The 57,671-nt window shown below is 26.8% G+C and carries 53 protein-coding genes, 1 other RNA gene, 7 pseudogenes and 1 riboswitch (2 of these 62 only partly in view); of the genes and pseudogenes, 23 read left to right on the top strand and 38 right to left on the bottom strand.

Going from position 1 to position 57,671, the window contains the following annotated elements; genetic code table 4:
• Together ACOBME_RS05075 and ACOBME_RS05080 are read right to left on the bottom strand one after the other, a co-directional pair.
• A protein-coding gene (locus ACOBME_RS05075; RefSeq protein ID WP_338963247.1) for an IS1/IS1595 family N-terminal zinc-binding domain-containing protein crosses the window boundary here: on the bottom strand, positions 1 to 854 show its 5' portion. It extends 109 nt beyond the left edge of the window; 854 of the gene's 963 nt are visible here — the first part of the coding sequence; it begins with the start codon at positions 852 to 854; its stop codon lies off the left edge, out of view.
• A complete protein-coding gene (locus tag ACOBME_RS05080; RefSeq protein ID WP_338964453.1) occupies positions 855 to 1,778 on the bottom strand; it encodes a hypothetical protein in 924 nt (307 codons plus the stop codon).
• A 277-nt stretch (positions 1,779 to 2,055) separates the two neighbouring features.
• A riboswitch (cobalamin riboswitch) is annotated at positions 2,056 to 2,241 on the bottom strand.
• Positions 2,242 to 2,343: 102 nt separating this feature from the next.
• On the opposite strand from ACOBME_RS05080, the gene ACOBME_RS05085 reads away from it, so the two are divergent.
• Positions 2,344 to 3,306 carry an IS1/IS1595 family N-terminal zinc-binding domain-containing protein gene (locus ACOBME_RS05085; protein ID WP_338963247.1) on the top strand — a complete coding sequence of 321 codons (963 nt, stop codon included), beginning with the start codon at positions 2,344 to 2,346 and terminating at the stop codon, positions 3,304 to 3,306.
• Between the two features lie 222 nt (positions 3,307 to 3,528).
• On the opposite strand, the gene ACOBME_RS05090 is transcribed toward ACOBME_RS05085, so the two are convergent.
• The 7 genes from ACOBME_RS05090 to sufC are packed head-to-tail and all read right to left on the bottom strand — an operon-like array spanning position 3,529 to position 9,523.
• Entirely contained in the window at positions 3,529 to 4,188 is a 660-nt protein-coding gene (locus tag ACOBME_RS05090) for a hypothetical protein (protein ID WP_419334501.1), read from the bottom strand.
• A gap of 17 nt (positions 4,189 to 4,205) precedes the next feature.
• Positions 4,206 to 4,757 carry a 5-formyltetrahydrofolate cyclo-ligase gene (locus tag ACOBME_RS05095; protein WP_338964477.1) on the bottom strand — a complete coding sequence of 184 codons (552 nt, stop codon included), beginning with the start codon at positions 4,755 to 4,757 and terminating at the stop codon, positions 4,206 to 4,208.
• Positions 4,757 to 6,169 (bottom strand): Fe-S cluster assembly protein SufB, encoded by a 1,413-nt coding sequence (gene sufB, locus ACOBME_RS05100; protein WP_338964480.1) that lies wholly within the window; start codon positions 6,167 to 6,169, stop codon positions 4,757 to 4,759. The genes ACOBME_RS05095 and sufB overlap by 1 nt, the downstream gene beginning before the upstream one ends.
• A 14-nt stretch (positions 6,170 to 6,183) precedes the next feature.
• Complete coding sequence (gene sufU, locus ACOBME_RS05105; protein WP_338964483.1) at positions 6,184 to 6,639, bottom strand: Fe-S cluster assembly sulfur transfer protein SufU; 456 nt, start codon at positions 6,637 to 6,639, stop codon at positions 6,184 to 6,186.
• Positions 6,640 to 7,869 (bottom strand): aminotransferase class V-fold PLP-dependent enzyme, encoded by a 1,230-nt coding sequence (locus ACOBME_RS05110; RefSeq protein ID WP_338964485.1) that lies wholly within the window; start codon positions 7,867 to 7,869, stop codon positions 6,640 to 6,642.
• Between the two features lie 2 nt (positions 7,870 to 7,871).
• Complete coding sequence (locus ACOBME_RS05115; RefSeq protein ID WP_338964488.1) at positions 7,872 to 8,705, bottom strand: SufB/SufD family protein; 834 nt, start codon at positions 8,703 to 8,705, stop codon at positions 7,872 to 7,874.
• Positions 8,706 to 8,707: 2 nt separating this feature from the next.
• Positions 8,708 to 9,523 (bottom strand): Fe-S cluster assembly ATPase SufC, encoded by an 816-nt coding sequence (gene sufC / locus ACOBME_RS05120; protein ID WP_419334504.1) that lies wholly within the window; start codon positions 9,521 to 9,523, stop codon positions 8,708 to 8,710.
• Positions 9,524 to 9,712: 189 nt separating this feature from the next.
• On the opposite strand from sufC, the gene ACOBME_RS05125 reads away from it, so the two are divergent.
• Both ACOBME_RS05125 and ACOBME_RS05130 read left to right on the top strand, forming a co-directional pair.
• Positions 9,713 to 11,995 (top strand): lipoprotein, encoded by a 2,283-nt coding sequence (locus ACOBME_RS05125; protein WP_419334505.1) that lies wholly within the window; start codon positions 9,713 to 9,715, stop codon positions 11,993 to 11,995.
• Positions 11,995 to 13,695 carry a lipoprotein gene (locus ACOBME_RS05130; RefSeq protein WP_338964495.1) on the top strand — a complete coding sequence of 567 codons (1,701 nt, stop codon included), beginning with the start codon at positions 11,995 to 11,997 and terminating at the stop codon, positions 13,693 to 13,695. The genes ACOBME_RS05125 and ACOBME_RS05130 overlap by 1 nt, the downstream gene beginning before the upstream one ends.
• Positions 13,696 to 13,826: 131 nt before the next feature.
• Here ACOBME_RS05130 and ACOBME_RS05135 read toward each other — a convergent pair whose 3' ends face one another.
• The gene (locus ACOBME_RS05135) at positions 13,827 to 13,949 is read right to left on the bottom strand and encodes a hypothetical protein (protein ID WP_419334508.1); all 123 of its coding nucleotides are present in this window, start codon (positions 13,947 to 13,949) and stop codon (positions 13,827 to 13,829) included.
• Between the two features lie 251 nt (positions 13,950 to 14,200).
• On the opposite strand from ACOBME_RS05135, the gene ACOBME_RS05140 reads away from it, so the two are divergent.
• Positions 14,201 to 14,617, top strand: coding sequence for an HIT family protein (locus tag ACOBME_RS05140; protein ID WP_338964502.1), 417 nt, complete (start codon positions 14,201 to 14,203; stop codon positions 14,615 to 14,617).
• A gap of 25 nt (positions 14,618 to 14,642) precedes the next feature.
• On the opposite strand, the gene tpx is transcribed toward ACOBME_RS05140, so the two are convergent.
• Genes tpx through ACOBME_RS05155 form a run of 3 tightly spaced genes read right to left on the bottom strand, consistent with a single transcriptional unit; the run spans position 14,643 to position 17,577 of the window.
• Positions 14,643 to 15,143 (bottom strand): thiol peroxidase, encoded by a 501-nt coding sequence (tpx, locus tag ACOBME_RS05145; RefSeq protein WP_338964505.1) that lies wholly within the window; start codon positions 15,141 to 15,143, stop codon positions 14,643 to 14,645.
• Positions 15,130 to 15,753, bottom strand: a complete 624-nt coding sequence (locus ACOBME_RS05150; protein ID WP_338964509.1) for a 4Fe-4S single cluster domain-containing protein — start codon at positions 15,751 to 15,753, stop codon at positions 15,130 to 15,132. The genes tpx and ACOBME_RS05150 overlap by 14 nt, the downstream gene beginning before the upstream one ends.
• A 3-nt stretch (positions 15,754 to 15,756) precedes the next feature.
• Entirely contained in the window at positions 15,757 to 17,577 is a 1,821-nt protein-coding gene (locus ACOBME_RS05155) for an AAA family ATPase (RefSeq protein WP_338964512.1), read from the bottom strand.
• A gap of 206 nt (positions 17,578 to 17,783) precedes the next feature.
• Between ACOBME_RS05155 and ACOBME_RS05160 the strand changes: the two genes are divergently transcribed.
• The 4 genes and pseudogenes from ACOBME_RS05160 (at position 17,784) to ACOBME_RS05175 (ending at position 21,426) form a co-directional block, all read left to right on the top strand.
• Positions 17,784 to 18,746 carry an IS1/IS1595 family N-terminal zinc-binding domain-containing protein gene (locus tag ACOBME_RS05160; RefSeq protein ID WP_338963247.1) on the top strand — a complete coding sequence of 321 codons (963 nt, stop codon included), beginning with the start codon at positions 17,784 to 17,786 and terminating at the stop codon, positions 18,744 to 18,746.
• A gap of 544 nt (positions 18,747 to 19,290) precedes the next feature.
• Positions 19,291 to 19,965 (top strand): annotated as a pseudogene (locus ACOBME_RS05165) (ABC transporter ATP-binding protein).
• A gap of 373 nt (positions 19,966 to 20,338) precedes the next feature.
• On the top strand, positions 20,339 to 20,821 hold the full coding sequence (locus ACOBME_RS05170) for a hypothetical protein (RefSeq protein ID WP_419334511.1): 483 nt from the start codon (positions 20,339 to 20,341) through the stop codon (positions 20,819 to 20,821).
• Between the two features lie 17 nt (positions 20,822 to 20,838).
• Positions 20,839 to 21,426, top strand: a complete 588-nt coding sequence (locus ACOBME_RS05175; RefSeq protein WP_338964525.1) for a hypothetical protein — start codon at positions 20,839 to 20,841, stop codon at positions 21,424 to 21,426.
• Positions 21,427 to 21,549: 123 nt separating this feature from the next.
• Here ACOBME_RS05175 and ACOBME_RS05180 read toward each other — a convergent pair whose 3' ends face one another.
• The 10 genes from ACOBME_RS05180 to ACOBME_RS05225 form a co-directional block, all read right to left on the bottom strand.
• The gene (locus ACOBME_RS05180; RefSeq protein WP_419334513.1) at positions 21,550 to 22,647 is read right to left on the bottom strand and encodes a hypothetical protein; all 1,098 of its coding nucleotides are present in this window, start codon (positions 22,645 to 22,647) and stop codon (positions 21,550 to 21,552) included.
• A complete protein-coding gene (locus ACOBME_RS05185; protein ID WP_419334515.1) occupies positions 22,647 to 25,022 on the bottom strand; it encodes a hypothetical protein in 2,376 nt (791 codons plus the stop codon). Before ACOBME_RS05185 ends, ACOBME_RS05180 begins: the two co-directional genes overlap by 1 nt.
• Before the next feature lie 16 nt (positions 25,023 to 25,038).
• Positions 25,039 to 28,911, bottom strand: coding sequence for an AAA domain-containing protein (locus tag ACOBME_RS05190; protein WP_419334517.1), 3,873 nt, complete (start codon positions 28,909 to 28,911; stop codon positions 25,039 to 25,041).
• A gap of 122 nt (positions 28,912 to 29,033) precedes the next feature.
• Entirely contained in the window at positions 29,034 to 29,435 is a 402-nt protein-coding gene (gene rpsI / locus ACOBME_RS05195; protein WP_338964533.1) for a 30S ribosomal protein S9, read from the bottom strand.
• An 11-nt stretch (positions 29,436 to 29,446) separates the two neighbouring features.
• Positions 29,447 to 29,887: a 50S ribosomal protein L13 gene (gene rplM / locus ACOBME_RS05200; protein WP_338964536.1), complete on the bottom strand. Its 441-nt coding sequence runs from the start codon at positions 29,885 to 29,887 to the stop codon at positions 29,447 to 29,449.
• Positions 29,888 to 29,997: 110 nt separating this feature from the next.
• A complete protein-coding gene (locus ACOBME_RS05205; protein WP_338964539.1) occupies positions 29,998 to 31,239 on the bottom strand; it encodes a serine hydroxymethyltransferase in 1,242 nt (413 codons plus the stop codon).
• Between the two features lie 89 nt (positions 31,240 to 31,328).
• Positions 31,329 to 32,285 (bottom strand): hypothetical protein, encoded by a 957-nt coding sequence (locus tag ACOBME_RS05210; RefSeq protein WP_338964541.1) that lies wholly within the window; start codon positions 32,283 to 32,285, stop codon positions 31,329 to 31,331.
• Positions 32,286 to 32,359: 74 nt separating this feature from the next.
• A complete protein-coding gene (locus tag ACOBME_RS05215; RefSeq protein WP_338964543.1) occupies positions 32,360 to 33,022 on the bottom strand; it encodes a uracil-DNA glycosylase in 663 nt (220 codons plus the stop codon).
• Positions 33,023 to 33,176: 154 nt separating this feature from the next.
• On the bottom strand, positions 33,177 to 33,458 hold the full coding sequence (locus ACOBME_RS05220) for a hypothetical protein (RefSeq protein ID WP_419334521.1): 282 nt from the start codon (positions 33,456 to 33,458) through the stop codon (positions 33,177 to 33,179).
• Between the two features lie 51 nt (positions 33,459 to 33,509).
• Entirely contained in the window at positions 33,510 to 33,698 is a 189-nt protein-coding gene (locus ACOBME_RS05225; RefSeq protein WP_338964549.1) for a lipoprotein, read from the bottom strand.
• 288 nt (positions 33,699 to 33,986) lie between these two features.
• On the opposite strand from ACOBME_RS05225, the gene ACOBME_RS05230 reads away from it, so the two are divergent.
• Positions 33,987 to 34,589, top strand: coding sequence for an IMPACT family protein (locus ACOBME_RS05230; protein ID WP_419334523.1), 603 nt, complete (start codon positions 33,987 to 33,989; stop codon positions 34,587 to 34,589).
• On the opposite strand, the gene trmB is transcribed toward ACOBME_RS05230, so the two are convergent.
• The 10 genes from trmB to ACOBME_RS05280 form a co-directional block, all read right to left on the bottom strand.
• A complete protein-coding gene (trmB, locus tag ACOBME_RS05235) occupies positions 34,555 to 35,205 on the bottom strand; it encodes a tRNA (guanosine(46)-N7)-methyltransferase TrmB (protein WP_419334525.1) in 651 nt (216 codons plus the stop codon). The two genes, ACOBME_RS05230 and trmB, sit on opposite strands and share 35 nt — an antisense overlap.
• Entirely contained in the window at positions 35,189 to 37,120 is a 1,932-nt protein-coding gene (locus tag ACOBME_RS05240; protein ID WP_419334527.1) for an EAL domain-containing protein, read from the bottom strand. Before ACOBME_RS05240 ends, trmB begins: the two co-directional genes overlap by 17 nt.
• A gap of 224 nt (positions 37,121 to 37,344) precedes the next feature.
• Positions 37,345 to 37,776: a transfer-messenger RNA gene (ssrA, locus tag ACOBME_RS05245) on the bottom strand.
• A 48-nt stretch (positions 37,777 to 37,824) separates the two neighbouring features.
• The gene (locus ACOBME_RS05250; protein WP_338964560.1) at positions 37,825 to 39,096 is read right to left on the bottom strand and encodes a hypothetical protein; all 1,272 of its coding nucleotides are present in this window, start codon (positions 39,094 to 39,096) and stop codon (positions 37,825 to 37,827) included.
• Between the two features lie 18 nt (positions 39,097 to 39,114).
• Positions 39,115 to 40,299, bottom strand: a complete 1,185-nt coding sequence (locus tag ACOBME_RS05255; protein ID WP_419334529.1) for a hypothetical protein — start codon at positions 40,297 to 40,299, stop codon at positions 39,115 to 39,117.
• A gap of 12 nt (positions 40,300 to 40,311) precedes the next feature.
• Positions 40,312 to 42,192 (bottom strand): DUF4091 domain-containing protein, encoded by a 1,881-nt coding sequence (locus tag ACOBME_RS05260; RefSeq protein ID WP_419334531.1) that lies wholly within the window; start codon positions 42,190 to 42,192, stop codon positions 40,312 to 40,314.
• Positions 42,193 to 42,212: 20 nt separating this feature from the next.
• Positions 42,213 to 42,521 carry a hypothetical protein gene (locus ACOBME_RS05265; protein WP_338964568.1) on the bottom strand — a complete coding sequence of 103 codons (309 nt, stop codon included), beginning with the start codon at positions 42,519 to 42,521 and terminating at the stop codon, positions 42,213 to 42,215.
• A 10-nt stretch (positions 42,522 to 42,531) separates the two neighbouring features.
• Positions 42,532 to 43,557, bottom strand: coding sequence for a hypothetical protein (locus ACOBME_RS05270; protein WP_419334533.1), 1,026 nt, complete (start codon positions 43,555 to 43,557; stop codon positions 42,532 to 42,534).
• 349 nt (positions 43,558 to 43,906) lie between these two features.
• Positions 43,907 to 44,419, bottom strand: coding sequence for a hypothetical protein (locus ACOBME_RS05275; protein ID WP_338964572.1), 513 nt, complete (start codon positions 44,417 to 44,419; stop codon positions 43,907 to 43,909).
• A gap of 276 nt (positions 44,420 to 44,695) precedes the next feature.
• Positions 44,696 to 45,544 carry a lipoprotein gene (locus ACOBME_RS05280; RefSeq protein ID WP_419334536.1) on the bottom strand — a complete coding sequence of 283 codons (849 nt, stop codon included), beginning with the start codon at positions 45,542 to 45,544 and terminating at the stop codon, positions 44,696 to 44,698.
• Between the two features lie 81 nt (positions 45,545 to 45,625).
• Between ACOBME_RS05280 and ACOBME_RS05285 the strand changes: the two genes are divergently transcribed.
• From ACOBME_RS05285 to ACOBME_RS05330, 10 genes and pseudogenes are all read left to right on the top strand, one after another.
• Positions 45,626 to 45,781, top strand: coding sequence for a hypothetical protein (locus ACOBME_RS05285; protein ID WP_419335397.1), 156 nt, complete (start codon positions 45,626 to 45,628; stop codon positions 45,779 to 45,781).
• A 107-nt stretch (positions 45,782 to 45,888) separates the two neighbouring features.
• Positions 45,889 to 46,038 (top strand): hypothetical protein, encoded by a 150-nt coding sequence (locus ACOBME_RS05290; protein ID WP_004027793.1) that lies wholly within the window; start codon positions 45,889 to 45,891, stop codon positions 46,036 to 46,038.
• Positions 46,038 to 46,289: a hypothetical protein gene (locus ACOBME_RS05295; RefSeq protein WP_040092696.1), complete on the top strand. Its 252-nt coding sequence runs from the start codon at positions 46,038 to 46,040 to the stop codon at positions 46,287 to 46,289. The genes ACOBME_RS05290 and ACOBME_RS05295 overlap by 1 nt, the downstream gene beginning before the upstream one ends.
• A 410-nt stretch (positions 46,290 to 46,699) precedes the next feature.
• Positions 46,700 to 47,662 carry a transposase gene (locus ACOBME_RS05300; protein WP_419334538.1) on the top strand — a complete coding sequence of 321 codons (963 nt, stop codon included), beginning with the start codon at positions 46,700 to 46,702 and terminating at the stop codon, positions 47,660 to 47,662.
• Between the two features lie 322 nt (positions 47,663 to 47,984).
• Positions 47,985 to 48,419 (top strand): annotated as a pseudogene (locus ACOBME_RS05305) (DUF3627 domain-containing protein).
• Between the two features lie 151 nt (positions 48,420 to 48,570).
• Positions 48,571 to 48,774 carry a DUF2649 family protein gene (locus ACOBME_RS05310; RefSeq protein ID WP_338964381.1) on the top strand — a complete coding sequence of 68 codons (204 nt, stop codon included), beginning with the start codon at positions 48,571 to 48,573 and terminating at the stop codon, positions 48,772 to 48,774.
• Positions 48,774 to 49,786: pseudogene (locus ACOBME_RS05315) on the top strand (hypothetical protein). Before ACOBME_RS05310 ends, ACOBME_RS05315 begins: the two are co-directional and overlap by 1 nt.
• A pseudogene (locus ACOBME_RS05320) lies at positions 49,779 to 50,039 on the top strand (hypothetical protein); the annotation flags it as partial. The pseudogenes ACOBME_RS05315 and ACOBME_RS05320, both read left to right, overlap by 8 nt.
• Before the next feature lie 50 nt (positions 50,040 to 50,089).
• Positions 50,090 to 50,326 (top strand): hypothetical protein, encoded by a 237-nt coding sequence (locus ACOBME_RS05325; protein ID WP_338963583.1) that lies wholly within the window; start codon positions 50,090 to 50,092, stop codon positions 50,324 to 50,326.
• 16 nt (positions 50,327 to 50,342) lie between these two features.
• Positions 50,343 to 50,853: pseudogene (locus ACOBME_RS05330) on the top strand (spiroplasma phage ORF1-like family protein); the annotation flags it as partial.
• A gap of 359 nt (positions 50,854 to 51,212) precedes the next feature.
• Here the strand turns inward: ACOBME_RS05330 and ACOBME_RS05335 are convergent.
• Positions 51,213 to 52,175: an IS1/IS1595 family N-terminal zinc-binding domain-containing protein gene (locus ACOBME_RS05335; RefSeq protein WP_338963247.1), complete on the bottom strand. Its 963-nt coding sequence runs from the start codon at positions 52,173 to 52,175 to the stop codon at positions 51,213 to 51,215.
• A 23-nt stretch (positions 52,176 to 52,198) separates the two neighbouring features.
• Between ACOBME_RS05335 and ACOBME_RS11685 the strand changes: the two are divergent.
• Both ACOBME_RS11685 and ACOBME_RS05340 read left to right on the top strand, forming a co-directional pair.
• Positions 52,199 to 52,402, top strand: a pseudogene (locus ACOBME_RS11685) (spiroplasma phage ORF1-like family protein); the annotation flags it as partial.
• 12 nt (positions 52,403 to 52,414) lie between these two features.
• Positions 52,415 to 53,110, top strand: a pseudogene (locus ACOBME_RS05340) (spiroplasma phage ORF1-like family protein); the annotation flags it as partial.
• Positions 53,111 to 53,130: 20 nt separating this feature from the next.
• Here ACOBME_RS05340 and ACOBME_RS05345 read toward each other — a convergent pair.
• Both ACOBME_RS05345 and ACOBME_RS05350 read right to left on the bottom strand, forming a co-directional pair.
• The gene (locus tag ACOBME_RS05345; protein ID WP_419334540.1) at positions 53,131 to 53,496 is read right to left on the bottom strand and encodes a hypothetical protein; all 366 of its coding nucleotides are present in this window, start codon (positions 53,494 to 53,496) and stop codon (positions 53,131 to 53,133) included.
• Positions 53,474 to 53,566 carry a lipoprotein gene (locus ACOBME_RS05350; protein WP_338964578.1) on the bottom strand — a complete coding sequence of 31 codons (93 nt, stop codon included), beginning with the start codon at positions 53,564 to 53,566 and terminating at the stop codon, positions 53,474 to 53,476. Before ACOBME_RS05350 ends, ACOBME_RS05345 begins: the two co-directional genes overlap by 23 nt.
• A gap of 119 nt (positions 53,567 to 53,685) precedes the next feature.
• Between ACOBME_RS05350 and ACOBME_RS05355 the strand changes: the two genes are divergently transcribed.
• A complete protein-coding gene (locus tag ACOBME_RS05355; RefSeq protein ID WP_338964580.1) occupies positions 53,686 to 54,657 on the top strand; it encodes an IS30 family transposase in 972 nt (323 codons plus the stop codon).
• 190 nt (positions 54,658 to 54,847) lie between these two features.
• Entirely contained in the window at positions 54,848 to 55,810 is a 963-nt protein-coding gene (locus tag ACOBME_RS05360; RefSeq protein ID WP_338963247.1) for an IS1/IS1595 family N-terminal zinc-binding domain-containing protein, read from the top strand.
• Between the two features lie 673 nt (positions 55,811 to 56,483).
• On the opposite strand, the gene ACOBME_RS05365 is transcribed toward ACOBME_RS05360, so the two are convergent.
• Positions 56,484 to 56,867, bottom strand: coding sequence for a hypothetical protein (locus ACOBME_RS05365; RefSeq protein WP_338964582.1), 384 nt, complete (start codon positions 56,865 to 56,867; stop codon positions 56,484 to 56,486).
• A gap of 156 nt (positions 56,868 to 57,023) precedes the next feature.
• A protein-coding gene (locus tag ACOBME_RS05370; RefSeq protein WP_419334543.1) for an ABC transporter permease crosses the window boundary here: on the bottom strand, positions 57,024 to 57,671 show its end. 3,513 nt of this gene lie beyond the right edge of the window; only the last 648 of its 4,161 coding nucleotides appear in the window; the start codon falls outside the window, past its right edge; it ends in the stop codon at positions 57,024 to 57,026.

A 57,671-nucleotide genomic window follows, 5' to 3' on the forward strand; every position in this document is an offset into this window, starting at 1 on the left:
CCATGATAATGAATTAAGGCTTCTTTAAGACTGGATTGTAATTTACTAATCTTATTTAACTTTTGATAACTAGTATCAGGGTTTGTACTAGTTTTGGTGGAATATAGAGTAGAATTTGTTTGTTTTGCTACTAATAAATATAGTGGTTGCATATCAGAAATAATTATTGATTTTTCTTTAATTAGTTGCTTATTCATATTTTCAATAATCCATTGTTTTTGTAATCTTTTGGTATTGGTGGATTGAACAAAAATATTATTATTGCTATCAACTGCCATTTGAATACAGCATTTGGTATCAGTTGAAAATGGATCGAGATGAGTTTTTCGTTTATCAAATTTATCTTTAAAATTGCCTTTATGAATTTCTTTAATAAATGTTTCATCCATTTGGATTTGACCATTTAATTTTTTAAATTTTAACTGTGTATTTTCTAATTGTTTTGATTGCATTAATTTTTGTCGATTATATCAAGCGGTTTTTGGGGTTGTTTTAATAAAACGAGAAATTATTTTACTAGATTGTCCTAACAATGAAATTTGAATTAATAAATTTCACTGTTCATAATTTAAATGACTTCAATAAGTAAAATGATGACGAAATGCATCAAAACTAGCACGACATTTTTTACATAAATATTTTTGTTTTCCTTCGGAATTATGACCATTTTTAACACAATGAAAAGATTTGCAATTAGGACATATAATGCCTTTATCTCTAAATTTTTGATCAATTTCATTTAAACGTTTTTGTTTTTTAATTAAGTCTGCTTGTTGTTTTATTTTTTCATAAAATTCTAAAAATTGATCATCTGTTAAGCTATTTATTAATTCTGTAATTATTTTTTTCATCATTTATTTACCTCTATATATTAAAAATATACCTAATTTTAGGTATATTTTATAAATATCAAGAGTTTTCGACAAAATTAAAGCATTTTTATAACCTTCAGTATTAAAATAATTAAAATTTTTTGATTTTAAGAATATCAAAACATCGGAAGCACGAAAGTTATTATTAATTGCAGGAATTAGTTGTGGTGAAATATATTGGGCATTATTATCACCTTTAATTGTAAAGTAAAAACCTCAGTGGGGTAGAAGATATTTTACTTTGTTAAAACTATTATTTATTCAATCTTCTTGATAATTTAAATCAATTCGAAATACATTGTGGGCACCTGTTTTTGACACTTTAATTGAACCCTCACTTGTAAGGCTCAATGGAATGTTCATTCCCACTTGAATTTTATTTTCAGTGTTACTTCAAACACCATAAATTTCCTTCTGAATATCTGTTTGCAATAAGTTTCCTCAACTATTAGAATCTCATCATACAAATTTTGTTCCATTTACTTCTTGAACTGGATGCGAATCAGCAATTGTTCCGCGTTCATCAAACTCTTTTTGAAAGCGATCATTTAGTTGTTTCATATTTTTACTATTTTTAATGTCTTGTCATTTATCTTTTGCCATCATAGTATATCCACCAACAGCTGTATTTTGCGTTAAAAAGGGATTAGAAATATACATACCGTTGTCGGCTTTTCTAAATGTTATTGGCTCATAAATCTGAGTTACGAGTTGCATATTAGCAGTATCAGCAAATGATAACTTTTTCATAATTTCATCAATATTAGTAATATTCTTAAAATGAACATAAACATGGCTTTCTTGGTTAAGGTCTAACCAATTGTTTTGTTCGAAACTACTTCTTGCCGATGATAAATAATAATTATCATAACCAACGGTAAACTCTTTTGATTCCTCTGTTTTCATATGCTAAATCCAATCTGGATACTTATATGAAATAAACTCATCAGTATTTTTACAAGCAATAATTGTCGCTGTTGGTGACAAAATAAATGAACTACTTAATATCACTATTAATAATTTTTCCATCTTCTTTTTTATTCTTTCTAGCAAATTAACAATGGACAATTTAATTCTAGTTACAATAAACAAAAAAGCATTCCCAAAATGCTTTTTATATAACAATCATTAAATTATTTGTTTGCAAAATAATTACATGACTCACACCCAGGAGTTATATAATAAGACTAATTAAATTTAGAAAGGTCTACTGGCTTAACTTCATCCTACTAACCGCCTTCCCAAAAAATATTTTCAGTGGCTTGTGGTGTTCGTCCATATCACAGTTGCTGGGACAGCTCAAGATTTACACTTAATTCCCTAACTCTAAATAACTATATATTAAATTGTCTAAAAATATCATATCATATTTTATTTATCTTGATAATAATCTTTAATTTTGTCGAAAACTCTTGATATTTATAAAATATACCTAAAATTAGGTATATTTTTAATATATAGAGGTAAATAAATGATGAAAAAAATAATTACAGAATTAATAAATAGCTTAACAGATGATCAATTTTTAGAATTTTATGAAAAAATAAAACAACAAGCAGACTTAATTAAAAAACAAAAACGTTTAAATGAAATTGATCAAAAATTTAGAGATAAAGGCATTATATGTCCTAATTGCAAATCTTTTCATTGTGTTAAAAATGGTCATAATTCCGAAGGAAAACAAAAATATTTATGTAAAAAATGTCGTGCTAGTTTTGATGCATTTCGTCATCATTTTACTTATTGAAGTCATTTAAATTATGAACAGTGAAATTTATTAATTCAAATTTCATTGTTAGGACAATCTAGTAAAATAATTTCTCGTTTTATTAAAACAACCCCAAAAACCGCTTGATATAATCGACAAAAATTAATGCAATCAAAACAATTAGAAAATACACAGTTAAAATTTAAAAAATTAAATGGTCAAATCCAAATGGATGAAACATTTATTAAAGAAATTCATAAAGGCAATTTTAAAGATAAATTTGATAAACGAAAAACTCATCTCGATCCATTTTCAACTGATACCAAATGCTGTATTCAAATGGCAGTTGATAGCAATAATAATATTTTTGTTCAATCCACCAATACCAAAAGATTACAAAAACAATGGATTATTGAAAATATGAATAAGCAACTAATTAAAGAAAAATCAATAATTATTTCTGATATGCAACCACTATATTTATTAGTAGCAAAACAAACAAATTCTACTCTATATTCCACCAAAACTAGTACAAACCCTGATACTAGTTATCAAAAGTTAAATAAGATTAGTAAATTACAATCCAGTCTTAAAGAAGCCTTAATTCATTATCATGGTTTGGGTTTCACTAATATTCAAAATTATTTAAAGCTCTGAAAATGAAAATACCAACACAAAGGTTTAACACCAAACCAACAATCAACGGTATTATATTTTAACGTTTAAAAAATTTAAAGCAAAATCATAATCTTACACAAAATTAGTTTTCAAATTGTCATATTGATGATTTTTTTTATTTCATCAAGAGTTTTCGACAAAATTAAAGATAATAATTAATAACAAAAATTAAACTAAAAAAAGCAAAACTTCACCCAAAACTAATTAAACTTGGCAATCAAATATTATGTAACTCTGAAAAATATGTTAAATTTGGATATAAATTAGAATCTAAAATTCATTCTGGAACTGATCAAAAAAAGCACTACCCATAATTGATGACGAATAACTTGGTGCTAACAAATAACCAATAATATTTAAGATTTTATCACTACGAATAACCCCAATTGGGAAAAATAAGCCCGCTAAAAAAGCAAAAATTAAAAAAACAGAAATTGAGGTTACTAAAATAACTTTTAAATCCTTCGAACAAAGCGCAATTAAAATTCCAATTAATGAAGAAAGAAAAGAACATAAAATGATTGCTCAAAAAAAACTAAACCAATTAATTCATTCAATATGAATTGCTTCCCCATAACTTAGAAAGGCAATTAAAAATAACCGTAATGATCCCACTAACGTGGTCATTAAATTAATCAAAACTAAAACAAAAATTAACTGATAAATTGATGCTTTTAATAAATGCAGTTGTCGTGCAAAACTTGTTTTTCGAAATTCATAAAAAGCAATTGATAAATCAAGAATTCCATTTAATACACCCACCAATAAAATTGATCCCGGTAATGCTAAATAACTAGCATTGCTATTAAACATATTAGTAACACGGATACTAATAAAATATAATAACACTGGTAAAACCAACGTTATTAAATAAGTGTGTAACGATGCGAATCAATATTTACTAATAACACGTAATAATGGTAAATTCATATTTACTCCTTGTCTAATTAAGCACTAATAATTGTTTTAATTCTAATATTATGTTTTTCAATTGGTAATGGTTTTGTCACTAATTGTTCGCTAAAAGCTAATCCAATTACCGTCTTTTGATAATTTTTTAAAAAGCGATCATAATAACCTTTCCCATAGCCTAAACGAAAATTATTTTGGTCAAAAGCAACAATTGGAACAACAATAACATCAATTTCACTTTTTTCAATTAGCGGTAATGTTGTTTGTGGTTCATAAAGACCAAAACGCTGATCAAATTCTAAATCAGTTGATAAATTAGTAATTTGATAAAATTGTAAATCAGTTCCTGCCATTCGGGGCAAAAAAACATTAATGTTTGCTGCTAATAATTTTTGTATAATTAAAATCGTATCAACTTCCCCCTTAATAGAATAATAAAGGGCAATATTTTTACTATTTTGGATCATATTATTATTAAAAAAACAATCAAAAATTTGTTGCTCTTTTTGATGACGTAATGATAAAGCAATGTTTTGCCGAGCCAGCAGCTTTTCTTGTCGAATCTGTTGTTTATCAACAACGGCCATTAACCAACACTGCCTTCCATATCCATCTTAATTAATTGATTCAATTCAACAGCATATTCCATTGGTAATTCTCTTGTAAAAGGTTCTAAAAACCCCATTATAATCATTTCTAAAGCTTCTTGTTCCGATAACCCGCGACTTTGTAAATAAAATAATTGTTCTTCAGAAACTTTACTAACAGTAGCTTCATGTTCAATTTGTGATTCATTATTATAAACTTTATTTTGTGGAATTGTATCTGAATGTGATTTCCCATCTAAAATTAAGGTGTCACATTCAACCCGTGCTTTTGAATATTGAGCTTTTGGTCCAATGTGAACTAAACCACGATAATTTGCTGTTCCACCATTAAAGGTCATTGATTTTGAAATAATTTTTGAAGAAGTATTTTTCCCCAAATGAATCATTTTTGAACCGGCATCTTGAATGACATTTTCTTTTGCAACAGCAATCGAAATACATTGTCCTTTACTATTGTTTCCTTTCAAAATAACACTTGGATATTTCATATTAATTTTTGACCCAATATTACCGTCGATTCATTCCATTTGGCCATTTTCTTCAACAATGCTTCGTTTTGTTACTAAGTTTAAAACATTGTCACTTCAATTTTGAACTGTTGTATAACGCATTTTAGCATTTTTCCCAACAAAAATTTCAACAATTGCGGCATGCAAAGAATCACGAGAATAAATTGGCGCAGTACACCCTTCGATATAATTTAATTCAGCATCATCTTCAACAATAATTAATGTTCGTTCGAACTGTCCACTGTTCTCGTAATTAATTCGGAAATAAGCTTGTAATGGTTTTTCCAATTTAACTCCTTTCGGAACATAAATAAATGAACCTCCTGACCACACGGCACTATTTAAAGCGGCATATTTATTATCTGTATTTGGAACTAATGTCCCAAAGTATTTCTTAAATAACTCAGGATGTTCACGCAACGCCGTATCACAATCTAAAAAGATGACCCCTTTTTCTTCAACTTCTTTTAACATACTACCATAAACCGGCTCACTATCATATTGAGCTTTTATCCCTGCTAAATAATCTCGTTCCGCTGCTGGTAATCCCAACCGATCAAAAGTATTTTTAATTTTTTCTGGTACTTCTTCTCATTTTGTAGCAGTGTGATCGGTTGGTTTAATATAGTAAACATAATCATCAAAATTCATAAATTCTAAATTTGGTCCCCAACTTGGGTTATTAATTTTTAAGAAATTACGATATGATTGTAAGCGATATTCGCGCATTCACGCTGGTTCATTTTTATGATCTGAAATTTCATTAATAATATCTTCATTAAGACCTTTCCCCGTGTTATAGTAAGAAATATCTCCGTCATTAAAACCATATTTATAACTAGAAATTTCTTTAATTTGTTTTTCTTGTTTTAACTTTGGCATTAATAACACCTCCTTTATTTTTTGTTACTTGGATCTAATAAATTTAATAATAAAGTTTGAAAACCAGTGACACCAGTTGTAGCACATTTAATTCGGTTAGGTTGTTTTGCAATATTAATAAATGCAACTAGTTCGTTTAACTTTGTCTCATCATATGGTTTATCAAAAACCATTGCAAGATAATTATCAATAATCGCTAAACCATCACGAATGGTTTTTCCTTCTAATTCCTGCGCCATAATATCTGTTGATGCAGTTGAAATTGCACAACCAACACCATCAAATCGTGCCATCATAATTTTTTGGTCGGCCACTATTAATTCTAAATGAATATCATCAATACATGATTCTGAAGCTTGATGAATTGAGTGTGCGCTGGCTTCTTTCGTTAACCCCTTATATTGTGGTTCTGAATAATGTTCCATAATAATTTGCCGTAAAAACATTGGATCATTTTTATCAAATTCCATTTAAACCAACCTTCCCAAAAAAGCGGTTTCATTAGCAAGGGCTGTTACTAATAAATCAATATCTTCATAACTGTTGTAAATTGAAAAACTAACACGAATTGTATTTTTATCCGGAATAATTTCTCCAATTAACCGAGCACAATGATCACCGCTTCGAACTGTAATTTTGTTACGACTACCGATATGCGTCGCAACATCTTGACAAAAAACATCTTTTACATTAAACACCAATGTTCCCGCTTTAGCATCAGCATTATAAATAATAACCTTATCTTTTAATTTTTGATTAAATTGCTCAAGCGCATATTGTTTTAACTGATGAGTGTAACTAATAATTTCTTTTAATGTAAGTCGATTGACAAAATCAATCGCTGCTCCAAAACCAAAAATATCAGCAATATTAGGTGATCCCGCTTCTAATCGGTCTGGTAATCCCTTTAAAAGATAATCTGACCCGTTGCCTTCAATCTGAGCATTCATCCCGCCACCAACAATTAATGGTTTTAGTTTCAATAATAATTCTTCTTTTCCTCATAAAATTCCAATTCCAGTTGGCCCAAAAATTTTATGAGCAGAAAAAGTAATAAAATCAGCATTTCATTTTTGAACATCAGTTGGCATATGAATAATTCCTTGCGCACAATCAACCACAACAATTATTTCAGGATTAATTTTTTTAATCATTGCAATAATTACCATCGGATTATTTTCATAACCTAAAATATTGGGAACATTAGCAAAAGAAACTATTTTTGTCTTAGCAGTAATCACTTTTGATAATTGTTCTAAATCGATGCTAAAATTTTTTTCTGGTAAAAATTTAACATAACCCTTTTTCTCTGATGCTAAACGATACCATGGTAAAATATTTGCCCCATGTTCTTGTTTTGTAATTAAAATTTCATCTCCGGCATGAATAAGGTCGCTTAACCCATAAGCTATTTGGTTTAAACTATATGTTGTTCCCGGCGTAAAAATAATTTCTTGATCTTTTTTAGCATTAATAAAATGCTTAATCTTACCACGAATTGTTTCATATTGCACATTTGTTTCATACCCTAAATCACTATCAGTATTATGAGGATTAGTTCCATAGTGAGTATAATAATTATTAATCGCATCAATCACAACTTGTGGTTTTAAACTAGTCGCTGAACTATCAAGATAAATTTGATCAGCATTATTTTTAAAAAAAGGAAATTCTGCTCTAATTTTTTTATAATCAATCATATTTATTCTCCAATTTCTTTATCAATTTCATCAATAATATTTTTTTGTAATGTTTCATCCTCAATTGCATCAATCACATTTTTAAAATAACCCATGCAAATTAATTTTCGTGCCTGATTAACTGTTAAACCTCTTGTTTGTAAATAAAAGATTTGGTCAGGGTCTAACATTCCCACAGCATTGGCATGGCTTGCCTTAATGTCGTTTTCATCAATCAATAAAATTGGATCAGAAATTGCCTTTGAAGTCTTATCAAAAACTAATAATCGTAACTCTTGATGAGCCTCTGATTTACTCATTGTTTTCTCAATGTGACTAGTACATTTAACGGTTTGTAATGAATTATCCTTTGCGATTGAATATGTTTTAATATCACTTTCAGTTGCGGGCGCTAAATGGTGCGCATAAATAATTGCATTTTTTTGATAATTATGCGTTGCCAAACTTGCGAGATAATATTTAAGTGTACTACGCTTGCCTTGTAAATTAAAAGTAACATTTTCGGTAATATTACTATTAACAATGTTTAAATGATAAACATTAACATGGGTTTTTTCTAGCACATTATAAAAAAGATTAGCAACTTGCTCACATTCACGATTTTTATAAATATTAATAATGTTAATTTGATCTTGAGCAGGAATATTATAGTTAATGGTTGCTTCGGCAGTTAAATTTAAAAAAATTAAAAAAGTTTTATTAGAAAGATTGGTTGAAAAATTAAGATTAATAACTTGCCCAGGATTAGTATTTTTAATCGTTAAGTTTTGTGTTGTATCATTAATCAAAAGATTATCACTAATAATTTCTTCTTGCTGATTCAGTAAAACTCGCATTGTTATTTTCCTTTTTGCGCAGCACAGCCAATCCCCGTCAAAGGTTTTGCTTCTGCTTTTTTATTATCAAATGTTAAGTTTAATTCCTGCAATAATCATTCATAACCCTCTTCATTAATCTTTTTAACTAAACTATAATCACCACTTTTAACAATTTTCCCTTTAACAATGGCATGGGCATGGGTTGGCTGGACCAAATTAAAAAAACGATCATAATGTGAAACAATAATTGCTGAAAAATTTTCTTGCCGCATTTTATTTAATTCAGCACTAACAACATTCAAAGCATCAACATCTAACCCCGAATCAATTTCATCGATTAAAGCCAATGTTGGTTTTAATAAGTTTAATTGTAAAATTTCATTTTTTTTCTTTTCTCCACCAGAAAAACCAGTATTTAAATAACGGCGAATCATACTATCATCAATTTTTAAATTTTTAATATTATGATTAATGTCATTATATAATTGTGGTAACTTAATTGGAGCATCGCGATGAGCATTAATAATTGCTTTTAAAAAGTCTAAATTTAAAACTCCAGAAATTTCAACTGGTGACTGAATTGCAAAAAAGACACCCATTTTGCTGCGTTCATCAACTGTTTTATTTAAAATACTTTCACAATCAATTAAAATATCCCCACTTTCCACCGTGTAACTAGGGTGTCCCATAATTGTTGATAACAAAGTTGATTTTCCATTTCCATTTGGCCCCATTAAAGCGTGAATTTCATTAATATTAACAGTCAAATTTAAACCATTTAAAATCATCTCATTATCAGCAGAAACAAATAAATCTTTTATCTCAATCTTTTGCATTTTTACTCCTCCTTTATAAGAGCTTCTTGCGTTATTTTCAAGTGAAATATCTTTATTTTTTTAAAAATAAAGTCTACTTTTATTGTACAATAAAAGTAGACTTTATTATAATTTTTTAATAGAATGTACTTAGTATTTTTTTATCAAAAAGTACAAAAAATAATAAGTCAAAAGGAAGGATGAACCAAAATGAAGAAACTTTTATCAGTACTTAGCAGTGTGGTAATAGTCGGGGCAACAGCTTCTGGGGTAGTGGCATGTAGTAATAAAGAAAATAACAATCAACATAAAAATGGGAATGGTGATAGTATTTGAGCTTGACTCCCAGGAATTTATGGTGGAAAACAAATTACTTCCCCTGATATTTGAAGTGTTTTAGCAAATCCCTTTGTTGATGCGGGGAATGGAACATGAACAAATGATCCATCACAATGAGATGGACCAACAAGAACTAAAATGTCAGTGCAATTAACGCAAATTTTAAATGTGGCAGCTTTAGCTAATCCAGATAAATTTTTTCCAACTGCTCAAACAACAGTTGGTGATATTGCAGACTATAAAGATTTAAAAGACATTTTAAAAGACCAATGAAATTTATTAGTTCAAAACACAAACAATATTGTTGAGAAAAAGAAACAAAGTTTTAAAGATAGCGACCAAAAAAATTGAGAAAAAAAATATTATGATTTTTTAGATTCAAATTATAAAGATATTACTGGTGCTAGTGGAAATAAAAAATATGGGATTGAAGAGCAGAATTATAAAGCCACTATTATGACAACCGGTGCTGATGGAGGAATTAGTGGAACACAAATGTTAACTAACATTCTATTAAATAATAATATGCGAACATATCAAACTAATACAACTGATACATCAGTAACTAAATTAAGTTCTTTCGCTGATTTTCTTAAAGGCGGATGACAAGCAAAAGATTGAAATACTAGTGATCAAAACTCACGAACACAAGTAGCTTTAGCTTTTAGTTGAGATAATACAAGTGGAAGTTTTGGTGCAGATTTAAGTCAATTAACAATTGATGCAATTAATACTCGTTTAGACACAATTGCCGGAAATTTAAAAACAGAAGGTTATGATGTTACTAAATATATGGTTAAATTCCCACCAGTAGCAACACCTGTTTTTGCTGATGCAAGTAAAACATCAATTGGAAAACCATTTTTATCACAATCATATGATTCTGGACAATATTCATTATTTCAAAAATATCTTATTGAAAACTGATTCCAAAACGAAAAACCGCTAGCTATTTCAAAAATAACTTATGCCTTTAAATCGGGAGTAACACCAACTGATACTGGTTTTACAAAAGATAGTTTTGATGAAAACACCCAAAATCAAATTAATACTGATTTAACTGCTTTAAAAACCGCACCAAGTTGAGATGATTTTATTAACAATAGTAAAGGAACTGCAACACCATCAACAGACTTATTAACATTAAGTACACAAGCGGATGCTGTTAAATCGAATATTTTAAAAGCAAGTGTTTATGATAGTATTGGCGCTACATCAACAGCACCAGTTGCTGATTTAGATGCAGCAGTAACTGCTATTGGGAGAAAAGCTACTGCCGATGAAATTAGTGGAAACTGAACAGTCGGTAAAACTAAAGATATGGTAGTTGCCTTCTTTGACACAAATGGACTAAATTTAGTTCATCTTGATGGTCGTGAATATTTAGCTGACGCAACCGCAACATCATATAGTCCTTATAATAGTGATTGACAATTTAAAAGTTTAAATTATTCAAACATTTCATATAAAGAAATGTCTGATAAATCACAAATTATGACAACAGATAAAGCACAACAAAAAATGAATACACAATTTGCTAATGCCCAATATTTATGGTATTTAACAAACCGTAGTTTAGTTAATAACGATAGTACTAGCAAACTTAAATTTAAAGTTTTAGACGGGGTTAAGAAATACGCGACATTGTCTTCATCTTCTGGTTCAGCTGATGATAAAACATGATGATTCTGAACTTATGACTTTTTCAATAATTTTAATAATAAAATTTTACAAAATGGAGCAGGTCCTGACCAATGATTAAAAAACTTTATTACTTTTAAAGATGGTGAAGGACACGATAATGCTGATTGATTTACGTTAATTATTAGCGCACTGACAACAAACTTATCAGGAGGAGCAGTTCAACGTTTATATAGTAGTTTTGAAGCAGAAAACAAAACGATTCAAGGCTATAAAACTGGTGGACCCGCCGCAGAAATTAAAACAAAAGCTATTGTCGATAAAATTGCTCAATCAAAATATTGAGATGAACAAATTAAAACAAATTATTCAGGACTTCATACTAGCCCTACTCAAACTGCCTTTTGATTACATCAATTTAAAACTTGAGAAAAAGATAAAACAAAATATTATAATAATGGTGATCAAAATTGATATCGTGATGACTTTAGCACAATAGGAGGTAGAAGATAATGAAAAAATTATTAAGCATCTTAGGTGCAATAACAATTGTTACTTCTGCCAGCACCACTGTTGTTGCTTGTGGGAAAAAGAACTTTGAGCGTTTTACTGACCCAGCAATTGCTGATGAAGTTAAACGTTGAATTATTTCCCAAATTGATTCAGAAAATCAATCAAGTTACGTAAACGTAAAATATTCATTTAATGATATTTTTACAAAAGCGGACCTAAAAACAATGGCTGTCCGATTATTAGATACTAATATTTCGAAATTCTTCTATGCCTCAGAAGAAGCAACAAGAGCTCGTTATACTGGAGTAACAATTGATGTTAGTAAGCCAGAAAATGAATTAGCAAAACAAATTGTTAGTTTTGTGGAACAAGTTGCTCTTGATAATTTGTACACGAAATATTTAACTGGAATATCAAATTATACACCATTAGAATTAATAATTGCTGGCCAAGGATATGCACCTGATTACCAATCAGAAAAATGATTTGTTGGAGGAGTCCAATCATATTTCTGAAAATCAACCACAACATCACCTGATTATACGAAATCACGAAAAGATCAAGGGGAAAATAACTTTGAGATTAAAATTAAACCTGCGGGAAATGACTATACTGACTTCAATAAAATGACAGAAGATGAAAAGAAAATTGCTTTAAAAATTCGTTTTAATGATTATTATAAACATATTGAAGTCCCAACTGTAATTGATAAAATTATTACTGCAACCTATTTACACCAAAACGAAATTAAACGTTATGGTGGTGGTGATAATACAGAAATTTATTTAAATCGTAACAGTGCCTTATTTAATGCCATTCAATTATGAGACACAATTAGTGGTGCTCGTTGAAATTCATATGTTAAGATGGTTTGAGAATTAAAATTAGATAAAGCTAGTTTAGATAAACTATTCGAGACTGGTGGAGCATTAGAAAATGTTGCAACTTTAAATACTGATTTAACAAACAAAGAAGATATTCTAACAACTAACTTAAAAAATATGTTTAATGCCAAAAATGGTGATGAATTTAAAAATATGATTAACGAAGGAATTGACCCAATCTTTGGCCTTAGTGGCTTTAAGGGTTTTGTTGGAATCAATAAAAGTAAAAATGAAATCTTTACAACCCTAAATAATGCTGATGCATATAAACAAAAAATTATTGAAACCGCAACACCAGGGATTATTAAATCAGGGGAAGGAATAAGTCCTTCAAGTTATCAGTTTTTAGATGCTAACCGAAGATATGGATCAGTTGTTCTAGTCTTACCAATTTATACAATTGACTTAATGAAAAATATGAACATTAATTATCAAAATACTAAGACAAATAACAAACCATTATCATTAACTTGATATGGGTCAGGAGGAACACCAACCAACCTAGACCAAGCGTGAGTATCACAACAAGGAGGCGCTAAACGTTCATTATCATGATTATATAATCAAACAGGTTATTTAGGAACATATGATGAAAATGGAAATGCCCTTTATGATAAAGACGGAATTCCAACAAACGTGCCAAATGTTAAAGGACAAATCTTAAAGTGAATTGAATATACTTTTGCTCAGTTTAGTGATTTGCAAACCGCAGCAAAAACAAGACTATATTCATTAGCCTTTGGTTATAATCCAGAAAATGTTTACTCGCAAACTGTATTTGATGCAATTGGATCATTTATTGTTAAAGAAGATTAAAAATCTTCTTTTTTTATTAAAAAAGCAAACTGCTTTGCTTTCATAAAATAAGAGCTTTACTTAGTCCTGGTATTTTTCATTTCAGATTTTTTTGACAGATAATAGTAAATCTTCAAAGTAGGCTGCTTGTTTTAAATCATTAGGTTCAATACTTTTTTTCGTTGGCTAATTTGATGTTTTAATACTTCAAGATATTCATAAATATCTTCCCCTAACATACTTGTATCACCCAACAATTTCTTTAGCTTCATCATGAGCTGTTTTTGTACTATTATCTTCCATTATAATCATCTCCTCTCATTCTGTTTGCTACATACATATATTATATCACAAAATTTAAGGAATTATTAGATGATTTATAGCAATTAATTATAACAGAAAAATAATAAATTTTTTAAAAAAGTTAGAAATTTTTAACTATTTATTTTTCCTTTCCCAAAAGCAAAGATGCTATAACTCGCCTTATAAGTTTGCTATAATTATTTCATAAGGAGCTGATGTAAAAATGAACAAAAGTGATTGCATCTTTTGTAAAATTATTGCCCAAGAAATTCCGAGTAAAAAAATCTATGAAAACGATCTTGTTTACGCTTTTTTAGATTTATTTCCAAATAGTGATGGTCACACCTTAATAATTCCAAAAAAACACTTTGATTATTATAGTGAAACAGATGATGAACATTTAGCTGCTGTTGCAAAAGTTGGAAAAAAAGTTGCCCAAAAAATGTATCAAGTTTTAAAACCTGTTGGAATTAACTACGTTAGTAATGAAAAAAGTGAAGCTTTTCAACAAGTCTTTCACTATCATCTTAATGTTATTCCAAAATATAAAAAAGAAGAAGGCTATGGTTTTAAACTAAACGTTGATAAAGAAAAGCTACGGGACCTTGATGAGATCAAAGAACTTTTAACTTTAAAATAAAAAAAGTATTTTATCAATACTTTTTTTATTTTTTACTACTTAAAAAGTCATATACTGCTTGGTAATTTGGTTCATTACCAACCGGATTCACAACCTCAAGATATTCAACAATATTGTCTTCGTTTAAAATTATTACAGCTCGTGGTAAAATTTGTGAATCAGTGAAAACTAATCCTGATTTTGCCCCAAAGTCTCGATAATTATAATCTGAAATTAAGAAGTGTGCTTCATCTTTAAATGATTCACAACATCTTTCTTGCGCAAATGGTAAATCTCTTGAAATCGTAATTAAACGAGCATTATTATAATCTTTCATACTTTCATTAAACTTAACTGTTTGAGTATAACAAACGCTAGTATCAATGCTTGGAATTGACGAAATAACTTTATATTTTGCTCTAACATCATCGATATGAAAATCACTCATATCACCATTTATTGCTTTAAATTCTAATTTATCCCCAACTTTAATAATATCTTGTTTAATATGTAAAAACACATCACCATCTAGTTTAAATGCTCCCATCTTCTTTGTCCTCCTCTTTTGTTAAAATTGTTTTCTCATTGTTGACGAGGTGTGCACCATCGCCATTAATAATCATACTATTATTTTTAGTAACAGTAAATTCAGCTTCAATAATATTTTGTTCAAAATAATCATTATTTTGATAAGTATCACTTAGTTTAATTACCCGTTGATTGGTTGAACCAATTAAACGCCGTTTTTTGTCTAGTTTTTCAATAATAAATGGCCCATCAATTAGAATATCGATTTTAGTTAAAATTTCCGGGTGTTTTTCTTGCAATAGTTCGTATAAAAAACCGGAAAAAACAATTACTGTTAAATTGTTTGCTTGACACAACGTCACTAATTCCAATAATGCCCGTGGTTGAATAAACGGTTCGCCCCCCAAAATTGTAATTCCTTCAATTTGAAAGCGCTCTTGCGCATCTTTAATTGCTTTGAAAAGTTCACTAACTTCCATTACATTCCGATTAATTAAAGGAATCATCTCTTGGTTACTACATCCTTTGCAATTAATAATGCATCCTTGCATTCATAAGGTAAACCGGTTTCCCGGACCTTCAATTGTTGTAAAAGAAACAAACCGATTAAAATTAATTAAATTACTCATAGTTTATTTTAAATTATATTCAATTTGTTGACCATTAGCTTGTGCCAAGATTGTTTGACCCGCTTTAAAACTAGTTTGATTGGCAAAAATAAAGGAGCTTAACCCATCAACGACATGTTTTTCAATACTATTTAACAAATCACGCCCCCCCTTTTTATCATCGGCATCTTGAATAATGATTGGCAAAATTTGTTCTAACTGAATAAATTCTAATTTTACCTTATATTTTTCTCATACTGCTACTTGAATTGGACGTAATTTTTGAGTAATTAATTTTGCCTTAAAACTAATATCCTTAATAAAGTTAAACGGAATAATATTATTTCCAATTCGCCCCAATAATTCTGGACGTCTTAATTCGGTGCGAAAATGATCAGAAACTTTTTGAATAAATTGTTTTTCAATTTCTAAGAATGGTAAACTATCATCAACTTCAGCAGCACCAATATTTGAAGTAAAAATAATGAAGGAATCAGAAAAACTAACAGTTTGTCCCTTATTATCTGTTAAACGCCCATCTTCTAAAATTTGTAAAAACTTATCTAAAATTCGTGGGTGTGCTTTTTCAATCTCATCAAATAATAAAACACTAAAAGGTTTTTCTTTAATTGCATTAGTTAATTGACCGCCTTCTTCATAACCAACATAACCTGGCGGTGCTCCGATTAATTTTTGATCACTAGCTTCCTGGTTATATTCTGACATATCAAAACGAATACAGTTTTTTTCATCCCCAAATAAAAACTTTGCTAAAGCTTTTGCTAATTCAGTTTTTCCAACCCCCGTTGGACCAACAAAAAATAACGTTCCCTTGGGTTTTGTTCGTTTTGAAGAATATTGCACGCCAGACAACCCCGTAAAGGCTTTATAAACAACATTTTTTACTTTAACAATCGCATGGTCTTGCCCAATAACTCGTTTTTTTAACTCTGTTTCGATTGTTGCTAATTTATCATAATTCATTTCTTCTCAAGGTGAAACTTTGTCACCATATTGATAAGAATTTAATAACTTTTCAAACGGTAATCGTTCAGCAATATTGTTTGAGAATTTAATTAATTGATAAACTTCTTTCAAAGTTCATCCCTCCATCGTATCATAAATATCTTGTAATTTTAAAACATCAGTACTTAAATCTTCAGTAATCTTAAAAAAACTCTTGTTAGTTAAAATAAATTTTTCACGTTCTTCCCGATTTGGTTTCGTTAAAGTAATTGTTGTAACATCCGGATTATTTAAATAAAATGACGTTGGTAACTTTCCAACACTATTGGTAATAAAGATAATCGAAGTATCAAAATCAACTATTTCTGATTGGTCAAATTTTTTATCACGAAAAGCCTTACTTAAGGAAATTAAATTAACACGTTCTTCTTCGCTTAATGATTGCTCATTTGAAAATAAATAATCTGAAAAATCAGCAACAAAAGCAACTTTTTTGGGACTTGGTGTTAGCATATTACGACGAACAATAGCAAAAAACTCTGCTAAAGTTGGAAACTGTCCAGTTGGACCATTATCTTGGTTATTAGCATTATTAATCACTTCTTGACCAAAATCATAAGCTTCACCTTCTTTACTTTTTTGTTGTGGTTCAGCTGTTAAAGTTAAGTTATTAATATTTCCACCAGTTAAACCATCAATCCGATCTCAAGTAAAAATGTCATTAAAAACCTTTTCTTTTAGTAAACCACGTAACTTATCTTTTAAACCAACATAACCGTTATTTATTTGATAAATATCATTAACATTTCCTTCAAGAATAACACAACGTTTAATCCCAATTTGGTTCTTTAATTTGTCTAAATTACTTTTAACACTCATTTATTTACTCCCTCTAATTGGTTGATTTTTACAAAAAATAAAATTAGAAATCTTTTTAAAACCTAAAAATGATTACTGGCAATATAAATATTATACTATTTTTATAATAAATTATTTAAAAATGTCCTTTAATTTTGTCGAAAACTCTTGATATTTATAAAATATACCTAAAATTAGGTATATTTTTAATATATGGAGGTAAATAAATGATGAAAAAAATAATTACAGAATTAATAAATAGCTTAACAGATGATCAATTTTTAGAATTTTATGAAAAAATAAAACAACAAGCAGACTTAATTAAAAAACAAAAACGTTTAAATGAAATTGATCAAAAATTTAGAGATAAAGGCATTATATGTCCTAATTGCAAATCTTTTCATTGTGTTAAAAATGGTCATAATTCCGAAGGAAAACAAAAATATTTATGTAAAAAATGTCGTGCTAGTTTTGATGCATTTCGTCATCATTTTACTTATTGAAGTCATTTAAATTATGAACAGTGAAATTTATTAATTCAAATTTCATTGTTAGGACAATCTAGTAAAATAATTTCTCGTTTTATTAAAACAACCCCAAAAACCGCTTGATATAATCGACAAAAATTAATGCAATCAAAACAATTAGAAAATACACAGTTAAAATTTAAAAAATTAAATGGTCAAATCCAAATGGATGAAACATTTATTAAAGAAATTCATAAAGGCAATTTTAAAGATAAATTTGATAAACGAAAAACTCATCTCGATCCATTTTCAACTGATACCAAATGCTGTATTCAAATGGCAGTTGATAGCAATAATAATATTTTTGTTCAATCCACCAATACCAAAAGATTACAAAAACAATGGATTATTGAAAATATGAATAAGCAACTAATTAAAGAAAAATCAATAATTATTTCTGATATGCAACCACTATATTTATTAGTAGCAAAACAAACAAATTCTACTCTATATTCCACCAAAACTAGTACAAACCCTGATACTAGTTATCAAAAGTTAAATAAGATTAGTAAATTACAATCCAGTCTTAAAGAAGCCTTAATTCATTATCATGGTTTGGGTTTCACTAATATTCAAAATTATTTAAAGCTCTGAAAATGAAAATACCAACACAAAGGTTTAACACCAAACCAACAATCAACGGTATTATATTTTAACGTTTAAAAAATTTAAAGCAAAATCATAATCTTACACAAAATTAGTTTTCAAATTGTCATATTGATGATTTTTTTTATTTCATCAAGAGTTTTCGACAAAATTAAAGAAAATGTCCCTATAATTCTCATTCAAAAATTATTTATGCTTTTGTAAAGTATTACAATCTTAAAAATAAAACTTTATTGATATAATTTAAGTATAAAAGCTATGTTGTCTATTTAAAAACTTGAAATGCTAATTACTTTAAAATAAAAATTCCAATAATTCAATAATATGTTTCTGAAAGGAAGTTAAAGTATGTCTATGAAACAGAGTTAGAGGCAGATCGTTGAAATTATCGAATTGTTGCTGAACGTAAGATAGGAATGGATTGTTATCCAAAAACACCACCATGCACAATTTATAAAACAGTAACAGGTGATTGATTTGAAACAATTGATGATTAATAGAAAAGATGTTTTTATGGAAAAAACAATAACTTTTACAGAACCAGCAGTTAATATCACAAATTTATCTCAATCATTTTTAAAAAAAAACAATTTTTACTAACATGAATCTTACTATTCCCAAAGGAAGTTTTTTTGGAATCTTAGGACATAATGGGGCTGGAAAAACAACATTAATTAAGACAATTCTTGGGGCATTTCCCCATAAAAAAGGAAACATTTATATCAACAGATTAAACAACACCAACCCTTTATCAAAGCAAAAAATTGGTTATATCCCAGAAAAAGCTGTTTTCCTATCTAAAATTTATATATTTGATTATCTGCAAATGTGATGTATATTAGAGCAAGAAAAAATTAAAAAAGAAAAAATTAAAGATATTATTGATTTTTTTAAGTTATAAGCATTCCAATCCTTAAATATTTTATCAACAGGAATGGCCAAGAAGGTTCTTTTAGCACAATGTTTTTTATTAAAACATGACATTTATATTTTAGATGAACCAACCACCGGTTTAGATGCTATGACCCGAAAGATTGTAATTGATTTATTAGTTAGTTTACATAAAAATGGTAAAACAATTATTATTGTTATCCACATTCTTAATGAATTTGCTGATTATATTGATCACTTTATTATTTTGGATCATGGTCAAATTGTTGTAGAAAAAGAAAAAAATAATGAAATAGTCTGAGATATTCAAGCAGAATATGAAAAATACTATGCCTTTGATAAATCAAATATGTATCAAAAAATAAAGGAAATGAGTGAAGAATAATGCAAATCTTAAAAATGGACTTCTTTCTGCTTAAAAGAGCAATTAGTTTTTGAGTAACATTAATAATCCTAATGATTTTATCAATAAATGTCTTTCTAGTTGGGGCAATTTCTTTTAACAAAGATAACAAATATATTGATTTATTTTTTATTTCCTATTTATTCTTTGCAGTCAATTTTTTTGTCTTTCCATTTTTATTTCTAGGAAATCTTAATATTATCATTTTTAATCGTCCCATTTTAGAATCATCATTCCTCTTAATAACAACAAAACCTTTTAGTCGTACTAGTATTTTTTTCAAAAACTATTAATTAATTTAATTACTGTGGTTTTCTATTATGTTATTATTTTTAGTATTACAACAGTATTTTAATTGTTAATAACATCATGACCACATACTTTAATTTTTTTAAAACTCTATGGTGTTGGAATCTTGATTTCTTTTATCTCATTACCATTATTTTGATTTATTATCATCATTGCTAGTCATTTTTTAAAAGAAAGTGTTATAACTTTAATAACATTATTTTTAACAATCATTGTTTTAATAACACCTTGACTTATGACGGCAAAAAATATCAAGCATTATTTTTCAGCAGCAGACTATAATGTTACCAACATAATTAAGGCAAACAAGCACACAGAAATTAATCTTTTTAAATCTAATGATATATATAATAAAATTTACGATGCCATTAATAAAAATGATGGCAATCAATTTCATCAAATTATAAATAATTATTTAGAAAAAAATAATTATCAAAAAATATTACAAGGTGGTTTTCTTTCAGAGGAAGTCCACTTTAATGATTTAAAAGGGAACTACTTTTTGATGTTAATCAAGATGTTAAAATAATTCACCCGCAAAGTAATTTGGAAAATCCTCAAATTATTCTTTCAAGAGAATTTTCTACAAAAATTGAGATTTATCAAATGTTTTACCAACAAAATACATTTGGAATAAACCCCAATATTACGACAAATCCGATTCTATGAGGGTATCGCTATAGCTGGCAATTTCAAAAAAATATGTTTATGGAAATTGAAAAAAAATATGCTCTCAATACTCAAACAATAATAACTAGTATTTTACAACAACCTCAAAATGTGCCTGGGCACACACTATTCATTAATTTTTCAAAATATATTGAGGACTATAAAAAAGTTGCTGAAAGTAATGAATATAAAACAGGAATTCTTGCCCTTAACTTATTTAGTCGATATACTTTAACTGCTGCTAAATTAATTAACGACGATAATTTCTATCATAGTTGAGGTTATTCTAATTTTTTTAATAATGAATTTAATTGGCATAAACTAAACGGAATTATATATAATTTTGACTGAGATAATATCATATATACCCGTCCAACTTGGCCATTAGTTTTTCCAATGACAATTATATTTATCTTACCAACAATTGGGTTATATTATTTTTTAAAACACTTTAAATATAAATAAAGATGGTACTTATCTAAATAAAAAATAATTGAAAAATGTATTAAAAGGAGTAATATAAATTGGTCCTTTTAATACATTTTTACTTTGCCTACTAATACTTGAATAAATGTCATAATTATTATCTTATTTCTTTTTTGTTTTACTATCGATTTGTATTTTAGCTTGGTTCATAATCTTATCTGGATTTAAATATGTCTTTTTCATTTCTTTTGATAATGATACATCATACATTGATAAATCATTAACAAATGGTTGTTCATCAACATCATGGGCGTGACCTTCATAACCTTCAAATTTGTAAGTAAAACGACCATCAATATATACTTTAAATATTGCTTCTTCTCCTGTCACTTTTTTAGCATAGACAATAACAAGACTATCGTCATTTTCCTTTGTAATTCGAATATCATTATTATCAACAATAAAACCACGTTTTTGAATTGCTTGCAAGATTGCAGCAATTGTATGTTTTCGTGCTGATTCATCTAATTGTTGGCTAATAATTTTATTTTGTAAATCCAATGCTTTTTGATTTAAAGCATTAGTATCATTAACACTAGTTTGACTGAATTCCTCTAACACCGGTCCTAATTCAGCATTAATAAATTTATCATCGCCAATTTGGGCTTTAAAACTATTAAGATATTGATTTTTCATAAAGTCTATTGAAGCACGATAGTTATTAATCTCATCTTGAACAAGCTCTGAAATTGTATTTGGATCTAGATTAACAAGCTGATTTTTATTTGATTTAAAAAAATTCATAATAAAAGCTTTTGAAGCATTATCATCAAACATTCCTAGTAGTTCTTGCTCTAATGTTTGATAATTTAAATTAACACGATTTTTTAAATTCACTAAGCGTTGTTTTGTTTCGTCTTCAACAACTTTTACTTTTAGCACTTCAATTTTTTGTTGAATTTCTGCTAAACTTAATGTTTTTTGTTCTAAGAAAAAGTTAACTCGTTTTGCTAATTCTAAATCAACATGTTTAACCTTTTGAAATTCATTAACCAATGGATTAGTTTCTAAATCAACTAAAATTTGATTTAGCTCTTGTAAATACTGTTCAATTGCTTGGCAGTTTAATCCACTAGCATCAATATTTTTTAATTGTTGTAATAATAATTGTAAGTTTTCTTTAACAAAATTAATATTTAAACTTAATCTTTCGATTTTTTTTTGGTAATTATACATTACCTGTTCAACACTCATACTCATTAATTTAACACCTCTTCTATTTCTTTTTGTAGTTTTTTTAATGCATCGCGGTTTTTATTATCATTTCGCTCATCGCGCGCTTTTTCACAATATAAGTACAATCGTAATTCATAATATATTGTCATAATTTGTTTTTGTTTACTTTTATCCAAAAGATCCTTGCAAACAAATAATTTTTCATTAATTGCTTTTAAACGGTGGTCTTTTGCCTTTAGCATAGCAGTAATTTTTTCTTCTAAGATATTTATTAAATATAATGCTGCTTTATCAAAGTAGCAAAAATCAAGGTATTCTTGAAATTTTGATTCAGAATTAAACATATCTTTAAACTTAATAGTTTTGTATCTCGTTTCTAATTGTGATAATGATCCTAGTAATTCAATTGTTAAATCATCACCATGATTAATATTTTTAAAGCGTTCGCTAATGGTTGCAACCTTAGTTCAAATTTCCTCTCAATGACGCTGTAGATTACTTGTCTCTCGTTTTTTCATTTCAGTAAAATATTTTAGATATTCTTCCGCATAACCATACAAATTAACTAATAAAGTAATATTTTTACTTAAATTTGTTGTACTAATTTCTTCAAATAACTCACGGTGCAAATTATCATTATTAAGCGCAAAAAGGAATTTAGTTAAAATAGCAAATAAATTTTGATTTCAAATTTTTTCAATAGTTGTTGAACTTGCAACATTAGTTAGTTCTAATAGTTGTTTTAAAGTAACATTATCTTGATGGTAAAGTTCTTGTAGCATATTTAAAGCTTCTTTACTTGCTAACAAATCATTATTTGTTAAAACTTGATACGCTTTAACAATATTTTGCTGGTCTTTGGCTTCTTGTTTTATCGCCGTAATTAAAAGGGTGTGCATTTTTGTAAAATAATTTGGTCTTAAAGTAAAATTAGTTAAAATTTGCTCACATTTGGATAAAATTAAAATCTTATTTTGAAAATCATTTGTACTAATATTTTTTAAAATATCATCAAAAGCATTGTCATTTTGATTTAATAGATCAATTAAATAACAATAAATAAAGAGGTCATTAACTTTATTGCCGTGAATTGTTTCATAAATATTTCCTTGTTCATTTTTCAACACAGTTTGTAAATTTTGTAAAATTTTTTTAAATAAGAGGTTGCTATAATTTGATAAAAATTTTTGGGCAGTGATAATTTTACGATTTAACATCATTAACTCTGTTGGTTGTAAGGCATAACATTCTGTCTCGTTTTTATCATTAATAAATAATGTCAAAAAATGATCATGTATTGGTAAAATGGTTTTATCTAAATAAAAAATTGTAATTGAAGCGGTTAAATCACTTATCTTAGTACTATGATCAACATTAACAAAAATAACACAACGAATATCATTATCAAAATAATATTTATGATTTAAAACTGCTTTTGGATTAACATTTGCTGCATTAATAATCAAAATTCGAGGATTTATCAATGTTGAAATAATATGACGAGGGTCTTGTTGATAATCACTTTCTAGCGTATTTGCTGCAATCTTTTGAATATTTAAATTAAAATCAGTTGTTAAATCTTCTGTCATTATTGTTAAAAAATAATCTAAAATTTTTGTTCGTAAATTAATATTATTATCAATAATTTCTTGCAAATTTTTATCATTCATAACTTGCATTTTAATATCTTTAAAAGTTGTTAAAGTTAGCACAACTTCCTTTGTTTCATAAACATCAGATAATAATTTATTAACTTCTTTATTATCATGTTTAATTGTTTGTTGTTGCTTTCGAATTGAAGTAAATGTTGTATCATTATTAAACATATTATATTTATTAGGACTAGTTTTATATTTTTCTAAGAATTTAAATAAATCATCACCCGTAATTGTTACTTCATATTCTGGAAAAATTGTTAAAGCATTATTATTAATTTTTTCTATTAAGAGTAAATGTTCATTATTAATATATCGTTCATTTGTAAAAATATCAAAAATAAAATCAATTGTTGCTTCACGGTTATTGTTTTTACTTAACAAATAACCTTTTTCTAAGGCTTGTAGTGCTTCTTTTGAAATATAAAAAATTCCAATTGCATGATCAATTCATTCTTGTTCAGCATAACTATTAGCCAAATAATTTAATGACCCTTGTGAATTAATTTCAATTGTGTTTTCTTTTTCAATTAAATCCTTTAAACATTCAGCGTAAATTTTATGATTAAAAATTTGTAATTCATCTCGTAAAATATTAGCTAACGACTTTTCTTTATCTGGATAATTAGCAATAGCATTTAAAATGACATACTGAAAAAAGGATGGTCTTTTTGGTGTTTGATAACTAACAATTGTTGTTAATTTTTTTCAGTTTTTATAGACTTTAACTACTCCTAATTTCATTTTCTACCTCTAACTTCTATAATAAATCTTTTGCATGTCAAATAAGACCATAATTATCAATAATTCGTAAAATTTCATAATATGCTTTAATTGTGGTTGTTACATTTGGATTAATAATCGTTGGAATCTCAACATCAATATTAGCAAAGAAATTAATTGCTCCAATAATAATTAACATATTTTTTGCCCTAGAAAAGGCAACATTTAACCGTTCATACTTTTTAACAAATTCTTTATTAGCATTAAGTTGCCGTTGTGGATGACGAACAGTATTAACAATAACTATTTCTGTTTCTCGTCCTTGATAATCATCAACAGTTGAGACTTCAACTTTAATATTTTTAAACTTTAAATTACTAATAGTTTTCCGTAATTTTTTTACATGCAATCCATAAAAACTAATCACCGCTACTTTTGGTTGTTTTTTTAACTTCGCAGTTAAATCATTATATCCTGTATCAATTAACATAAGAGTTTTAATCGTTAAATTAATTTCTAATCAATTAAAAAGACTGGTACTACCACTTTCACCTTGTTCATAAACAAAGTTTTGGTTTTCATCTTTTGTTGAATCAATTCAATAAATTGCTTTTTTACTATCAAAAATTTTTAAACCCTTCTCATTTTCAACGGTAACATAATGTTGTTTTTCGTTATTTTGATTTTCTTGATCTCCTAATTGTAATTGGTTTTCATAAAACACATTAACAATTCGCATAATATCTTCATGACTACGATACTGATTAACTAAAATTTCTTTAACAGAATCGTCACATTTTGAAATAATCTTTTTAAACATTGAATTAGTTACTAACTCTAAGAAATCATGATAACTATAATTTTCATTATAATTATCATTAATCAAAGCAACATCTTCTTCACGATATGGCATAATTGGTGGTAACTGACGATAATCACCAACTAGAACCACCGCTTTACCATATACTAGCGGCATAAAAATTTCCATTGGTGTTAATTTACTTACTTCATCAATGACAACAACATCGAACCCAAATTTTTTAATATCAATATCAGCAATATTATAATCTTGTAAAACCTTATTTTTACTTTGGGCATATGATTGATTTGAAGTTGCGGTCATTGCAACAACATTAACACTGTCTTGCAAAAACTGATTAGCATAGTTAACAGTGTCGCGTTCCATTGCTGGAGTAAAACGATCATTTTGAATTCCTTCTTGGTTTAAAAAAGCGGCAATATTATAATTTCTATCTAAGAAAGTAATCATATTATTAACAAAATTACCTTTTGTTGCTTTTTCATTAATAATGGTATTCATATCATGATCAATGCCATTAATGACCTTATCAATTTCATTAATTGTCGCAGTAATATCTTTTACAACTAAATTTAAATTAAAAATATGATTAATACTATTAACAATATTTTCAATTTCGATTTTCAAAGCATCAATGCGATTACGTAATGCTGCAATGTCTACTTCTAAATATGATATTTCTTGAGCATTTTTACTAACATCAATTTGATTCATTAATTTTTCATTATTATTAATTTGTTCTTCATAATGTGTTTTTAATTTTAACAGATCGTTTTTAAATTTTTGTTGTAAGTTTTGATAAATAACATTATCTTGTTTTAACGAAAGTTGTTGTTTTAACTCCGTAATTTCATTTTGCGCCGCTTGAAGTTTCTCAATTCATGCATCATCGCGGAATTCTTGCCTAACGTTCTTTAATTCTGTTAATTCTTGTTCTTTTTTTACCAATAATGGATCAACAGTTCCTGATTTTGTTAATAATTGTTGATAAGTACTTGTTAATGAATATGATTCGTCAAATTTAAAACCTAACTTTTCTTGAATTAAAGTTCCAAAATATTTATTAAATAATTCAACTAAGTCCGCCGTTGCGGTAATAATTCCTTCTCAACTTAAGTTGCCTAAAAACTCTATCATATTATCAATATTATTAATTTCAACTTTTAATTTTCGATTATTAGTTTGATATTCTAATTTTTGATTGCCTAATCTTTCTTGTTCAGCAACTAATTCATTTACCTTTTGTGTTCAAGTATTATAATCTTTAATTTCTTTTTCAAGCATCTTTGCCCGAGCTTTAAGACTTTGTAATTCCTTCTTCTGATTTTCATAATCATAATCAATCGCATTTCATTTTGTTAAATATTGGCGCATTAAATGCGAATAAATAAAACGATAATTATTAAAAATTAATTTATCCGGATTAAAATCATTAAAACGATTTTTTTTACGAACTTCTTCTCCGGTTAAACGTAATGGCACTAACATTGGTGTTTTATATAATCTTGCTAAAACATTATCAATTGCAGTATGATTTTGAGAAGATATTAAAACCCTTTTCCCAAGTTTAGCATACTGATAAACTAATTCAGCAATAAACTCAGTTTTCCCTGTTCCCGGAGGTCCTTGCAATAAGAAAATGTCTTGAGAATTAAGTGCTTTTACTAATGCTTTTTTTTGATTTAAATTCAAATTAGTCGAAGCAAAATGCAATTGTTCTAACGCAATTAAATGATGCTGTGATTTTAATTTAACATCTTCAATATTAAAAATATAATTAATTAAATAAGGGTTGGCAACATCATTTTTACTAATTTTATCTAAAATGATATTACTACGGCGAATTAAAGTTGAATCTCCTTTTCCAATATAAGTTAAATAACCATACTGAGGAATAATGTTTGTTAATTCTTTTGTTGAAATATCATCATCATTTTTTATTTCATAAAAGCAATTAATAATTTGATATTTACTTAAATGCTCAGCAACTAATTTAATTGTTGCTGGATCAATCTCTTTCTCTTTTGTAATATTATTTTCAATCATATAAAGTTTCATTATTTCCTTAATTACATTAAGATCCGGTTTTTGTTGTTCTTTTGTTGTTGCAATATTAAAACCTAAATCATAAATATCGGTGCCATCTTGCGCATAACTATCACTAAAATTAAAAATAAACAATGTTAAGGGGTTTTCTTTTTGATATGTTCGATTAATTTGCAATCCCGTCATACTTAAATTATTTAATCCTTCTAAAACACGATACTTATTAAAATCATCTAAAATTAATTCTAACTCAATAACATTTACTTCTTCATAAGAAGGATTAATCTTGATACTTTTATTAATAAAATGCTTTTTATTAACATACCAAAAATTAGGTGTTAAAAAACGAGCATCATGAAAAGTTTCCACTGCTGCAACTGTTTTTGGGATTTTCACATATTCTGTTAATTTCCGTGTTAAATATAAGCATGAATTATTACGCTTATATTCTAAATTCTGGCTTTGAAATTGAAGATATTGTAATCAGCGTTCTTTTTCTTCAGAAAAAGATGAAATTAAGAACTTCATATTAGCAAAAACATTTGAATCAAAAATAGTTCGTAATCTTGCTTCATCAATTCAAAAATTATCCGCTATTTCTAAGACAACAGTCGTTGCCGTTGTCTCAAATTCTTGTTTCTCTTTTTCCATTGCTGTTAAAAAGATGTTTTTAACATTAACAATTCCAATTTGTGGGTCAATATCACCAAAAATTGTTAACGATAAGTTTGGATCTAAAATATCATCAAAGCCCGAAATTGATTTAAAGCGAATTAAAATATCATACAGTTCTTTTGTTTCGCCTTTTTTATCTTTTTTAATCTTTGCTTGATCATTAATTAAACTAACAAAAAAATCAGCGATATAGATCTCCTTTTTTAAAAAAAGATCTAATCCATTCACTGTTGTAATATTTTTTAAACGGAGGTTCTTAACATCATCATCAGTAAATTTACTCTTCGCATTTGTTAAAAAGTATAAATTTAATAATAAATTCTTACCATTAAATTTATCCCCTTGAATTGTAAATTCTGTTAATGCCATTAGTCCACCACTCTTATCCATATATAATTATACTAAACTTATATTAGATAACAATCAAAGCGATTAAAAACAGTGAAAATAAAAAAGAGAATATTTTTGAAATATTCTCTTGATAAAAATACCTATCTTTTTGAGTATTGTGGTGCTCTTCTCGCTCCGTGTAACCCGTATTTTTTACGTTCTTTAATACGGGCATCACGAGTTAGCATTCCTGTATGTCTTAATAAGGTTTTATAATCTTGTGAAGCTTCAACTAGTGCTCTTGCGATTCCTAGTCTTGTTGCTCCCGCTTGTCCGGTAAAACCACCACCAGATACTTTAACACGAATATCAAATTCTGATTTTACACCAGTAATTTCTAAAGGTTGTTCAAAATCCTGCACTAATGTTGCATATGGGAAAAATTCTAACGCTAGTTTCCCATTTACAACCACATTTCCTTTACCAGGAGTCAATACAACTTGGGCAATAGAAGATTTTCTTCTTCCTGTCCCACGATAAATAACTTCTTGTTTTTTTGCCATACCCGCTCCTTTTATTTATCAGTTAATTCTAACTTAATTGGTTGTTGTGCTTCATGGGGATGTTCGTTACCAGCATAAACCAATAAATTACGAAATAATTTACTTCCTAATTTATTTTTTGGTAACATTCCTTTAATTGCGTGTTCAACTGGATAAATTGGTTTTTTAACTAGCATATCTTTTGCTGTTGTTCGTTTTAACCCACCTGGGTGTTGTGAATGATGATAATAAATTTTACCCTTTAATTTATTTCCTGAAAAATTAACTTTATCAGCATTATAAATAATAACATTATCACCACAATCAACGTGCGGCGTATACGCTGGTTTATTTTTTCCTTTTAAGATCATTGCGACTTTGCTTACTAAACGTCCTAAAACTAGACCTTTAGCATCAATAACATATCATTTCTTTTCAACTTTTGCTGAATTCAAGATAGTAGTTTGTCTCATGCCAATGCCTCCTAACATTATTCCGTACCAGGGTCCAATGTATAAAGCAGTAATATTATAACTAAAAAAGCAAGGATAAGCAACAATTTAAACTGATATTTCCAAATTAATTATGTTGTTAAATGTCAATTTGAATAAATTGGAAAATTATGCAAAAGTTTTTTAACTTCGTTTTGATATTTTGCAATATTTTCATCAGTGGGTTCTTTCAACACATAATAAATTATTTCCCCAATTTGTTGGAATTCTTTGCTCCCAAAACCACGTGTTGTCATTGCTGCTGTTCCTAAACGAATCCCGCTTGTAACAACAGGTGATTCTTGGTCAAAAGGAATCATATTTTTATTACAGATAATACCAATTTTTTGTAAAATCTCTTCTGCTTGTTGTCCTGATATTCCCAAACTGCTTTTTACATCAACCATTAATAAATGATTATCTGTCCCATCAGCAACTAAACGAAGATTTTTTCCTTTTAAAGTTGTTGCTAAAACCTTTGCATTATTTACAATTTCAGCTTGATATTGATTAAATGGGGGCTCTAATGCTTCTAAAAAACATTGCGCTTTTGCCGCAATTACATGTTCTAACGGTCCTCCTTGATTACCAGGAAAAACAGCACCATCAATTTTCTTTGCTCATTTTTGTTTTGATAAAATTAAACCACCACGTGGGCCACGTAATGTTTTATGTGTTGTTGAAGTAATAACATCAGCATATGGGATTGGTGACTGGTGTAATCCAGCAGCAACTAAACCAGCAATATGAGCCATATCAACCATTAATAAAGCACCAACTTTATCAGCAATAACGCGAAACTTTTTAAAATCAATTTCACGCGAATAAGCACTTGCTCCAGCAACAATTAACTTTGGTTTAACTTCCACCGCAATTTTTTCAATTGCATCATAATCTAACATTTCTGTTTTTGGATCAACACCATAACTGCAAAAATTATATAAGCGACCAGAAAAATTAACTTTATGTCCATGCGTTAAATGTCCTCCAGCAGCTAAATCCATTGCTAAAATCGTATCGTGTGGTTGTAATAATGCATAATAGGCTGATGCATTTGCTTGACTACCAGAATGGGCTTGAACATTAGCGTGTTCTGCTTGAAATAGTTCTTTTACTTTATCAATTGCTAATTGCTCAATTTGGTCAATATATTCACACCCTCCATAATAACGATGAAACGGATATCCTTCAGCATACTTGTTTGTTAAAATTGAACCTGTAACAGCTAAAACTGCTTCACTAACATAATTTTCTGAAGCAATTAATTCAATATGGTCTTGTTGCCGCTTTAATTCTAAGTTAATTAATTCTTTAATTTGCGGATTTACTTTCATTATTTTCATCTCCATTCTATTTTTTCTATTATCATTATATAGTTATAAATAAAAAAATAACTTAAATAAAGTTATTTTTTCATCATCTTTTAATATTGTAAACTGGCATTGGTATCTTTATGAATCAATGGTGAAACAGCCCGATAAGTAATATAAATAATTGCTGAATTAAATAAAACTTTTAATGGGGCCATTGCCAATCGCGAAATCATTGTCACTCCATAACCATCCGTTCCACTTTTTTTATTTTGTGAAACTGTTAAGAACGCAATATCCCCCCAGGCGGATATTAGCGTGGTGACTCAATATTCATTAATAACAGCCAGCATAATAATGGCCACTAAATCTCAGTAGCGTTTTTTGGTTTTATCAAAGTAGCGATAAACAAACATTATTATTCAAATAATAACAATTGTTCCTCCTGTTCCAAACCCAATAATATAAATTAAGACAACCTTACTAACCTCTAAACCAGCAAATAAAGTAATTGTTTCTACTGGTGAATATCAAGTCATTACCCCAGCAAAAGTTCCAAAAATTATAATAAAAATATTTGTTAACATAAATAGAACTCATTTATGTTTTCCAACAGCGCGATTAATTGATGATGCACATCCCGACAAAAACCCATATGAAGCAATAACAATAATGTAAGCAACATGGACATAGGAAGGAACAAATAACATAACAATTAAATCTGTTATTACCCCCGACAATAAACCGACAATTGGGCCAAAGATAAAACCACTAATTTTTACCATTAATCCTTCAAAAGCAATCCGAACGGGTGGAAAAACAGTAATTGGGACTGTTACGGAAATAATAATTGTAGCCGTTGCTGATACTGCAGCTAACATTGTAATATATGCGATATTTTTTGTTGTAAAACGAATCCCGTGATAACGTTTAGGATTGATTAAATAATACAAACCATTATAAACACAATATATGACAAAAAGTGCGCCTATTACCCCACTAGCAATATATGCCATTTTATTACTATACAAGATTTTCGATATATCGCTAAATGTTGTTAATAAACTCATAATATCCCCGCAATCTACATGTTGATAAAATAAAGCTTTTGTGGAGTCAATATTTTACATAATACAATTATACATTACATTTTTCATTCAATTATGTTTTTTTTATTTTTTAAAAGTAAATTATTAATTTTTATAAAAAATTGTTGATCTTTAAACAAGTTATAGCTAAAAGGTGACGGATGTGATCCCTTAATAATATTACTTTTGTTAGTAATATACTCACTATATTGTTTTGCATAATTGCCCCATAAAACATAAATAATGGCATCGTGAATTTGATTTAAATAAATAATTAAATTTTGGCTAAAAGTTGTTCAACCAATATCTTTATGACTCAGTGGCGTTTTGGTAACAACACTACCAATTGTATTATATAAAAAAACACCTTCTTTAACTCAATGTTCTAAATTACCACTAGCATGATGGTCAACCCCTAAATCCTTTTTTAATTCATGAAAAATATTAACTAAACTTGGTGGGTTTTTAATACCACTACTAACACTGAAAGCTAATCCATTAGCTTGGCCAGGGCCATGGTATGGGTCTTGACCAATAATTACAACTTTAATATCTTTTGGTTCAATTAAAGTAAATAATCGAAAAATATCGGTTTTTTGGGGATAACAAATATTTTTTTCATATTCATTATCAATATTTTTTAACAATTGTTGAAAATATGGTTTTTTAATTTCATTATCAAAAAACTCTCTCCAACCAACTGCATACTTTATTCACATTATTTTATCTCCTATTACTTGTCTGAAATATTGTAATTATTAGTATTTATTTTTTGCAAATTAATTATATCAAAAACTTTTTTAAATCCAATGATTCTTGAACTAAAACCTTTGATGTTTTAAAAACATTAAATATTTTAATATTATTAATTCTTTAAATGCTATTGGATTTAAAAACTAACTTATAATTATAATTTTTTGAATTATATTTTAATAATAAATCTACGTCAAGATTAAATTTTTGGGTTTTACAATAAAGCACGAATTTACTTTTTCCATTCTCTTTATTATCAATTATCTGTACATTGGTAAAATTTCAAATGTTATTTTCTAATTTAATATTTAAACCATTTGATATTTTTTCATATTCTTGAATTAAATAACTAATTACACCATCTTTGTTTGAGACATCATCGGTTTTTATTATATTTTTCATATTATCTTTATTAATTTTAACTCCTATACTAGGTTTTAAATCTACACTATATTAGCTAATCTCCGCCCCGCTACATTTTGCCATTTTAGTAGAATCTACGTTAAAAAATAAACTGCTCATAAAAAATGAATTAATATAGGCTTGATCGCTTTCTGAAAATTGATTTTTACAAGCAACACTATTTGCTGTTCCAAGTCCAGTTAAAGATATTGTACCTAATATACTTAATATTTTCTTCATATTTTTTATTTTTCCTCCCACTGTTTATTTAATATTTTTATTATATTTGTTTTTCTTTTGTTGTCAAATTTTTTATTTCCAATAGCGTATAACCAAGTTATCAAATAAATTATGGTTAAAAGAAACTTTGCCTAAAATGAAAAAAAACATTAAGGTTATCTATCAAATAAATAGTAAGAAAAACAACAAAGAATGCTAACATTTATTTTAAATTATTATAAAATAATTTTATAAAAAATATGAAAATCTTTATCAAAAATTAAGAAAGCAAAATAAAGTGGTGAAGAAATGCAAGAACTAAAAGAAAACAAAATAATTATTGGAGAAATGACCATTAAAAAGTCACGTTTTATTTGTTTGCTACAAAAAGTTACTTCTGAACAAGCAGCCCTTGCTTTTATTAAAACAAACCAGCAATTAAATGCAAATCATAATTGTTATGCATATATTATCGGAAAAAATCAAAATATTATGCGAAAATACGATGATGGCGAACCAAGCAATACTGCTGGCAAACCAATTTTAGATATTTTATTACATCATCATCTTACCAATGTTGTCTGTTTAGTTATTCGCTATTTTGGAGGTATTAAATTAGGGGCCGGCGGGTTAATTTGTGCTTATGCAAATAGTGTTAAAATGAATTTAAAAAATAGTGAATTAATCCCTTTTTTAGAAACAAAAGAAATTATTATTCAATTTCCTATTAGTAAAATTAAACTTGTTGATGAGTATTTAACTTATCATTATTCAAACATTAAAATTAAAAAAACTTTTAACGAATCAATTAGTTATACATTTAGTCTTGCAACCACAGAAATCCCTCGTTTAACTTTATGAACAAACAATAATGCGATTAATCTAATTCTTTCTGAACATAAATATAGTTAATATTTTTTCCAAGTTGTACAAAACGACGTTCATATTCGGTTGGAATATTATTTTCAAGATACTCACTATCATATAAATCAGTCGTGTAATCAATAACTTTTCAGTTATTTGTTTGAAAGGATTCTAACGAATAAGCAAATAACTGATCGTTATCTGTTTTAAAATGAATTTCACCATTTGTTTGTAAAATTAATTGGTAGAATTCTAAAAATTTTATGTTAGTTAAACGCCGCTTTTCGTGGCGTACTTTTGGTCATGGGTCAGAAAAATTTAAATAAATTCTATTAACTTCCTGGGGCGCAAAAATGTCTAATAACATAGTCGCATCAAAAGCAATAATTTTTAAATTTGGTAAATTTTCAGCAACAATTTTCTTTAACGCTAAAACCATAACTGAAGGATACCGTTCAATTGCTAAAAAATTTTGTTCTGGATATTTTTTTGCTAAAGTAACAATAAATTCACCCTTTCCTGTTCCAATTTCAATGTTTAAGGGATGGTTATTTTTGAAAACAGTTTTTGCTCATTGTCCTTGATAATTTTCTGGATTCTGTAAGGCAACCGTTGGATTGCTTTCAATATATTCTTCTGCTCAAGGCTTATATCTTAGTCTCATCTTGTGACCCTTTCATTTTATTTTTTAATAATGCTAATTTTATCTCACGACTAACTTCCAATTGTTGTTCATCATAAGTACCAAACAATGAACCAAACATATAATCAATTTTTAGTTCTTTTAATTTACTATATCCTAAGTAACTATTAACTTGTGGCGCAATTAAAATAACATCAATTTTTTTTGCTAAAATAATATATTCCTTAATTAAGTTTTGATAATGTAAATGAATAAACATTTCTCGAATAATGGTTGGGGCAAAAATAGCATAATTAGGCTCATAATAATACAAACTATTTAATTCAGTATCAATTCCACCAAAGTTTTTAACTGCCACCTCAATTCCAATGTTTTTAATTGCCGTTAAATTTTGTTTAAATTGTTCTGGGTCAAAACCAGTTTCCATTAAATCAAACGTTAAAATTAAATTCGAAGGTTTAATTTTTAATTCAATTAATTTTGTTGCAAATTTTTTTAAGTTAAACTGTTCACCAGCAATAAAACTAGCTGGATAAGTAATAAATAATTTTTGTTCTAAATAATTATCTAACTTTTGAAAATTTTTAATGTTTAAAGCAGTATTAAAACGTACTAACATTGTTTCATGAACAAGTCCTCCAAAATTACTAATATTCTTGGTAAACATTAGATCGCTATCAACACCATCAACCAAGTTATTACTATAATGGTATACTAATTTAAAATCATCAGTGACATTAACAATTGGCGAATATAAACTAACAATCTTTTCTAATTGCGTATGTTCATTTAAAGCTAAAATACTGCGTTTTTGATTTGATAACTCCTTAATATGTCCCGGATCAACAAAAATAATTTGATTTAAATATTCAATGTTTAAACGATTATCAGCAGTAGCAATATTATATTCTTTTAACTTATTTAAATCATTCGATTGCAAACCATATAATGAAGCATAACCTTGTAATTTAACAATTATTTTGTATTTTTTAAAAATAAAACTAGTATTAACTTGTCCTAATAAAATTTCAAATTCTTTTAATAAATCAGTTTCTGGTCGTAATTTGCTTTTGTTATGTAGCAAAATATTACCAATATTAATTTTTTCATCCTGACTAAGGGGCACAAAAATTCCAAAGTGATTTAAGCTTGCCTTAAAAAATAAAACATTTTGGTCTTTTCATAAGGTAAAAACTTGGTTTGAAATTAAGTCAATAATTTTATTTTTAATATTGCTGCTTAAAAAACGATCTAGTTTTTCAACATTATTAATCATAAAAGTAAAATAAATTCCATGTCGAATTTTATTTTTATGAATGACATTATAAATAGCATCGTGTGCTAATGCTTCACGAACATAACTGTTTCGATCATATTCAATAATATTTTGTAATTTTAAAGCATGAATATAAATTAATTCAATAATTGCACAAATACTATAAGCAAAATAACTCATTGTAATCCACACTAAAACATATAATTCATTTACTAAGTTTGCTGAAACAGCCATAATTCTAGATTGAAATAAAATAATAATTGATGTTGTAATAAACGACGCTAATGCTAATAATGACCAACTTGTTCATTTTGTTCATTTAAAGTATCAACTAATAAAAATAATAATTAAACTTAGTCCATAAAGGACTGTAACCATAACAATATTAGATGTTCCCGTTAAAGATAAAAAATAGTTATTAGTTAGATGTGGTAACACCCCAAATAAGAAAGTAAACATAATAATCGTATATAAAATTGTTGATAAATAAGAAATAAAAACCCCAATCATTCAGCAAACTATTATTGGCAAAAAGATATTAATAACAATCATCGTATTTGCTTCCCCTGTTTTTGGTGGGACAAAAACTAGAATCAAACCTTGCGCAATAATAACTAAAATGGCAAAAACACCACCAATAACTGCTTGGTAATAAATCATAAACCGAGTAAAATAATTTCGAACTAAACCTCAGGTAAAAACATAAATAAGAGTAAAAATAAGTATAAAGAATAAATATACAAAAATAATACTTAAAATATTACCCACTTATTTTCACCTCATTTAAAAATATATGCATTGTTTTTATTATATCATTCCTTTTAAATACTTTTTAAAATTTACACCCTTAAAAATAAGTTTTAAAAAGGACTTAAAATAAAAAATGGTGGAGATGGCGGGAATTGAACCCGCGTCCACAAACAACTTTCTAATATCTTCTACAGTTTAGTCTAATCATCTTTCTTTCATTATTTAATAGTGGGACTAGACAACTAATTAAATAACTAGATAATAAGTTGTTTTCAAAACCCTAACATTATCAATTAGAATTTCTATTAGATTAAGTATTTAGATACGATAATGGTTAATAACCTACAATTAACTATTATTACGGCTAGCTATTCTCTAACAACGAGAAATTAAACTGCTAACGCTTGAAATTGACCAGCAAATTGATTGTTCATCATGAATGCTGGAATTTCAACTTTGTCTTCGTTTTGTTTTTTGTTTGCGTTTCTTCAAACCTAGAAGCATTATAGTCTGCCAAACTACTGCCGATACTAGTAGATCATTCCTGTCGAAACCAGAACACCCCCATACTTTAATTATACTATCAAATTACCCAACAGTAAATAAAAATCTTTTTATGCATCGGATTTGATCTGACATAACTGTTTAAAATGATACTCTCGTTTAATTCCTTTCCCAGTTTTAAGAGCGAAACTATTACGAGTTAGGGCATAACAATCAAGAATAAAATCAAAACCACTAAAAACCAAAGGAAATAATAGGAAAAGGCCCATTCCTCGTAAATAATCTTTTTGTAATCAAAATAATAATCGTTCAACACTTAAACTAGGTTTAACTGTTGGATTATCATTTTTTAAATTCAAGTATTGAACATAGGCATTTAAACTACTAAAAAAGTAACTAAACAACACAAGTGTAACAATTAAAATAACAAATTTAAATAAATTTATCGTAATTTCATAGTAATTTTTACTAATTAAATTTATTATACATAACAAACTTCGGAATAATAATTCAACAAGAAGAAGAAGAATTACAATAATACTTAAAACATAAATGATATTACCTTTGTTTAAAAGATATTGTGTTCCATCATAGTGATAAAATAATCACGCCCTAGCATCTCATTGTAAAACACCCAACAAAAAAATATAACAAATTAAAAGAATTCTTGTTACTTTTAAAATAATAAACACAAAATTAATAACTCTTTCAAAATATAACCATCCTCAAATTTGTTGAAAAATAGAGTTTTTTGTTAAAAGAAAGTCAATTTTTCCTGCTGAATAATGTTTTAAGCGTAAGATTTTTACTGCCGATATTTGAAACTTATTATTATTTTCCTTAAAATCACATTTAAAAAAAGATGTAATTTGCTGATAAAATATCCCATTCGTTTTATAAATAAAATATTTTTCCGCAAAGTGTAATAAACTCACTTGATTAAAATTAACAACTCGAACGACACCACCTGCTAAATCATATTCATTAAAAAGACTTTTAATTTCTTGTTTATTGAAATAAATAACAGTTTTTCATTGATAAAAATATGTCATTGCAAAGAAAAAAACAAAAGTAAAAATACTAAGTGCCGTTGTAATTGCATAAAAAATTTGTCGTGAAAATAAACTTCATTTTGGAAAATAATTAGTGGTAAAAGTAAAATTTGATGTCAAAAATAAACAAAATAATTGAATAACATTACAAAGTAAACCAAGATTGATCATAATTAAGAAAAGATAAAACAATTTACCAACAATATACTTATCGCTAGCTTTTTTGTTTTTAAAATGTTTACCTAAATAAATTCCTTCTCAGCTACTAGCAAAAAGGAAAAATAAAACATTTAATACAATAAAATATTTTAAAGAAATTAAATCTGTCATAAAATTATTTTTCCCCTTCTATTTAAGTTTAAACGATACATGCGTCCCCACACTACCCGTTGTATTATTGATTTTAATATAACTTTTATTACTATTTTTAAACCACGCAAAGACATATGGCAAATTCCCATGTTCGCTAGCTTTTCATAAGTCTTTTAACTGTGTTGTTGGTAGTCAAGGATCGTTAGCATTTGCTTGGGCTCCTTTTTTTAAAATAACCTCAACATCTGCCGCACGCATAAAATGCAAATTATGGACGTAAGTTGATCAATCAACTAAATATTTGGTAACATCGGCCACAACTTCTTGCACAGTAGTTGTCCCATCATATGTTTTATTTGGAACAGGTTTTCAATCAATGTTCCGTCAATCATTAGCATTAAAATCGTTACTTTCAATTGTGACATTTCAAACTGATAAAAATGCTGTTTTTTGGGCAAAAGCAAATCCTTTTCCATCAAGCATTGTTTTATAATTACTATTTGTAACCGTTGGATCAAAGACCAATGTGGCAGTTGCAGCATCAAATTTTAGATAGGTAGTTTCATCTCGTTTCGTATTAATTTCTAAATTAAAGAAACCTTTTGGGGGTGGTTTATTATCATTTCACATCTTTTTACTTTTATAATATGCTACAATTTCTTCATATCCTTGATCAGTTTGTAATATTCGATTAGTACTTTGAATAAAACCAGTCATTAACTTAGCATTATCCCTTGGAACTGGATTATTTGAATAAAACAATGTTTCATTTTTAAAAACATTTAATTGGCTTAAATCAACATTAGTATTTATAATAATCCATTTTTCATTAAGATAATTACCATAATTGTTTGGTGTAATATGAATTGAAAAATAAGTAATTGGCAATAAGTTCCAAACAGCACTAAAATCAATTAAGTAATCTTTATTAGGCGTAGTTTGAGCACCATAATAAATATCAACATTAACTTTTAAAATGTTTAAAGTTTGAACATTATTTTGCAAAATTTCAAGAACAGTACTTCGTAATGTTTGAAAACCACCAAGTTCACTACCTAGCATTTGATCAACTGTTCAATCATAATTTTGAAATACTGTTTCATCAATATTGGCCAAATCAAAATCAAGTTGTTCTGTATGTTGACTCTGACAACTTACGATTGTGCCAACACTTGTCAATAAAAGATTTCCTGCTAATAGTGCCATTAATAACTTTTTCATATAACTCCCTTCTTATAATGAATTAACATACATAAATAATTCATATACTTGTTCTCCAATTGTTTTATGATAAATTAACCCTGGTTGTTCAAACACAACATCATCTAACGTAAACTGCTGTGGATACCACTTATAATGATTATCTCTTGTTGTTGATGCTGGGAATCCAATTGCATTTAATGCCCGATTTAAATAATGTTTTTTATCTGGATATAACTCCATTAACTTCATCATTTTATGAACCATTTCCATACCATCAATATAATTTTTATAAAGAACACTATAGCGTGGTCCATTAATATTTCCAACATAAACTAGGTTATCATCTCCTGATTCAAATTGCCCATTCATTTCTTTTTTTGCATAGTAATCATCACGATATAAGTCAAATGACCACCGAACATAACCATTTGCCCCTAATTTATAGGCCATTAATGGTCCTCAAACTTGTTCACTATTATCAGATTGAATATAAGCAGCAGGAAAATTATTTCATGACGTATAAATCATGGTTGAATTGCCAAAAGATTTTCGACGAATAATATTACTTCGTAGTTTATAAATATTTATATTATTAAACTTTTCAACAATTTCACGATATTGTAAAATCATTTGATCATATTTATTTAAGAAAATATTTTGAATATCATCTTCATCAAAAGGGTTATAACGAAACCGTCAACCAGCAAAAACACTAGATTTAATAACACCATACGGGTCATTTTGAGCAACATTTTTCATTGTTAACTCATTTGTCTTATCAGCTAATTCGTCAAATGATTCATACAAAGTAATTCGTTGTTTATTTGGCGTTAGATACTCTGGTTTATTCCGAATGGCATTTCAATGACTTGATAATGCCTTAATAAATTTACTATGAATTGTATTTAAATATGCTTCAAAATTTTTCCCTGGCATTCCGTTACTTGAATTTACTAACTCCGCCTTAAATTCTCGTTGTGGTCCTTTTTGCGCACCATTTTTAAGGTAAAAGAAACTAAAAGTACCTGGTTCCATTGCTGAAAACATAAATTCAGTATATCCCAACTGCGCAGCAACCTTTAAATATTCATCAAAAGCATTAAAATCAAATTCTCACTCTCAAGCATGATCATTAAAGACGGCATTTAAATCACTGCTTTTAATATAGTCTTCATATTGTTGGTCGGTTCAACCTAGCTTATTTAATTTCCCTACTCATTGAATTAATTGATAATTTCAACCAGGACCATATAAATAAAACGTATTTGATTCTTTTAAAGCTTTTAAATTAGCTAGTAAATATGGTCGCATTGTTGGAGAAAAATATCATGGTAAATTATTATCAAAGGGTCCTTCCTTTTCTGCTGTTGACCTTCCTTCATAATTTAATTTATTTTGCATTGAGTCATTCCCGGTATCAATATATTTCATTCCATTTGAAGGAAACGAAGTAGCACTAAAACCAAATCGTTCACTTAATGGTTTATTAGAATCACCTGTTGTTAAAAGATAATTTTTAATATCAACACTAAACTTACGCACAATTTCTTTTTTAACTTGTTGATTGAACGTAAAGTTTAATTTTACGGTAAAATTTTGAATTCCCGTTTTAGCTTTGGCCCCAACAAAAATACTAATTCAAATTGGTTGAACATCATATTGCATTGTTGCGAGAGTTCTTTCACCTAATGCATCTGGCATATACTGCACCCCAGGATAAATATAACGATTAGAACTTGCTGCATTTGGAAAAGCTTTAATATAAGTCAGAAAAACAACATCACTAATAATATTTGGATCGTTATTATCATTAATAATAGATACTTCTAAATCCTGATATTTATCAAGGTCTTCTTTATTTAATAAAATTAACTGTGTATTAAGATGTTGATTTTTTCATGATGTTAACATTGGGTTATCATTACTACATTTTAAAACATCTGAGCGATTTCCATAAAAAACCTGGTCTCCATTTTTATCTTCATTATAAGCACTATATGTAAATTTTGAATCACCAAAAAGGTATGAAAATAATAATTATCATCTGGAAGTGGATTTTGATTGTTACCACAACCATATTGAAAATTATACTGGTTATCGTATTGACCATGACTACCGCCACCAGAACCGTTTTTTCCTAATCGGCTACAACTAACAACCATCATTACAAATGGCGGAATTAAAACCAGAACTAATAAAATTTGAATACTTTTTTTAAATGATAACTGTTGTCGCATCATATCACCCCTTTTATACCTTAAATCCTAAATGAACCCCCGGCAAAGTACTTAAATCAAGTGAAGTATCTTTAGCATTAATTAATTCTAATCAAACTCAATGTCTTTTTTCTCCACTTGGTGTAGTAAAAGTATATAAATCGCTTAAGATTGTTTCATTATCCAATAAATTAGGACCAGAATAACCATTTTTACGGAATTGTAATTCAAAAGCATCAATTGATAAATCAGAATTATAAATATCTTGCACAGCATTAACAATAAATTGTTTCATCTCAAGATATATGCCATTTAGTTTAGTTTCTAAAGTAACATCCTGATTTAGAATCGCATAATCAAAATTATGGTCTTTAAAATCTTTACTTTGGATTTTAATAACTGGTGCTGTTTGCAATGTAAAAGGCTGGTTTGAAATTTTAAATAATGATGTTTGTAAACGTTCAGGAACATACTTAAATAAATCAGGATTTATTGTTAAAAAATCATTTTGTTCAGGCACAAAGGCTTCACTTAAATTCATAAAAGAACTAATATCCTGATTAATTGTCAACTGTCCTGGTTGTAATTCCATCCCTGCAGTAATATCTAAATTCATCCGTTGAAATTGGGCGTTAAAATTATCAAGAATTATTTTATTATTTAATAATTTATTCCAACTATTAACAAGTTTAGGAACACTATCAATTGGCCCATTTGAATTATCAAATTTAACAAATTTATTATCAACAGATTCTCAACTTTGACGATAATCAAATTCTAAAAATTTATGACCTGTAAAAGGACTTTTTTCTGTTGCAAAAATTCCAACAGTAAATCAAAAAATATAATTAGTATTAGTGAAATCATTAAAATCAATTACTTTTGCATTATAAAAATTATTATCAGTAACATGACCATAATAAATTTCAACATTTAAATTTTTAACAACTTCTATTCCTAAGTTATTTTGCAATCCCATCATAACATTACTACGAATTGATGGCATTAAACCATCATCATATCCACGTAAACTATTTAACCCTCATTTGTTCTTTGTCATAATCGAATCTGGTTTTAACAATAGTCCTAAATTTTTTGTTTCTTGTCACCATAAATTAGCAGAAACCAAACTAAAACCCGTAACTATAGGAAAAATAACTGCTAATAAGCAAAATACTCTCTTCAAATTCGCTATCTCCGTTTTTCCTTTTGTGTTGATATTTCTAAGTCTAAAATAAATTATAGTAAAAAAAGCAACTATCCCCAATTCTCAATAAATAACATTAACCCAATATGTGTCTTTAAAATGGGGCCTAAAATAAAGGTAAAAATTATTTTAGAAACTGTATATAAGAACAAAACAAGGGTAAAAATTTCAAAAACATACAAAAAAAAGCTTAATTTTAAAATTAAGCTTTTTTATACATTCCCAAATTAACACCCTCAATTTTTTCTTGAGTTTCATTACTTTGCTGTCCAGAAGCAAAAGAGTAAAACAATCCAGTGTCTGTATCTTCACCAAAAGTAAATAGAATTGCTCAACGTTCTTCAGTTTGATCATCTCAAAATAAGGCACTAGGATCAACATAACGCGATCCACCCTTAACATTTGGCGATAATGGATGTGATATTAAATTGAATAGGTCAATATCCTCTAAATCCTTTGCCCCATCAGATTCTTTAAAATCTGTGACTAACAATTTTGAAACATCTTTTAACCCATTTTTTTGGTTTTTAATTACTATTTTGCTATATAGTTCTTTTGGTATCCCAAAATTAACTTCATTTTTATTAATTACATTACCATTTACATAATTTAAAAAGGCAATAATAATTTTCCCTCAATTTGCTAATTTTTTATCAATTCCTGCCCGTGATAAGTTTAAGGTAATCGTTGCATCTTCATCATCTTTATTTTTCATTGTTCCAGTTAAACCTAATCCATAAATGTTAAAATAATTTAGTTTAATTTGAAATGTTCCTAAAGCTAAGTAAACATTATCATCAACATTAAAAACTGAAGCAACTTTAGTTTTATAAAAATTAGCAAAATCACTACCTGTTACACCATTAATATCGGTTCAACCAGTCGCTTGATCTTTAATTCAATTTGATAATGTTAAATCTTTTGGATCTTGAAATTTTGATAAACCACCATATCCTTTATTTTCATTGTTTAACCCACCTTTTTGTTCTTGTTAAAGCAAGTCAACGGCATTGTAACTCATTGTAATATCTTTGAATTCTTTTTTGCTTGCAATATAAGTTTTAACAGCATTTTTTAATGTATCATTCAATGCCACATTATTTTTAGAAAAGTCTCAAATCATTTGATCATATAGTGGTTTAAAAATTTCATTTTCACTAAAATTAACAGTCTCTAATTTATTAAAATATTCTCTAATATTTTGAATTAAAAAGGTAACTGCTTTATCGGAAAAGACTTGCAATGCAGAAACATTTTCTGCAACATTATAAATACTTGATATTTGAAAATTAGCATACATTTGTTTAAATTTTAACTGAATTGTTGCCGTATAATCAATACGAACTGCCGAAAATAATTCTGGCTTAACATCAGCTGGAAATTTATTACGTAAATTTTCAACATCAATATAAGTTACTTTTACAACATTTCTTTCATCATCTAATTTTAATGGTAATTCATTAACAAAGTAATTTGAATATTCATTTTGTAAATCACGATTAACACTATCAAAGATTTTTGTAAAATCACTAATAAAATAAGTAGCTAATTTATTGTCTTCAGAATTACTTAGTTTTAATTGATAAGGTTCTATATCTCCTTTGTTTACTTTAGAATAGATTTTTGATGGGTTATTTTTTGAACTATCAACATAAGCATTATTTTTAATTTTTTGATTAATTTTTTCAGTAGCTTTAGTTTGAATTTCATTAAAAACCGTAAGGTCTTTTGAACTAATTTCATTTTTATCGATACTTTTTTTGTTATGATATGAAATAACATTTGGTGTTACAGTTCCAACTAATGTTACTGCCCCCAAAATACTTAATAGTTTTTTCATTTTGTTTCTCCTTTCAAAATTGTAACCTTTAATTTGAAAAATTAGAGGTTACAAAAATTTTATTAATAATGCATCGTGTAAGTGAAGTGCAACAAATCAACTCAGAAAGGAGTTGATTTTTTAATGGAAAGAAAACATTATTTTATTTTACGGTCCTTAGTAACTAAGTATGGAAAAGATAATGTTATTAATACGGTAAATAATATTTTAATTAATAATGAAAAAGAAGATGAATAAATTATCCGCGTAATTTATTAGCGGTAATTTATTCAATATAGTTTATTTTGAGCGTAGCGAACACGCGAAGCGTGCCGCGAAAATTAGATTTTTAGGGGGAATAAGTTATGCCAGTTTGATTAACGACAATTTTTAGTGTTGTTATTATATTAGGTATTTTTGCTTGAATTGGTTTATCAATTTATCAAAAAATTCGCCAAATTCGAGGAAAGAAAAAAGATAAAAAAGAAATTGAAAATAAGGAGGATAAGAAATAATGTTAGGTATGTATTTAACAACAGCAATTAATTTTTTAGCAGTTGGTGATAAACCTACTATTTCAGATGGAATGGGTTCTATTTGAAGTGGTTTAGGGCAAGCAATGATGAAAGTTAAAGAAGCAATTTATGCTGTATTACCACAATTAATGACCTTTTTGGGTGATGCGTGAATTATTTTAATTCCATTTGGTATTTTTGTTATCATTAAGATTTTAAACTTTTTCCGTGTTATGGTTAAAGGATTTTAATATTTATTATTACTGATCATATATCTTAGCTATGGCACACTAGCTTTTATGTGAGTTGATTAAATAATTTTGTTGTTTATTTTTGTATTACACACTGTCTATAAGTTATTATTGAAATTATTAGTAATGAAATAATTGTTTTAAAGTAGGATTTAATAAAAATAAGAATATTTTTATTAGGGGTCATATTAATAGTAGTTTTGGAATATAAATTTTTATAATATTCTTTATAAATATATCTACTTTCTTTTTAAAATTTGTAGGCAGTATGTAGTGCAAAAATATCAATTTAATTATAAATGATTAATTTTATATTTTAATAACTATTATCTTTAATTTTGTCGAAAACTCTTGATATTTATAAAATATACCTAAAATTAGGTATATTTTTAATATATAGAGGTAAATAAATGATGAAAAAAATAATTACAGAATTAATAAATAGCTTAACAGATGATCAATTTTTAGAATTTTATGAAAAAATAAAACAACAAGCAGACTTAATTAAAAAACAAAAACGTTTAAATGAAATTGATCAAAAATTTAGAGATAAAGGCATTATATGTCCTAATTGCAAATCTTTTCATTGTGTTAAAAATGGTCATAATTCCGAAGGAAAACAAAAATATTTATGTAAAAAATGTCGTGCTAGTTTTGATGCATTTCGTCATCATTTTACTTATTGAAGTCATTTAAATTATGAACAGTGAAATTTATTAATTCAAATTTCATTGTTAGGACAATCTAGTAAAATAATTTCTCGTTTTATTAAAACAACCCCAAAAACCGCTTGATATAATCGACAAAAATTAATGCAATCAAAACAATTAGAAAATACACAGTTAAAATTTAAAAAATTAAATGGTCAAATCCAAATGGATGAAACATTTATTAAAGAAATTCATAAAGGCAATTTTAAAGATAAATTTGATAAACGAAAAACTCATCTCGATCCATTTTCAACTGATACCAAATGCTGTATTCAAATGGCATTTGATAGCAATAATAATATTTTTGTTCAATCCACCAATACCAAAAGATTACAAAAACAATGGATTATTGAAAATATGAATAAGCAACTAATTAAAGAAAAATCAATAATTATTTCTGATATGCAACCACTATATTTATTAGTAGCAAAACAAACAAATTCTACTCTATATTCCACCAAAACTAGTACAAACCCTGATACTAGTTATCAAAAGTTAAATAAGATTAGTAAATTACAATCCAGTCTTAAAGAAGCCTTAATTCATTATCATGGTTTGGGTTTCACTAATATTCAAAATTATTTAAAGCTCTGAAAATGAAAATACCAACACAAAGGTTTAACACCAAACCAACAATCAACGGTATTATATTTTAACGTTTAAAAAATTTAAAGCAAAATCATAATCTTACACAAAATTAGTTTTCAAATTGTCATATTGATGATTTTTTTTATTTCATCAAGAGTTTTCGACAAAATTAAAGACTATTATTAAAAATTAAATAGTATTTTTCAGTGTGTCAATTTTTATTATTTTATATATTTAACATTGTTAATAACATTGTTTATTAAACATTAAATAAACAATATATAGCATTATGTATAACATTGTTAATAATCAGTGTTTTTATCAATAAGTAAACAATATATAAACATTAAATATAACATTGTTTATTAAATAAATATTTAGTTAGGAGTTGATAAAATTGAGTAATTTTGTTAAGAAAAATCAAAATATAGAAAATTATTTTATTCGTAAAGAGTTGATAGTTTTTGAAACAGAAAAAGCAAGTTTTATAAATTTACCTAATCATAATCGTCATATTGGTTTTTGGTTGAGTAATAAATTTATTTATCCTAGTGAAAAACACTCAGAACAGGTAGCAATCGGTTTGATTTATGATAATTCTTATCCTATTGTAAAATATGATGAAAATTTAAAACGTCATGTGTGAAAATATTTAACTGGAGCAGAACTAATCAATTTGTATAATCAATACAAATAAAATTATTTTACACAAATGAAAAAAGCAATATTTCCTGGTGAACCTCAAAAAGTAAAAACAACTAACAATAATTTAACAAATTGAAGTGATGAAAAAGTAGATAAATTAATTAATGACTTGAAGGACTTAAATTAATGAGTTTATATGATTATTGAGTTCAATTTGTTAGTTATATTATTGGTTCAAATGCTCCTGAATTTTTATATGTCATATCATTTGTATTATTTATCGTTTTATTTTTGGGGATGTTTTTTAAACTTATTCAGAAAATGTGGAGTTTTTAAATATGCAAAATGATTGAGAAAAATTAAAAGAGTTTTTTATTCATATCTTTTTGTTTATAGATAAAACAAATGTTGAAACTATTACAACTTGAAATTTAACTCAAAATGAATATTTAATTCTGATGATTGGTGTTTGAATTGTGATTTTATTTTTAACGTGGTTTTTATTGTGAATGGTTTTTAAAATAGTTGGGTATTTTAAGTAATGAAAAAGTTTATATTTTTCGTAAAAAATTATTGTTATATTAGTGGTTCAATGATTTTGTTTAGTTTAATTGATTTATTACTTTGAATAATTTCATTAAATTATACTGGTTTAGTATTCTGATTATTGTTTGCTTTGCAATGTGTTTATTTTGTCTGATGAGTTTGAAAAAACATATTTTATCAGTTGAGTGCTTTTCGTTTAGTTAATTTTGTTTGAGATAATCCGTTATCAGTAATTATTGGTAAGTTAGGGACGGGAAAAACTTTACTTTTAACTTATTTATCACAAACTATGAAACTATTAACAGATAAGATTTATAGTAATTATCCGTTAGAAGATGATAAAGTTAAAGTTTTAACATTTAAAAATTTAGATTTTACAGATAGAACAAAACCAGTTCCCCCAGATGATAGTGTTATTTTATTTGATGAAAGTTATTTATATATTGATGGAACTAGTCCCCACGATGAGAAAAAAGTTCATAGTGGTAAAATTCCGTGAATTGTATTAGCAAGACATTTTGGTAATCGTGCTTTATTTACAGCTCAGCGTGAGGGTATGATTTGAAATAATATTCGACAATTAGCAAGTGGTATTATTATTCCAATTTCATTGAAAAAACCTATTGCTAAAAAGGATTTAATTTTTTTAATCGTTTCTTTATTATGCGAATTGGTATTTTTCAAGATATTACAGATTATGAAATTTGAAAAACAAAATCAGTAGAACGAACAGCCGAAGGTAAACGAGCAAAACATAAGTCGGATGTTGGGTTAGGAATTCGGTTTTTTAAAATAATTATTCCATTAGAATTTGCACAGAAATATGATAGTAAATGATTAAAGTTTGTTCGTGATTTAAAAAATGATGAAATAGTTAATTATAAAGAATATTATTGGTCAGAAATTACTAAATTAAGTGTTAAAGAACGTTTAGCATTGTTTGATATTGATATTTTGAAAAAGAATTTAAAACCTAAAAAAGAAAAAGGAAGTGGTAAAGATGATTAATTTATTATCAGAAAGCAGTAATTGAGATAAGATTTTTAGTTTTATTTTTGATGTATTTTTGTTTATTTTTGATGTAATTTGAAATACTAAATTACCGATGACAAATACAACAATTGCTTATTTTATTATCTTTTTTATGGTTGTTAAGTTGTCTATTTATGCAATTCACGGAACAAGAACGCAATATAACGAATTAGGTTCAACTGTTAAAAACAGTACATCAAAATTGTATGCTTCAACAGTACGTGGTGTTAAAAAAGCACATAAGGCTAATAAAAATGGTCGGTGAAAGGAAACAGATTAATGATTAGATTAGTTTTATTAGTTGCTGCAATTGCTATTTTTGGTACTAGTTTTATTACGGTGATTATAAATCAATTAACATCAGCAAAAAATATCATTATGGATTTATATAACTCAGATACTTTTTTACTTTCTTTGTTTGGTAAAATGGCAATTTTGTTTAGTCATCCATTAATGTTAACAATATCAAGTTTATATATTGTTGGGTTTATTGTTTCAAAAACATTGTATAGTTAGGGGTTGAATTATAAATATGAAAAAATCATTATCTTTATTTGCCATATCTATTTTAGGTATTTTAGGTTTAATTATTCCATTTATTACTTTAACAGCATTTAAACCCTTAAATCAGCAGAATTATACTGTTAATTAACAAACAATGGGAATGAATGAAACTGATTTTATTAATACAATGTTTTTACGAAGTAGTTTTTTTGAAAACTGGTCTGAAACAAATTACTTTATTAATCCAACTCTAAAAACATCACAAACATTAACTTATAATGATAAATGATATTTAGACTTTTTAAAGGATAGTTATTCAACGGGAATTTCATTTGATAAGCCTAGTGATGAGTTTATGGATTTATATAAAAATTGAGATACTTATGCTAAACAATATAATATTGATAAATTCTATGATGTTGATAAAAAACAATTTTTAAAAGAATTAACTAATTTTTCTTATTCTTTTGCTAAGTATTTTAATACTGTGGAAGTTATTAATAAATTAGAAAGAGGTATTGATAATTTACAATTAGTTAAAATGATTAATGAGTTTTGAATACAAATTCCTGGAACACAGGCACCTAATAAAGAATTTTTAACTGCTACTAATAAATGATATTTTTATGGAGAAAAAAGAAATGGTCAATATTTGCTTACAAAATTTTATTTTGATAATAATTTTATTAAAAATCAAAACACTTGATGACAACACTTAAAAAATGATTCAGATTTTATTTGAAACTATAATTTAGTATATCGTTGAGATGGAAACGGTGAACCAGAATTACCCGTTGTCTTTAATTTTGTCGAAAACTCTTGATGAAATAAAAAAAATCATCAATATGACAATTTGAAAACTAATTTTGTGTAAGATTATGATTTTGCTTTAAATTTTTTAAACGTTAAAATATAATACCGTTGATTGTTGGTTTGGTGTTAAACCTTTGTGTTGGTATTTTCATTTTCAGAGCTTTAAATAATTTTGAATATTAGTGAAACCCAAACCATGATAATGAATTAAGGCTTCTTTAAGACTGGATTGTAATTTACTAATCTTATTTAACTTTTGATAACTAGTATCAGGGTTTGTACTAGTTTTGGTGGAATATAGAGTAGAATTTGTTTGTTTTGCTACTAATAAATATAGTGGTTGCATATCAGAAATAATTATTGATTTTTCTTTAATTAGTTGCTTATTCATATTTTCAATAATCCATTGTTTTTGTAATCTTTTGGTATTGGTGGATTGAACAAAAATATTATTATTGCTATCAACTGCCATTTGAATACAGCATTTGGTATCAGTTGAAAATGGATCGAGATGAGTTTTTCGTTTATCAAATTTATCTTTAAAATTGCCTTTATGAATTTCTTTAATAAATGTTTCATCCATTTGGATTTGACCATTTAATTTTTTAAATTTTAACTGTGTATTTTCTAATTGTTTTGATTGCATTAATTTTTGTCGATTATATCAAGCGGTTTTTGGGGTTGTTTTAATAAAACGAGAAATTATTTTACTAGATTGTCCTAACAATGAAATTTGAATTAATAAATTTCACTGTTCATAATTTAAATGACTTCAATAAGTAAAATGATGACGAAATGCATCAAAACTAGCACGACATTTTTTACATAAATATTTTTGTTTTCCTTCGGAATTATGACCATTTTTAACACAATGAAAAGATTTGCAATTAGGACATATAATGCCTTTATCTCTAAATTTTTGATCAATTTCATTTAAACGTTTTTGTTTTTTAATTAAGTCTGCTTGTTGTTTTATTTTTTCATAAAATTCTAAAAATTGATCATCTGTTAAGCTATTTATTAATTCTGTAATTATTTTTTTCATCATTTATTTACCTCTATATATTAAAAATATACCTAATTTTAGGTATATTTTATAAATATCAAGAGTTTTCGACAAAATTAAAGCCCGTTGTTGATAATGATGGCAAATTAAAATGATATACTGAATATTATCAAAATGTTCGTTCTTTTTTGCTTAAATATATTGATGTTATTGTACAAGAAAATATCCGAATTCAGCAAGGTGGTAATCCAAACTATGATGACCCAAATTTGGGTAGTGAAAGAATAATTTTTGATTTAGAAAATGATACTTATGTACAAGGATATAATAAAAAATATGGTTTATTAGCAAATAATGGTTTTAAAATTTATCCTCGTTATTTTTATTTTTCTGATAAATACAATCAATTAGACATTAAATTGTATTCAGCATTTAAAAATCGTTTTTATAATACTAATTATGGTAATGTATTTAATTATGATTTTTCAGTTGCAAATAATTATAATATTAATCAAAATGAAGGTTATATTTTTGAAGGTGCTTTAAAAGATAAATACGGTTTAAAATACAAAAAAATTGAAGAACAAAAAATCGGTTATAATGTTTTTGAATTACAAGCCCAAAAAGAAAATGATATGTACCGTTATTATGATTTTAATTTTGGAATTTATAACTGACAAGAAATAAATAATGGCGGGTTGTTTCCTGATGGACAATGATGACAAGCCCAATATGAAAGTTGTAGTTGATATAATTTAGCGTGTCATATAAAAAATGCTGCAATTTTAATTGTAAATAATATTCCCGGTGTTAAACAAGTAAAAGAATTAGCAAGCGGTGTTGGTAAAATATTTCAAACAATATATAGTTTTTTTAGTCAAACATTTGAGGTATGAAAATTTAGTCCAGCATTATATAATACAATAACAAATATATTCCTATTAATTATCTTTATGAAGTTTGTTCGATTAATTTAAAAAAGGACTTGTTAGTCCTTTTATTCTTTTCAATCAATTATTAGTCCTGTGTCTTTATTAATTTCTGGTATTTGTGGTTCATTGTTTTTATTTCAACGATATACTAAATTATAGTTTCAAATAAAATCTGAATCATTTTTTAAGTGTTGTCATCAAGTGTTTTGATTATTAATAAAATTATTATCAAAATAAAATTTTGTCGTTATATAATTATTTTCATATTTATTTATATAAAAATATCATTTATTAGTAGCAGTTAAAAATTCTTTATTAGGCGCCTGTGTTCTAGGAATATTAGTTCATTTGCTATTTTCTGGTAGTTGTTGTGGTTCTGGTGTAGGTTTATTACCCCCCCCCCCCGTTTTAATTATTATTTGGTTTTTCACAACTAATTAATGTTGTTGTACTTGTTGCTGTTAATCCGATTACTCCTAAAATACTTAGTAACTTTTTCATATTTTACTTCTCCTTTATTAAAATTACTTGAATGCTATAATTGATTTTATCATATATCAATAATGTATTAAATAATTTTAATATTAAATTTATAAATTAATGAAAGGTATATAAATGTTATGTATAGTCATTTAAGTTTTATTGATAAGGTTAAATTGGAAAAATTATTATTATCAAAATTATTTTTAAAAAAGAATGGTGAAATAAATATTTCACAAATTGCTAAATGTTTGAACAGAAATCGTAGTACTATTTTGCGAGAAATTAAGCGTTTTAAAACTATTGATGAATATAGTGCTTATAAGTCAGATAAAATGTATTATGAGAAAAGAAAAAAGAATAATAAAAGATATAAGTTTACAGAAGAACAATTAAATTTTATTAATATAAGATTTAATGTTTATCGTGATTCTCCATCACAACCTATTCATCGTTATTTTCTAAAGTTTGGTATTAAATTTCCTGTTTGTGTTAAAACATTGTATAAATGAATTCGTTTGGGTTTTTATGGTTTTTTAAAACATAATTTACGTCATCGTGGTAAAAAATATAAAACAAAAGGAAAATTTGATAATCGTGGTAAATTAATTAATTTTAAATCAATATGAGATATTGAGAATAAAGAGACTGATGTTGGTTGATTTGAAATGGATACCATAGTTGGAAAAGAGCATCAATCTAGTAATTTGGTTTTAGTTGAACAAAATAGTAAAAGTTATTTTGTTATGAAATTAAAAAACCATACTGCTAATGAAGTTGTGGAAAAGTTTAAAGATATTGTTATAAGTAATAATTTATTTGGGAAAATTAAAGGAATAATAACTGATAGAGGAAAAGAATTTAGTAAATGAAGAGAATTAGAAATATTTGCTGAAACACAAATTTATTTTTGTGACCCTGGTAAACCACAACAAAAACCATTAATTGAATATATGAATTCTGAACTTAGACAATGATTTCCTAAGGGAACTGATTTTAATAATGTTAGTCAACAAAAAATAAATTGAGTAGTTAATGTTATAAATGATAAATTAAGGCCTGTTCTTAATTGAAAAACAGCAAAAGAGGTATTTTCAGATAATTTTAAATAGGTTTATTTGAAGTAATTTAATAAATTATTTTTTAGTGTGCTTAATTTTCCTTAAAATAAAATAAAAACTATAAATATTTTGATTTTTAAAAATTTATAATTGATTTTTTACTTTAATTTTGTCGAAAACTCTTGATATTTATAAAATATACCTAAAATTAGGTATATTTTTAATATATGGAGGTAAATAAATGATGAAAAAAATAATTACAGAATTAATAAATAGCTTAACAGATGATCAATTTTTAGAATTTTATGAAAAAATAAAACAACAAGCAGACTTAATTAAAAAACAAAAACGTTTAAATGAAATTGATCAAAAATTTAGAGATAAAGGCATTATATGTCCTAATTGCAAATCTTTTCATTGTGTTAAAAATGGTCATAATTCCGAAGGAAAACAAAAATATTTATGTAAAAAATGTCGTGCTAGTTTTGATGCATTTCGTCATCATTTTACTTATTGAAGTCATTTAAATTATGAACAGTGAAATTTATTAATTCAAATTTCATTGTTAGGACAATCTAGTAAAATAATTTCTCGTTTTATTAAAACAACCCCAAAAACCGCTTGATATAATCGACAAAAATTAATGCAATCAAAACAATTAGAAAATACACAGTTAAAATTTAAAAAATTAAATGGTCAAATCCAAATGGATGAAACATTTATTAAAGAAATTCATAAAGGCAATTTTAAAGATAAATTTGATAAACGAAAAACTCATCTCGATCCATTTTCAACTGATACCAAATGCTGTATTCAAATGGCAGTTGATAGCAATAATAATATTTTTGTTCAATCCACCAATACCAAAAGATTACAAAAACAATGGATTATTGAAAATATGAATAAGCAACTAATTAAAGAAAAATCAATAATTATTTCTGATATGCAACCACTATATTTATTAGTAGCAAAACAAACAAATTCTACTCTATATTCCACCAAAACTAGTACAAACCCTGATACTAGTTATCAAAAGTTAAATAAGATTAGTAAATTACAATCCAGTCTTAAAGAAGCCTTAATTCATTATCATGGTTTGGGTTTCACTAATATTCAAAATTATTTAAAGCTCTGAAAATGAAAATACCAACACAAAGGTTTAACACCAAACCAACAATCAACGGTATTATATTTTAACGTTTAAAAAATTTAAAGCAAAATCATAATCTTACACAAAATTAGTTTTCAAATTGTCATATTGATGATTTTTTTTATTTCATCAAGAGTTTTCGACAAAATTAAAGATTTTTTATGATTTTTATTGTATTATTTGACTGATAAGATTTGTTGAACTTCATTTTACATAATTCCTTGTTTAAAATTATTGTAATAACAACATTACATTCAATAGTTTTTTATCCTAAGATATCCATATTTATTTGATTTTGATTCAACACCAAAAACAATCCCATCTGTTGATGCAATTGAATAATATAAGTCTGTATTAAGTTATTCACCAAATATGAATAACAAACGAATCACGTACTTTTTTCTAGACTATCTCACAGGTAAAATATTCTTTAAATAAACATTTTAAAGTTTCATCTAATTTATTAATCCTCTGTGAAAAATCTCATATTCCTTTATCGTACAGTGATTTAAAAACTTCATTTTCACTAAAATCAACAGTTTCTAAGTTTGCAAAATACTCTTTAATATTTTTTAATAAAAAAGTAGTTGTGTTATTAGAAATTGCTTTTAGTTACAGTCCCAAGTAATGTTATTGCCCCCAAATATTTATTTGAAATAGTTTTTTCTAATTCAAAAAATGATTGGTGATACAATCTCAATTATTGTCTTTAAATTTTAAATTTTTATTATTTCACTCTTGGTGGCGTATGTCCTTTTTTAAATTGAATAATAGATTTAGAATTACGAAAATTAGTAAATAAGATACCTTCACGGAATTTTAAAATCCTTGATAAAAAAATATTTAAAATAATGGCTAATGTTAATTGACTTTTAAGTACTCAACATTGGTAGAAAAAAACTTGAAATTGTTCTGCACTTTTTTTAAGATATGTCAAAAGTTCAATTTTAGATTTGATACAACAAATAAAAAGAAAAACAACAACTGATGAATAGTAAAAATTGTTATCAATTGCTAAATCATCATCAAAAATAGTTGAATTATAAATAACATAAATAACAACCAAAATAAAATATAAAATTAAATATCCTTTAAACAATTTATTTTTCATTAGTTTTTTCTTCCCTTTTTACTACTTATTATATTTATAACAACTATTTTTAAAAAAACAAGTATAAAGGTCTTTTTCTGTAATAAGTGACGTAATCTCATAAAAATAGGTTTAGAAAAATAAAAAAATAAAAAAAAATCTAAGAAAATCTTAGATTTATATTTCATTAGCATTAACTTGTTCTTGAATAATCATATGATTAATTTTATAAGTTGAAATCCAATATGTAACTAAATAGATTCCTCCCATTAAAATAAAGGTAATTGGTAATGCGATTCATGGGAAACCAAACGGAATAATTATTTTGGCAATTGAAGTAAAGCCATAAACACCCGACCACAATATTAATCACATAATAGCAACTCCTAAGATTCATGCTAAGAAGGCAAAAGGAGTGAAAATTCCTAATGTTAAACTATTAATTTCACAGTTTGAATAACCTAACGCTTTCATTACCGCAATAAATTTTAAGAAGGTATTAACAAAAGATTCTGTCATAATATAAACAATAATAACCGCAGTAATAATTGTAATTACGACAAAGATGACCGATAAAATAATTGAAATTCAAGCAAGTTTTTGAATAACTTCGGCTTTAATAATTAAATAATCAGTATCACCAACCCCACCGCTTAACTGGCCATTCATAAAGTCAATCATTGAATAAGAACCATCTGATGAAGAAAGATTAAAGCGTGTTGTTTGGTCAACTTGATCTTGATACTTACTAAATTTACCATTAAACCATAATAATGGGTTATCATCTGCTTTATCATACATTTTGCTATGGTTTGTACCGAAACC

The sequence above is a fragment of the Spiroplasma endosymbiont of Sarcophaga variegata genome (assembly GCF_965178695.1).
In the GTDB taxonomy this organism is placed as follows: Bacteria; Bacillota_I; Bacilli_A; order Mycoplasmatales; family Mycoplasmataceae; genus Spiroplasma; species Spiroplasma poulsonii.